Here is a 57,671-nt window from a genome sequence, read left to right on the forward strand (position 1 = left end):
GATGATCCCGCACGAGCGACTCCAACAATCCTCGATGTATCAGACCCTGTCGGATAAGCTGTCGGGCACCGTTTCCGCCTGGTTTGTGACCCCACCCGGTCCGGTGCGCACGCACCTGCGCAATCAGGAACCCGCCGCACTGGTAGACCTGTTCTTTGCGGAAGCCGAGATCGCAGCCAACGCGCGCCGGATGAGCGATAAGAACCAGTGGATGGCCCCAGACGAACTGGAAACCTTCGAAAAGGCCGCGGCAAAAGCTACCTCGGCACGGGAGGGCGCATGAAAGCCTTCCCAACAGCTGTTCAATTTCGCCCGGTCAGCCCCCACCTGACCACCTACCGGCAGCTTGTGAACGTCATCAGTCTGGTCTGTTTCGTTGCACTATTTACGGTTGCCGCACTGATCTTTAATGCCCAGGTAGATCCGAATTTCTGGCACGGATTGTCCTTTATCCCCGCCGTCTGGACCCTGCTGTGGGACCTGGGGCTGATGATCGTCACCCCCTACCAGGTACGTATTCACGGCTGGGCCGAACAACCCGATGACTTGTTGATCCGCGCCGGCGCCGTCTTCCGTAAATACGAGGCCGTCCCGTACGGGCGGTTACAATTCGTGGAAGTCAGCCAGGGCCCCCTGCAGCGCAGATTCGATCTGGCCAATGTCACCATCACCACCGCCGGTTCCAACACCACCATCTACGGGGTGCCCACCCAACAGGCCACAAGGCTGCGCGATGATCTCACCCAACGCGGCTACGCCCGCCTGGCCGGACTCTAAGACCCGTTTTGGAAAGGACCGCACATGAGCGTTGACGAACCCCTGACCACCGGTGCCATCGGCCGACCCAACCGCTTAGGCATCGGCATTATCGGGGCCGGCCGCGTCGGCGCCGTCCTGGGGCTGGCCCTGCAACAAGCAGGCCACACGATTACCGCCGTTCACGCGGTGTCCGATGCCTCAGTTGCCCGCGCCGAAGCGCTGCTGCCCAATGCTCCCATCCTGGATATCCCCGATATTTTGCGCCGCTCCGAAGCCGTTATTTTTGCGGTGCCCGACGACGTCCTGGAAGAACTCGTCTCGGGGCTTGCTGCCGCCGGGCATATTCAAACCGGTCACCTGCTGGTGCACACCTCGGGGCGTTACGGCACCCAGGTGATGCACTCGGTGCGCGAACACGGGGCCATCCCGGTGGCCATCCACCCGGCCATGACATTTACCGGCATGTCCCTGGACGTCGACCGGCTACACAACACCGCATTTGGTATTACCGCCGATGCGGTGGTCGCGCCCATCGCCGAAGCCCTCGTGGTTGAAATGGGTGGCATCCCCGTAGCCATCCCGGAGACCGCCCGACCCGTATACCACGCCGCAATGGCACACGCCTCGAACCACCTGGTCACGCTGACCGCCCAGGCACAAGCCATGTTGACCGCAGCCGGTATTGACCAAGCCTCCAAATTGCTGGGCAACCTGATGTCGGCCAGCTTAGAAAATGCGTTGACCAACGGCGACCAAGCACTCACCGGGCCGGTTTCGCGCGGCGATAGTGGCACGGTGGCCAAACATCTCGAGTCGCTGAAGACCCTGGAAGATCCCGACCTTTATGAGACCTATCGAGCCATGGCACAAGCCACCGCCCGTCGGGCCCATAGCGCTGGATTTATCACTGCGGCGAAGCTCGAAGAACTGCTAGAACTTTTAGACGCCTAAGGCAGGTTCGCATGCCCCGAATCGCGATACTGCTGATCGGTTTCGGCATGCTTGCACTCACCGCCTGCGGCACCGCCCATGACAAGCCCATCCCCGGTTTCCAAGGCATCATTCCCAATGCGACCTGGTCCGATGATCGCTCCTGGGCGGCACGGATCGACGGGGATTACCAAATGCTGTTTATTACCACCACGGGCAGTTCCACCTGTCCCCACGTCATTGATTCGGTTCAGCACGACGTCGAACAGAGCCTCCTGACCGTTGCCGCTCATCAACACAAACCCGCCGGTGGTCAATGCACCATGGACCTGCAGCCGCACACCTCGTTCGTCAAAATCACCGAACCCGTGGCACCCGAAGCGCAAGTCACCATTGAATTGGAAGAATTCTACGGCACCATCACGCTGACGCCGGACACCTCCTCCCAAGAAGATGTCGGTGGCATCCATCAGCCGTAATGTCGGGTGTCGACCTGTGGGCAGTCAGGCTGCCGCTTCGGGCTAGACTATGTGACGTGACCGACCAACAAGCCCTCTTGGCAACCACAACCACTGATGTCAAAACCCTGATTGCTGACAAAGTCGCCGAACTGGTCGCTGCCGGTAATCCGAGCCCGAGGGTCGGTTTAGTCCCGACCATGGGCGCATTACATGATGGACACGGTGCGCTCTTTGAGCAGGCGCGAGCCGAAAACGACTTAGTCGTCGCCTCCATCTTTGTGAATCCACTGCAATTTGATCAGCCCGAAGATTTCGAGCACTATCCGCGCACCCTTGAGGCCGATCTGGAACTGGTGACTCGTTATGGCGGCGATATCGTGTTTGCACCGGCCACCGAGCACATGTATCCCGGCTTTCCTAACGCCCCACAAATTCGCGTCTCCGCGGGGGAGATGGGCCGAGTCTTTGAAGGTGCCTCCCGACCCGGACACTTCGACGGAGTCTGTACGGTGGTCGCAAAGCTCTGGAATATCCTGATGCCACCGGCCCCGGCTGCGTTCCGGAGCTATTTTGGTCAAAAAGATGCCCAACAGTTGGCCATCGTGACTCGTATGGCTCAAGATTTGAATATTGAAGTCGAAATCCGCCCGGTGTCACTGGTCCGGGCCCCAACCGGTCTGGCGCTGTCATCGCGCAATGTCCGGTTGGACGATCACGGCATGGAAAAAGCCCTCGGGTTATCACAGGCCCTCCATTATCTTGCCGATCTGGCAACACGAGGTGAACGTTTAGATATTTCGGCTGCCAGAGACATCATTCGAGCCCAAGAAAACGTAGAATTAGACTATTTAGAAATCGTCGATCCGACCACCCTCCAGCCCCTTACTGCACAGCAATTAGCAATGCCTTTAGAGCGAGAAGCACTTGCCTTGGTAGCGGCATGGGTTCCCCCGGTTCGACTCATCGACAATATGTTGTTAGCGCCATAGGCTACCAATTGGATACCGGCACGATCTTTGAAGGAGACGCGTGACAACCACAGCCCCAAAACCGACGCAGGATCTATATCGGCACGTGAACGGTGATTGGATGGAAAACAACACCATTCCAGCTGATCGTGGCACCTACGGCGCCTTTATGGAGTTGCACGACCAGTCTGAAATCGCTGTTCATGACATTTTAGAATCAGCTGCCAAAGAGCTGTCCAAGAAGCAGCGCAAGCATTCATTTCAGGCTGCGCACTCAGATGAGGGCGCCAAGCTTCGCATCGGTGCGCTCTTTACCGCGATGATGGATGAAAAGACCATTGAGGCACTGGGTGTCACCCCGCTGTGGGAGACGCTGGATAAAATCTCTGAAGTTGAAACCCCCCAAGAGTTCTTGAAACTCACCGGCAAGCTGCAACGCAAAGGCATTGTGGGCGGTCCGGTCGGAGTCGGCGCGATGCCAGACGCAGGAAATCCGGATCGAGTGCTGTTACATCTGATCCAAAGCGGACTAGGTTTGCCTGACGAGTCGTACTACCGCGAGGAAAAACACGCCCACGTCGTGGATGCCTACCGCACCTATGTTGAAAAGCTCTTTTTGCTCTCGGGAATTGCCCCAACCGAAAAGCGTGCACGTAAGATGGCAAAACGTGTGCTCGACTTGGAAACCAAGATCGCCGAGCAGCACTGGGACATCGTCAAAGTCCGGGATGCGGTCAAACGTTACAACCTGTTCACCCGTAAAAAGTTGCTCAAGAAATTCCCATCGGCCATTCACTGGCTCAAGGGCATGAAAATGGCACCGGGACAGAAACACGATAACCGTTCGGAAGAAATTGTCGTATGGCAGCCAGACTTCTTCACAGGATTCGAAGAACTCCTGCAATCGGAACCGACAAAATCCTGGCGCACCTGGTTGAAGCTGCATTTGCTGTCTTCACACGCCCCTTATATGTCGAAAGACTTTGTCGAAGCTGATTTCGAATTCAATAAGGTCCTTACCGGAACCGAAGAATTACGCCCTCGCTGGAAGCGCGCGGTGGCTTTGGTGAACTCCACCCTGGGTGAAGACGTCGGTCGTCTCTATGTTGCCCAGCACTACACCGAATCTCACCGGGAACACATGGACGAACTGGTTGATGCTTTGCAGCAGGCCTACCATCAGTCCATTACTGAACTGCCTTGGATGAGCAAGAAGACCCGGAAGAAAGCACTCGAGAAACTTTCGAAGTTCAACCCGATGGTTGGTTATCCGGTCAAATGGCATGACTATTCAGATATCAAGATGAATGCCACTGACTTGATTAGCACTTTGGACCGTATCTCCGAACATGAGTTTGAAGAAAACCTCTCCAAGATCGAGGATGGCCCAGATCCAGAAGAGTGGCACATGAGCCCTCAGACGGTTAATGCCTACTACTCACCATTGGAAAACGCGATTGTCTTCCCGGCGGCCATTCTGCAGCCACCGTTTTTCTCGCCTGAGGCTACTCCGGCGCAGAATTTTGGTGGCATTGGTGCTGTCATCGGTCACGAAATTGGCCACGGTTTTGACGACCAAGGATCACAATACGACGGCGATGGTGCCTTGAATAACTGGTGGAGTGATGAAGACCGCGAAGCGTTTACGCAACGCACCCAGTCACTGATTGACCAGTACAAAGTCTTGGCACCCTCGGAAGCACCAGAGCACAGCGTCAATGGAGAACTCACCCTTGGTGAGAACATTGGAGACCTTGGTGGCCTGGGCATCAGCCATAAAGCCCTGTATCTCTATCTGGAACAGAACCCAGAGGCCATCAAGGCTCAAGGGCTGGACCCCAAAGATCCCGAAGATCGCAAGACCATTGATCGACAGTTCTTTGAATCATGGGCATCCGTATGGCGTCAACTGATCCGTCCAGAAGCTGCTGTCACCCGAGTCTCGACCGACCCACACTCGCCCAATGAATTCCGGGCCAACCAGGTCGTCAAGAACCTCGATGCCTTCCACGAAGCCTACGCAACCGAACCCGGTGATTCGATGTGGCTTGATCCAAAGGAACGCGTCACCATTTGGTAATGCGCGTTGAGCATGATTGATCTTGGGTCCGGTTCACCACGAACCGGCCCCAAGGCTTTCATACGACAGCTTCGGTATCGGCCTGCTGGGTTACCACATAGCTGTTGTGCACCAGTGCACCAACGGTGATGCCGACCACTAGGCTGATAGCCGCCAGGCCCATGACGCCATCCCATCCCAATCGACGCGTGGCACAATAATTCCGACCGGCACGATCAACAGCATCATCGTCGTCACAGCCCGGTGATTGACACTTGAGCCCCGTTGGTTGCGATGTAAAAGTATCCCAAACCCGACCATCGGCATGAGAAATATTGCCGCCCAGCCGATCTCTGCTGGTAATTCCAATAAACCCATGGTCATCAGGGCGATCGCAAAAGTCACGCTGAGGCCCACCACTGGAAATATGGTCGAATTCCACACGGTCTGAACTGTCATCGACCTCCTATATCAATCCTAAAGTTCTGCCATTGCCTTATCCCGACGTTTCCACCGTAGGCCAGGTGCAAGCATTGCGACATCACCGATTATGCGATTGTGGATAACTGAAGTGGCAGCATCTCAGAGTGTCTCATGGGCGGCAAGACTAAATTCTTCACGCCACAGAGCAGAAGCTCCATGGGTAGCCATTTCAGCGAGCATCTTGCCGTAGGAAGGCGCAAATTTGAAAGCATTGCCGTGCATGCCTGTGGCATAGAGTATTCGCGGATCGTCATTGGACCGGTCGAAGATTGGAAGCTGGTTGGAGGCAAAGCTGTCGTGGTGCGCTGAATGTCGCACGACAGCGCCAATGAGACCAGGAGCGCACTGGGTCACCATCTCTGCGACATATGCTAATTGTTCGGCAGTGTATTCCGCCGGTCGTTCATCGGGGGAGATGGTGGTGTTCCAGGGTTCTGGATAGATACCGATCTTCATGCTGTAGCCATCCAGGCTTGGTGCACCAAACCAGTGGGTGACCGACCCGTCCGGTTCGACACGGTCGCGCATAAATACCGGGAACACTTCGGGCCGGAATTGATCAATGTGCTGGGGCATGGACCAGGTCAGTCCAATGCGGCGAGCTTCCACATACGACGCCAACTGCGGCAGTAGCTGGGTGGTCCACGACCCGGCAGCGACGATCACTTGTCCGGCAGTCAACGTGCCAGCGCTGGTTTCTACTGCTACGCCGTCGGCATGCGAGTTCAAACCGGTCACTTGGGTATTGAAATATAACTGGGCACCGTTGGCTTCGGCCGCCATCTGGGCTGCGCTAACGGCGACTTCTGGACGCAGCACCCCACCTCGAGTGTCGAGGATCCCGACGTCGTTGGGGTCGGGGGCCAACTGTGGGAAACCCGCATGCAATTCATCAGCGGTGAGCATTTTATGCGGCAGGTCGTAGCGCTCGACGACGTCGCGGGTGACGCGCATGGCTTCGAAACCGGCCGGGCCGATGCTCAGCGCACCGCACTGATGCAGGATGGACCTGCCCGAGGTGTCTTCCAGCGCTCGCCATAAGCCAAGTGAGGCGTAGGCGTGGTCATTGAATACCGGGCCTTCTTTGACCGCGGTCCGGAACAGTCGCGACTCACCGGCGTAGGAGGCTCGCAGATTCACCCGGGGGTGGGCATCAAGTCCAATGACCTTCAGGCCAGACTGTTGGCTGAGTTGCCACAGCGTCATTGATCCAACCGAGCCCGCTCCGACAACGAGCACATCGGCATGTTCCACAGCGATACCTCTTTGCTTTTGAAAATCCTTTGGACCAGCAACCATAGGGCGGGGCCTGAGTTCAGGTTATCCAGGAGATCGCCAGCATCGGGACAGGCGAACCGTGTTTTCCCCAAGAGCTATCTCGAGGCGGAATTGTGACTGAACTGTAGACGTCGTGGATGCTGCGTGCAATGATGCAACCATGAGCTTTGATCCATATCAACGGTTACCAAAACTGCACGACATGACCCTGACGAGTGAGGACTTCACCGACGGCGGCCGGTTGCCGCCCCGGTCGGTCATGGAAGAACTCGGCGGCAAAGATGAGCTGCCCCAGCTGAGCTGGTCCAATGTTCCCGAGGGGACCAAGACCTTTGCCCTGACCTGCCTGGATCCAGATGCTCCCACAGGTTCGGGGTTCTGGCATATGTCCGCGTTCAACATCCCCGCCTCGGTGACCTCGATTCCCGGTGGAGCGGTCCGCTGGGACACCATTGACTGGGAGGCCTTTGGGGTTACTGGTGAGGGGCAGGGCCCGATTTTTGTGGGCAACTCGCGCAACGTGGCAGGTTTTACCGGTTCCCGTCCGCCGGTTGGACACGGTGATCACCGGTACATGTTCGTCGTCCACGCTCTGGACACTGAGTTAGCGCTGGGACCCGATGCCACACCAGAACAGGTGGGCATGAACCTGTTTAATCATGCGATCGGACGGGGCCGTATCACCGGCATCTTTGGACGCTAGCCGGCCTAAAGGACGGCGCCTAATGACCGGGGGAGGAGCGGATGGCCATGAGAACAGTGCACAACGCAGCTTCCACGCGGGCGAGCATCCTGGTGATTCAACCGGATGAGCAGGTGCCTCTGGGTCGGTTTGCTGACTGGTTGACCCAGTACGGTGCCGAAGTCACCGTGATCCAACCCTTCGCCGGTGACGACGTCCCCTCCGAGCTGCACACGGATGGTCTGATCGTATTGGGCGGCGCAATGTCTGCCCATTGCCTTGAGCAGTTCCCGTGGCTTGCCGACATCAAAGCCCTCTACCAGCGCGCGGCTGAAGCACACGCCCCGGCCTTAGGCATTTGCCTGGGTGCGCAGTTGCTGACCCTGGCCTTCGATGGGGAAGTCACGTCCAATGCACCCGTTGGTCCAGAAATCGGTGTGGTCGATATTGCATGGACGCCAGATAGTGCCGACGACGCCATAACGAAAGGCCTCCCGGAGTCTTTCCGTGCGACGTCGTTTCACTATGATGGCATTTCAGCACTGCCCAAAGGTGCTGTGCTGTTGGGTCGAGGAGACCGCTACGAACATCAGGTGTTCCGCATAGGTCATGCGGTGGGTGTGCAATTCCATCCCGAGGCGACCCCGGAGCTGTTCCGTAGTTGGTGTGCGGCAGATGTCATCCAGAAGCCAGAACTAGCGGAATTTTTTGAACAGAGCATGCAACTGGTCGAACGCAATGACGATGAGATTGCGATGCATGCCGCCACGTTAGCCCGAAACTTCGTGGCGGCACTGCAGGCGGCACCCCGGATGCAGCGCCATGAAGCGCTGCCATAGACACCAAGAACACAACAACCCGCAAGCTCAGCACAATGCCAGCTTGCGGGTTGTCGGAGTTAGACCGGGGTTCGAGGGCTTAGGCGTCGATGGTCTGGCGGTTCTGGGTGCGCGTTTCGGCCAGAATATCGGTGATGACGCTCAGGCCTTCTTTGAGGAGGTCTTCACCGATGACAACCGGTGGCAGGAAGCGCAGTACGTTGCCGTAGGTTCCGGCGGTCAGGGTGATGACACCTTGTTTGCGTGCGGCCACGGCAACCTCGTTGACCAGATCGGCCAGTGGGGCCTTGGTTTCTGGGTCGACGAATTCAACGGCCATCATGGCACCGCGGCCACGGATCTCACCGACGCGGGCGTCGTCCTGCTGGACCGCAGCGAAGTGCTCGGTGATGATTTCTTCGATACGTAGAGCCTTTGCGGCGAGGTTTTCTTCTTCCATCACGGCAATCGATGCCAGACCGGCAGCCACCGCAACGGGGTTACCGCCGTAGGTGCCACCCAAACCACCGGCGTGCACGGAATCCATGAGTTCGGCGCGACCGGTGACAGCCGACAGTGGCATACCACCGGCAATACCTTTTGCCATGGTGATCAGATCGGGCTCGATACCTTGGGCTTCGGAGGCGAACCAGGTGCCGGTGCGCACGAAACCGGTCTGGACTTCATCGGCAATGAACAGCACACCGTTGGCGTTACACCAGTCAACGACTTTAGCCAGGAAGCCTACGGCAGGCTCGATGAAGCCACCTTCACCCTGGATGGGTTCCATGATCACGGCGGCCAGGTTGTTCGCGCCGATCTGGATTTCCAGTGCTTCGATGGTGCGGGCTGCGGCTTCTTCGCCGGGCAGGCCGTCACGGAACGGGTAGGAACCTGGCACGCGGTACAGTTCGGAGGCAAATGGTCCGAAGGAATCTTTATACGGCATGTTCTTGGCGGTCAGACCCATGGTCAGGGTCGTACGGCCGTGGTAAGCGTTATCGAATGCGGCAATGGCCTGTTTGCCAGTGTAGGCGCGGGCCACTTTGACGGCGTTCTCAACGGCTTCGGCGCCCGAGTTCAGTAATACGGTGCGGGTCTGACCGGAGATTGGGACGATTTCGTCGAGCTTCTGGGCCAGCTGGGCGTAGGACTCGTAGGGGGTGACCATAAAGCAGGTGTGGGTGAAGTCCTCAACCTGTGCTTTGACGGCTTCGACAACTTTTGGATGCGAAGCGCCCACGGTGGTCACAGCAATTCCGGCACCCAGATCAATCAGGCGGTTGCCGTCGACGTCTTCAACAATGCCGCCTTCGGCGCGGGCTACGAATGCCGGGGTCGAGGGGCTCACGGCCTTGGGAACGTAGGTTTCAAGTTGTTCACGCAGCTGGCGGGCTTTGGGTCCGGGCAGTTCGGTGACGAGCTTGCGGGACTGTTCCAGTGGTTCACGCGTCATAACGGAGTCCTTTGGGTGTTCAAATACGAATAGGGATCAGTACTATTATCGACCATCCAGGTTATGTTCGGCCAATAGATTCTCGTCATTGTGGGTATGCTTAACCGTTATGGACGAACGGTTGCTCACGGCGTTTCTGACCGTGGCGGAAACACGCAATGTGTCGGTGGCTGCCCGGCAATTGAATATCACCCAGCCAGCCCTGTCTCGGCAGCTGCAAAAACTGCAGCGCCACCTGAAAGTTGATCTGCTGCAATCCCACCATTCGGGTGTCGCATTGACTGCCGCCGGCGAGGAATTCCTGCCGGTGGCTCAAAAAGTTGTCGACGAAATCCGCAAGGCCGAAGCGTTTGCCCGCATGCTGGCCACCGGGCGCTTCTCCGAAATCACCTTCGCGGCACCCGGTACCACGTTGATCGACATTGTGATCCCGTTTGTGGCCACCCTGGATTCCTCCGAGTTGCATTCGCACGTGATTGAAACACCACTGGGGACGTCGTTGGAACAGGCCGTCAACACCGCGGACCTGGTGATCATGCCCTCGGCGCCGCCCAAGGAATTCGCCTCCATCGCACTGGTTGAATTACCGGTGTGGGCCTATGTTGCCCCGGGCCATCCGTGGGCCAGTAGAGATGAGATTGCGTTAGAAGAGCTCGTGGAAGACCGGGTGGTTGTGACGACCACAGACTTCATGTCCCGTCGCGTGCTGGATGGTGCCGTCGACGTCGCCGGGCTGACGGTACCACAGATTATCGAAACGAAATCGGGCCGGGTTGCCCAGGCACTGGTAGCGGCCGGCAATGGGGTGGCGGTTGTTACCGAGGACGCCTATTTTGGGCTCAAACCTGCCAAGATCGTATCGAATGGCAAGATCTTATCGGTGTGGTTACACGCCGGATGGCGGGCTGACCACTACGCCTACGACGACGTCCAAGCACTCGCCGCGCGCCTGGCCAGATTCGCCCAGGCCCGGTATCCGGGACTCACCCCTGGACCGATCGATCCCAGCGCAGGAATATGAGGGTGAGCCAGGGGCGATTAAAGCGCCAAAACCAGACATAACGACGTCGTCGTCCGCCACTGGGGGCTAGACTGTAGGGCGTGAATACGACCAACACATCTGAAACTAAGACCACCGTTGACGCCGTTGAGAACACGCGAGATCAACGAAAGGTCCGCCACGCCAAGCGCCAAGAGCTGCTTGACGCGGGCCAACAGGCCTACCCGGTTGCCGTAGAACGCACCCATACGCTGGCTCAGATCCGTGATAAGTACCCGGATTTAGCACCCGGTGTTGAAACCGGTGAGATTGTCTCGGTGGCTGGACGCGTCGTATTCCAACGCAACACCGGAAAACTGTGCTTTGCCACGCTGCAAGAAGGCGGTGAGACCGGTGAACACCCGCGCCTGCAGGTCATGTTGTCGCAGGGCAAGGTCGGCAAGGAATCCCTGGATGCCTATAAGCACCTGGTGGATCTGGGCGACCACATTGCGATCACCGGTGAGGTCATTACCTCCAAGCGCGGCGAATTGTCGATCATGGCCGATACCTGGGCCATGGCCTCCAAGGCGCTGCGCCCACTGCCGGTGCTGCACGCCGATCTGGCCGATGAGACCCGGGTGCGTCAGCGCTATGCGGATCTGATCGTGCGCCAAGAGGCTGCCGAAATGGTGCACAAGCGTGCCGGAGTCGTCCGTGCGATCCGTCGCACCCTGGAAGATCAGGGCTACATTGAGGTGGAGACCCCGATCCTGCAGTTGATTCACGGTGGTGCTCAGGCTCGCCCCTTTGAAACGCACCTGAATGCGTTTGATCAGAAGATGACCCTGCGCATTGCGACTGAGCTGTTCTTGAAGCGCGCCGTCGTGGGAGGCATTGACAAAGTTTTTGAAGTCGGTCGTGTTTTCCGTAATGAGGGCGTCGATTCAACGCACTCGCCAGAATTTACGATGCTGGAAGCCTACGAGGCGTATTCGGATATGTATGGCATGGCCGAGCGCATCCGCGAAATTATCCTGGCCGCTGCCAAAGCCGCCGGCGTCGAAAGTGAACTGACCACCCCCGAGGGCAAGACCATTGTGCTGGATGGCGAGTGGGCGTGGAAAGAGTTCTACCCGGCCGTTTCGGAAGCTGTCGGCCAAGAGGTTACCCCGGATACCAGTGCACAGGATCTGCTGGCACTAGCTAAGGCCAATAACCTTGACATCGATCCTGTCAAGCATAACGACGCTGGGGAACTGGCGCTGGAACTGTTTGATGAACTGGTTGAGCCAAATCTGGTGCAGCCAACCTTTATTTACCATTACCCGCAGGCCGCCCAGCCGCTGGCTCGCCCACACCGCGAAGACTCACGCATGGTCGAGGCCTGGGATTTGATCATTGATGGCTTCGAAGTTGGCACCGCGTTCTCCGAACTGGTGGACCCGGTCATTCAGCGCGAACGTCTGACTTCCCAGTCCGAGGCTGCAGCTGCTGGCGATGAAGAAGCCATGCAGCTAGACCACGACTTCCTGCGCGCACTAGAATATGGTGCCCCACCAACCGGTGGCTTAGGTATGGGTGTGGACCGGTTGGTCATGCTGTTGACGGGGACTGGAATTCGTGAAACTATTCTGTTCCCGCTACTCAAGCCAGAAGGCGACGACTAAGGAGACGCCGTGGACGTATTCATGGACTACTTCGAAGTCCTGGCACCATCAATTGGGCTGTTCTTCATCTTCTGGTTGGTCATGCGCTCGCTGTTCCGAGGTGACTCGGGCGAGCGCGATGCACGCCGCGACGCCGAAGAACGTGAAGCCCAAGCCTGGGCCGAAGCTCAGAGCGCTCAGCAGCGTGGCGACGACGCCGGCGAGGCCGTGGAAAAGCTTTAACTGTTGGAATAACGCAGCGCCAAACCTGGTTATCCTAGACCCCACCAATTACGTTTGTCTGAAAGGATACGGTTTGTGCAAATTTACCCCTGAGCCGACTAGACTCAGCTTTGGGGAAAGATGGCACATTTCCTTCGCCCAGCAGTGAACAGCAGTCTCAATACAATTTATAACTCAGTACGATCAGACCTATAGCCAGCAAGGAGCGTGCCTATGTTTGAAAGATTTACCGATCGGGCCCGACGAGTCGTAGTGCTTGCGCAGGAAGAAGCGCGCATGCTCAACCACTCGTACATCGGTACCGAGCACATCCTGCTCGGGTTGATCCACGAAGGTGATGGCGTGGCAGCCAAAGCCCTACAGTCCCTCGATGTCTCCCTGGGCGCAGTGCGCGAACAGGTTCGAGAAATCATCGGCCAGGGTCAACAAGCCCCATCCGGCCACATACCATTTACCCCACGTGCCAAAAAAGTCCTAGAACTATCGCTGCGTGAAGCACTGCAGCTGGGCCACAACTACATTGGCACCGAGCACATCCTGCTGGGTCTGATTCGTGAAGGCGAAGGCGTTGCCGCCCAGGTTCTGGTCCAGCTTGGTGCTGACCTGAACCGTGTTCGCCAGACTGTTATCCAACTGCTGTCCGGTTACCAGGGCTCCGGCGAGTCCGAAGGCAAAGAAACCGCCGGTGTCTCACCGTCCGGACAAAGCCAGGGCCAGCCAGCCGGTTCGGTAGTGCTAGACCAGTTTGGGCGCAACCTGACTGCTGCTGCACGTGAATCCAAACTTGATCCTGTTATTGGCCGTTCCGATGAAATGGAACGCGTCATGCAGATTCTGTCCCGGCGCACCAAGAACAACCCGGTGCTGATCGGTGAACCAGGTGTTGGTAAAACCGCCGTCGTCGAAGGTCTGGCACAAGCCATTGTGCGCAACGACGTCCCAGAGACGCTGAAAGACAAACAGCTATACACCCTGGATCTGGGTTCGCTGGTTGCAGGTTCCCGTTACCGTGGTGACTTCGAAGAACGCCTGAAAAAGGTGCTCAAAGAAATCCGTACCCGTGGTGACATCATCCTGTTTATCGACGAGATCCACACCCTGGTCGGTGCCGGTGCCGCAGAAGGCGCCATTGACGCCGCATCGATTCTCAAACCGATGCTGGCCCGTGGTGAACTGCAAACCATTGGTGCAACCACTCTGGACGAGTACCGTAAGCACATTGAAAAAGATGCGGCCCTGGAACGTCGTTTCCAGCCAATTCAGGTGGATGAGCCATCGGTTGAAGACACCGTAGAAATTCTGCGCGGTCTGCGTGACCGTTATGAAGCGCACCACCGGGTGTCGATCACCGACGAAGCGCTGCAGGCAGCAGCCACCATGGCTGACCGCTACATCTCGGATCGCTTCCTGCCGGATAAGGCCGTTGACCTCATTGATGAGGCCGGTGCTCGGCTGCGCATCCAGCGCATGTCGACCCCGCCAGAAATCAAAGAATACGATGCCCGCATCGAACAGGTTCGCCAGGAGAAGGAAGCCGCCATTGACGGCCAAGACTTCGAAGGTGCCGCCTCACTGCGTGATAAAGAGCAACAGCTCCAAGACGAGCGCAATACCAAGGAACGCGAATGGCGCGAAGAAGCAGCCACCGGCATTGCCGAGGTTGACGAAGATCTGATCGCCGAAGTGCTGTCCAAGTCGACCGGTATTCCAGTCTTCCGCCTGTCGGAGACCGAAGCCGAGCGTCTGCGCAACATGGAAGACGAACTGCACCGTCGCGTTATTGGCCAGGACGAAGCCGTCAAATCCCTGTCACGTGCGATCCGTCGTACTCGTGCAGGTCTGAAGGATCCAAACCGTCCAACCGGTTCGTTCATCTTCGCCGGCCCGACCGGTGTTGGTAAGACCGAACTGGCCAAGACCCTGGCTGAATTCCTCTTCGGTGACGAAGACGCCCTGATCACCCTGGACATGTCAGAATTCCAGGAAAAGCACACCGTCTCGCGGCTCTTCGGTGCCCCTCCGGGCTACGTCGGCTACGAAGAAGGTGGCCAGCTGACCGAACGGGTTCGTCGTCGTCCATTCTCCGTTGTGCTGTTTGACGAAGTTGAAAAAGCCCACCAGGACCTCTTCAACTCGTTGCTACAGATTCTGGAAGAAGGTCGTCTGACCGACTCGCAGGGTCGCGTCGTGGACTTCAAGAACACCGTGATCATTATGACCACCAACCTGGGTACCCGCGATATCTCGCGTGGCGTCCAGACCGGTTTCCAATCGATCTCGGACACCCAGACCGGCTATGAGCGCATGAAGGCTACCGTTCAGGAAGAACTGCGTCAGCACTTCCGTCCAGAGTTCCTCAACCGTGTGGACGACGTCATCGTCTTCCCACAGCTCACCAAGGACGAGATCGTCGAGATTGTCGACCTGTTTGTGGCCTCCCTCCAGGATCGTCTGACCGAACAGAACCTGAGCATCGAACTCAACGATGCCGCCAAGGAACTGTTGGCCACTCGCGGTTACGACCCATCCATGGGTGCCCGTCCGCTGCGCCGTACCGTTCAGGACATGCTCGAAGACAAACTGTCTGAGAAACTGCTCTACGGTGAAATCCCAGCGCAATCGCACATTGCGGTTACCACCTCGGGCGAGGGCAAGGACGCCATCCTGGAATTCGAGATCATCAAGAAAACCGAATCCATCGAAGCCCCACCAGAACGTGAGGCCATCGAAGCAGGTAGTGACAGCTAACCGCATACGATAACTGACAACGCCGGCATCCTCCTTGTGAGGGTGCCGGCGTTGTCGTCTGTGCCAAAGTCCAAGGACGCCGCAATACATGTCAGAAGGACAACCGGGTGGCGTACAGTAGATACACCACATTCCCCGGGGAGCCGTCACGGCTGAGAGTGCGCACCGCGCAGACCCGAATACCTGATCCGGATCATGCCGGCGGAGGAAGGGCTTCATGACTTCACCTACCCACACCACTGACTCGATCGCGCAACCATTTGCGTCAACTATTCCCTGTGCGGCAATGATCTTTCCGCCGCTGTTTCAATTTGCGGGCGCCTGGCGGCACCCTGGCAATAGAACCGACTGGTTACGCACCAGCTTCTGGACAGACCTCGGGCGTCAATTAGAAGCCGACGGCTACGACATGCTGTTCGTGCCGGATGCAATGGCAATGGCACGTGGCCACGATGGCACCACGGACGCGGTCATCTCGGTGGGTGCCAAGGGCGGCATTTACTTGGACCCGATCACGGTCATGTCCACAGTCGCCGCGGTGACCACGCAACTGCGTTTAGGGTGCACACTGTCGACATCGTTCGTGCCGGCCTACGACATTGCCCGAAGAATCGCGACCCTGCACCAGCTGTCGGGTGGCCGTGCGGCATGGAATATCGTGACCTCGGTTTATGATTATGAGGCGCAAAACATGGGCTTACCGCGCCTGGAACCCAAAGCTGACCGCTACCGCAAGGCGGATCGGGTGACACAGGAAGTACTGGAGCTGTGGCAATCCTTCCCCGACGAAGCCCTGTGGATGGATACCGAAACCGGCAGGTTCGCCGATCCAACACGCATTCAACCAACTGGTGACGGCGTTGGTCCGCTGACCTTACCCGGTGACGTTGAGGGGTACCGGCCGATGCTATTACAAGCAGGGGCTTCACCCACTGGCTTGGATTTCGCTGCCCGGTGGGCCGATGCCACGTTCATGGTGGCCGCAAATGGCGCCCAGGCCCAACAGGTCCGTGCAGATTTGCGTGCCCGGGCCGCTCAAGCGGGCCGCGACCCCAACACCATCACCACGCTGATGGGCGTGCAACCAATCGTTGCAGAAACTCAAACCGCAGCCGAGAATAAACTCCAGGAACTCCAAGACCTGATTGAACCGGCAGAGTCGTGGCAGGATCTTGCCACGTTGTTTCGAGCTGATCCGAACGATTGGGCGCTGGATGACTCGGCGGCAGACTTCCTGGCGGCCCAGCGTGGGGCAACCGGAGCAGAAGGCTTTGAAAATATTGTTGCCGAAATCGTCCAGGACGGTGCCTCAACGGTCGGAGAACTCGCCGTTTTAGGCGCCATTGCACAGTTTAAGCCGCTGTTGGTAGGTACCGCCGAGTCCGTTGCCCAGCAGATGCTAGATCTCGTTGATCACGGGGCAACCGATGGGTTCATGATTATGGGCACCGTCGTCCCGGACTCGTTTAGCGATTTCGCACCGGTCATTCGCCTGCTCAACGAAGCCACGAAGTCACCCGGTGCACCAAGTGTCGAGCCGCAAAACTCCCTGGCCCGATAACTGACTACAACGCGTCGGCCACCACTGTCAGGATGTGGTCGGCGAGTTCGGCCGGACGTTCAAATACGACGGCGTGCCCTGCGTCGATGGAGACAAACTCAGCATCGGCGATCGCTTCGGCAAGCTGCAGCTGATGGCGGATCGGCACCATGATGTCCTGTTCGCAACCAACGACCAGGGTATGAGCCGAGATACGACCCAGCACCCCGGCGATGCTAATGCTCCGGTTCAGCTCCATCTGCTTGGCCCCAAAGACGGTTGTGGACTGCATATTGGACACGATGCGACCCACCTGCTCATCCGACATGGAGGCAAGGTAGGTGCCGCTGAACGCTGCCAGTACATCAAATTGTGCCAGTGCTTCAGGATCTGTCGCAGCAAGATGTGCCGACAGGTGGTTTCGCAGCAGCTGCTGGTTATCGGTTTTCACCCACCCGGCAATAAGTACCAGGTTGCTGATCAGTTGCGGCTGTTGTGCGGCAACCAGAGATGCAACGACAGCCCCGAGCGAATAGCCGACCAGAGTGATTCGATGCTCGTGCAATTGTAATTGCTCGATGACTCCGAGAACCTGATCCACCAGCTGCTGGGTCTCCAACGTTTCTGTGTCTGGGTCAGTCCAGTCCACCCCGACGACGCGATGGTGCTGAGCCAGCATCGGATACAGATGGGTGTAGTGCGTGTCGGTGGTTCCACCAGTGCCGTGGACCAAGACGATCACCTCATTGCTACCGTGGTCATCTTGGGAATCAACAAAACTGACTTCTAGGTATTCTGCGGCGTCGGGGGTCATGGTGCTCCTAGGAACGATCAGAAACGGTGGCGTGGAGTGCTTGCATTGTCGATGCAGCGTATCCCGAGCCGAATAACAACACGTGAACTAACAGTGGCACCAGTTGGAAAACCGGGATACGTTGTTGCCAGCCGGCTGCTAATGGGAAAATCTGTTCGTAATTTCTCATCACGGCAGGACCGAAACCACCAAATAGGTGCATCATGGCGATGTCTTGTTCGCGATGGCCCCAATGACACGAGGGATCGACGAGCCAATTAACGCCCGCGGCATCAATCATGCGATTTCCGGCCCAGAGATCTCCGTGCACCACGGTCGGGGGCTCTTCAGGGCCAAGATGGTGCGGTCGAATGGCACTTGCGAGTTGCGCAGCCTCAGCTGCCAGGAGTCCGGTGCTTATCGCCTGCTGTGTTAGCGGCAGGATCCGGTTGAGGACCAACTACTCATATAATGTGGACGCCGGTTGCAGATCGATCGGTGCGGCACCTAAAAACCAGTGGGCAACACCATCGAGCGTGCCGAATTGCTGCCCCGGTGCAGCCGAGCGCTGACCGGCCAAATGAAGCTGTGCCAGTTCCTGACCGAACTCGGCCTCTGCATCGGTGGTTGTTCGTCCAGGCCCTTAGGTGTCAATGAGTTCAAGAACCAGCTGGTCGTCGGTCACCTCAAAGACCCTGGGCACTCTGGCACCCAGTGCGCCCAGGGCTTGTAGCCCGGCGGCCTCAAAGGCAAAGAATCCTTCGGGCGCGCCGGTCAGTGCCTTGCGGAAAGCAGCAGTGCCATCGTCAAGGCGAATGATCGAGGTGCTACCGGTTCGGCTCATTTGCCGCCGTAGCGCTGCAGGACGGTTTCGAGACTGTTCTCTTGAACCGCTTGGACTAGCCCACGCGCGGCGTCTTCAATTTGGTCATACATGGCGATGAAAGCGTCCTCTGGATAGCCATACGGATCGGGCACGTTGGCAATGCCATCAGCCTCGACGGTGGACCCGAAGGCACCAAAACGTACGATCTTGGCGCGCTGGTCACCGTTGTGGGTCAGAGCGAGGATGTTTTCCAGGTTGGAGTCATCCATGGCAAGCACCAGGTCGACTTCGTCAATATGTTGCGCGGTGATTTGGTCCGCCACCGAGACGAACTCATACCCACGTTCGGTGCCGACTTTCCGAGTCAAATGGTGGGCGTCTTTTCCAATGTGATAGTCGGCTGTACCTGCAGACCGTACTTCGGCGTCGATGCCAGCTTTGGATAACTCGTGGATCAGCACAGATTCAGCGGCAGGGGAGCGGCAGATATTTCCAAGACAAACAGTCAGAATCTTCATACCCACCATTGTGCGGACAAATTGCTGCGTTGTGCCATCTATGTGGACAGATGTCGGCAACCAGCGTAGTTGTTGAGTCGAATTGAGCTATCAACGGAGTGTTTTTGGGCTGATTCGCTGTCAAATATGCCCAGACAGTACAGTTGGTTAAATGGACATTCGCATCCGCCCGGCCCGGACACCAGACGTACCGATCATTCGCTCAATGGTCCAACCACTTGCAACTGAGCGCGTGCTGTTGGATAAAGACAAGGTCGCCTACTATGAGGCAGTCCAAGAGTTCCTCGTTGCGGAAAATGACGACGACGAGATCCTGGGGTTTGGTGCGCTACACGTGATGTGGGAGCATTTGGCCGAGGTTCGCACTCTAGCTACTGCTGATGAACATCAGGGCCGTGGTGTCGGTGGTGTTGTCCTCAACGCGCTGCTTGAAAAGGCAGCAGCTCTAGGTGTCCAACATGTTTTTTGTTTGACGTTTGAGACATCATTTTTCCAACGCCACGGTTTTGAAATCATGGAAGATCAAACCGTGCTGGATCCCGACGTATTCAACCAGTTACTGCGCTCAACCGATGAGGGTGTGGCCGAATTTTTGGATCTGGCACGAGTCAAACCCAACACCCTGGGGAATACTCGGATGATTATTGATCTGGACAACCGCCGCTGAGGCGCATTGAAGCAATAGGCGCCACTTCTGCAACACCATCAGGTGTAGACCGGCACTGATCCACCGGTCTACACCTGCTGGCGTGCATTATTCTTCGATGACGTAGCCTGACTCCAAGGCCTCGCCGTAGCGTGGTTTGCCCTTGGCTACTCGTCGTTTTTCTTGCCCTTTTTCAAACAGCAAGTACAGTGCTGGAATCAACACCAGGGTCAGGGCAGTAGAAGAAACCAGCCCACCGATCACGACTATGGCTAAGTCCTGACTGATGAAACCGCTAGATCCGGTGAAACCAAAGGCCATCGGGATCAACGCGAAGATCGTAGCGAGCGCGGTCATCAGAATGGGGCGAAGTCGCTGTCTGGCCCCATTGAAGATGGCTTCATTGAGACTCTGCCCCTGTACCCGGTACTGATTGATCAGGTCGATCAGCACAATCGCGTTGGTCACCACAATACCGATGAGCATCAGCATACCGATCAGTGCTGAAATGCCCATTGGACGGCCCGTGACCAGCAGCAGCGCCAGTGCACCGGTTGCTGCAAATGGGATGGAAACCAGCAAGATCAGCGGCTGCATCAGTGACCGGAAGGTCATGACTAATAGCAGGAAGACAATCGCAATTGCCACCAGCATGGCAATGCCCAACTGTTCGAAGGACTCCTGTTGCATTTCGGCGACCCCGCCTACCGAAGCTTCCGTGCCTGCCGGGAGCTCAAGGGCATCCAAACGTTCTTGGACTGCTTCGGTTACCGGGCCAAGCTGGCCTTCGGCCGGGGTCAAGGAGACCGTCGCTACCAGATCACCATCCTGGCGTGACACTGAGGTAGCAACCTTGACTTCGTCAATCTCGGCTAATTCATCTAGGCGCACCATACCTGTTTGGGTGGGCAGCTCAAGCGCACGTAGGTCGCTTACAGTCTCGGGGGCGGGGCCGGATTCCACATAAATGTTGAACTCTTCGCCATCCATGGTGACAGATCCAACGCTTTGCGGGGACAGGATGCCAGCTACCATTCCCAAAACTTGCATCTCGGAGAAACCGTGCTCCATGGCTTCGGTCCGGTTGACTGCAATGTGAACAGTGGGTTGTTCCGGAGCCAAATCACTGGACAACTCCGAAGCATCTGGGATGCCTTCTAGTGCATCGTAAACAAGCTGGGTGGCTTCGGCGAGATCTGCCTCGTCATTACTGTGTACTTGGACATCCAAGGAGCCACCGAATCCGCCCATTGCTGCAGCGTCCATCAATGAAATCTCCCCGGGAGCTTCCAGGTCTTCTAATTGGGTGCGGATGGTGTTTTGCAGTGCCGTCTGGTCAGCTGAAACATCTGTGTTGACGATGTACGTCGCCGTACCACCAGAGCCGCCCATCATCGCCGCCATATCGGCGTCACCACCGCCCCCGGTTCCGGCCATGAGCATGACGTCTTCGACACCATCGATACCCACCAGCGCGTCTTCGACAGTTTGTGCACCTTCGGATATGGTTTCCAGATCGGAACCGGGCTCAAACTCTTGGTTCACCATGACCATGTTCTGGCCGGGATCACCCAAAAAGTCGACTTTCATAAACGGCACCATGGCCACGGTAATGCCCAACAGCACAATGGAAGCCACCACGGTAAGAACCGGGCGTTTCTGGGTACCGCGCAGAATTGGCACATACGAACGCTGCAGACGGCTGCGGCGTTCCTTTTCTTCTGCTTCGAAGCGCACTGCTTCACGATCAGCGACGCCCTGGGGTGATTTGATAAACCAATAGGACAGTACCGGCACAATGGTCAGCGCTACGAGCAGCGACGACAGCATCGCGATGGTCACGGTCAGCGCAAAGGGCGAGAAGAGCTCGCCGACCATGCCACCAACCAGCGCGATCGGAAGGAAAACGGCCACGGTAGTCAATGTGGACGCTGTGATGGCACCGGCGACTTCACGTACCGCGGTCAAAATGGCGCGGATCTTTTCTTCACCGTAGGCAAGGTGTCGCTTAATGTTTTCGATTACCACGATGGAGTCGTCAACCACCCGCCCGATGGCGATGGTTAAGGCACCTAGGGTGAGCATATTGAGCGAGTACCCGCCCAAGTTCAGCCCCAGGAAAGTTACCAGTACAGATAATGGAATCGATATCGCGGTGACCAGCGTGGAACGCACAGACAGCAGGAAAATCAGAATCACTGCGACGGCGAAGAGTAGCCCCAGGGCGCCTTCGATCGCTAGGTTCTGAATGGACTCTTCAATGAAGGGCGCCTGGTCAAAGACCACCGTCAAATCCAGTCCGGAGATTTCTTGAGTCAGTTCTTGCATCGCATCATTGAGCGCATGGGACACTGCCACAACGTCAGCATCTTGCGTCGCAGTGATGGAGATCGACAGGGCTTGTGCACCATTCATGCGGGTGATGGAGGTCTGTTCTTCGGTTACCCGTTCTACCGCTGCCACATCAGCAATCGTGACCACTACGTTCTGCTGGGCTGATTCATCGGGTGCAGCCAACTGGTCAAGGGGAGTAGCGGGATCCATGCCCGGGCCAGCTTGCGGTGGGGTTTGGCCGGCCAGCGGGAGCGTTTCGATGTCTTCTAGTGAGGCAATCGGTGTGCCGCCGTCCACGGTGAGGGTTGCGTCGTCGCTGTTGACACTGCCCAATGGCATGGTGATGCCATTTTGTTCAAGTGCATCACTCAGCGACTGCGAGGTCAGACCATGCTGGGCCAGTGCTTGTTGATCCGGGGTGATTTCGATCCGCTGGGTTGCGGCACCACTCGTCTGGGCTGCACGCACGCCTTCGATGCTTTCAAAACGGGGCACCACCGTATCGGTCAGTGTTGCTGAAAGTTCAGTCGTATCTTGTTCGGCAGATGACGCCGTGAGGTAGATGACTGGAATATCCGAGGTGCTTCCGGCCATTACGGTTGGTTCGGCGTCATCTGGCAGGCTCAACGCTTCCAGTGCGCTGTCCACCGATGAACTGAATTCATCGGCGTCAATACCGTATTCATAAGCGATGGTGATCATCGACATATTCGGTGAGGAATCCGCGATCACCTGCTCAACGTCGGCCAGTTCGCCCACGGCCTGTGAAATAGGTTCACTGACCTGCTCGTCCACGACCTCAGGGCTGGCACCGGGAACAACCGTGATGACGCTGATCTGGGGTAATTCAATGGAGGGGATCAGCTCTTGTTTTAGCTGGGTCATCGAGAACAAACCAGCGACGGCGATAAATAAAGTCAGCAGCGCAACCAGTGCGCGGTTCGCCAGACTAAAGCGTGCAAAACGAGTCAAAACAACACCACCGAGATTGGGGGAAACAATACACAGGTAGCAGAAGCGACCCGAGCCAAGGTAAAGCTTAGCTTGAGGCTATGTAAATTGCGAACTGACAGTTTTCATCCAACATTGGGTAGTCTCAAGGTGTGGAAACTACCCAGGATATGCACCGCAACAGACTCATGGCGGAACTCACCCAACTGCGCCATGAGCTAGAAGCTTCCGTGATCCCACAGGTTATTGAATCAATGTTGTCGCTGCGCTTGACTATGCAACAGGTCAAAGTCTTGAGTATTTTAGTGGTCGAACCGGATGGTAGCTCGATCCGTCAGTTGGCAAAGATTTTGGATGTTTCCTTGGCTACCATGTCGGGGATTGTGGAGCGGTTGGAAACCCAACACATGGTCGAGCGCGTTCCTGACCCACATGATCAACGAGTCCGCCGGGTACTGGCCACGTCATTAGGTCGTGAAACGATTCGCAAGCTGATCAGTTCTAATCAGGAGCTTGAATATGCTCAGCTTGAGAAGTTGGCTGTAGAAGATTTGGCTGCTCTGGTGCAGGGTGTCCGTGCGGTAGCCAAAGTTATGCAGCGTAGCGAATAATCTCAATTTTCGGTGCCAGGCAACGCCAGAACCTCATGCTTCAGTGTTGCTAGCCCATCAGCAACTAATCCGTTGAGTGCACGATTCCACTGCGTATCTTCGGGAACATGTCGGCCCAGTCGGCCTGTTGCCTCCACGGTGGCCTGTAAATGTACGACGTCGATGGCCCCTTGAGCGCGCAGCACACCCATAATCGCCCCGCGCACCTGCCGGTCTGACCCATTCCACGACTGGGTCTTGGCAACGGTCGTAGGCTCTGGCTTGCCGGCCGCAACCCAGGCGCACTGATCCAATACCGGACATTCTTGGCACTTGGGTGCCCGTGCAGTACAAATCAGCGCGCCTAGCTCCATGGTGGCCACATTCCAGGTATTGGCTTGGGCAACACCGTGTTCCGTTGTTGTCTCGGGCATCAGCGTGGCGGCCAGTCGGCGTTCAGCCGCGGTTAGGCTCGGGGCGGCGGCGCCGTCGCCGGTAAAAATTCGGGCGTGCACCCGGCGCACGTTGGTATCAATCACCACTTCGGGAATCCCAAACGCAAATGAGGAGACAGCGGCCGCCGTGTATTCCCCAATGCCCGGCAGTGCTAAGAGTTTTTCGGGATCGGCGGGCAGCACGCCGTCATGATGTTCGACCACCGCTTTGGCCGTTTCGTGCAGCCGCAGTGCCCGGCGCGGGTAGCCCAGCCGCCCCCACATGATCAACACATCGGCCGGTTCAGCCGCGGCCAGTTCGGCCGGACCTGGCCAGCGCTGCATCCAGGCCAGCCAGGGCTCCCACACTCGCGCAACTTGGGTTTGTTGCAGCATCACCTCGGAGACCAGCACGCCCCAGGCGGTGGTGTCTGGTTGTCTCCAGGGCAGTTTTCGGGCGTTTTGCGCGTACCAGTCGAGAATGCGGGTACGCACCTGGTGTAAGTGGGTGTCGTTGAGTTGGTCGGTGGCAGATGACATAGACACCATGGTAGTGCCAGGCGATATTTGCCAGTGTCCATGGCTAAACTTGGGATTATGTCTGATCAGCAACTTCCCCCGCAGCAGCCACGTCCCCGCAAGATTCCACCGCATATTTTGCGCCGTCGGCGCATCGTGGCGGTCATTATTTTGTTAATTCTTCTTGCCCTGATCGGTTGGGGCATCTGGGCTTTGATCGGTTTGTTCTTGCCCGATGACGATGATCAGGCCACTCCGCAGCCCACGGTCACTGAAACCGCCTCGCCGTCGCCGGAAGAATCCGAGGAGCATGACGACGAGCAGAGTGCTGATGCGTGTGATCCACAGATGCTCACGGTTACCGGTGGCACCGATCAGGATTCATATGGTCCCGATGAGATCCCGGAGTTTACGCTGACGGTTACTCATGATGGCGATGTGCTGTGTGATGCCTCCCTGGGCTCAGATCAGCAGAGTTTTGTGGTCGAGGATGCTGATGGTGAATTCGTGTTCTCCACGCGCGCCTGCCAGGTTGATCCGCAGGAGCAGATCGTGGAGATGGAACCGGGCCAGTCCGAAGAGGTCACTTTCGAGTGGGAACGCGTTGGCACCGATGAGGACTGCGAGACGATCATCGACGAGGTTGAACCCGGTGAATATCAGTTGGTTGTCGCGATGGGGGAGCGCGAGGCCGAACCGGTCACGTTCGAACTCGAAGAAGACTAATTATCCCATACGTCGTCGGGACTGAGCTTGATGACGTCGGCGAGTTTCTGACCGGCTGACGGCCGCGGTGGTGGCCGAAAAGCTGGGTCGAAGATTGCGGTCATCGCATCACCCAGCGAATCGGTTTGGACCACACGCATGCCTTGCGGAGTGGTCAGCTCGTCTTCTTTTGGCACGATGGCGTGTTTGAATCCCAGCCGGAAGGCCTCTTTGAGACGACGTTCCATACCGGTTACCGGGCGCAGCTCGCCGGCCAGTGAAATCTCGCCGATTACCACCGTGCTGCGCGGTAGTGGGGTGTCACTGCGCGACGACAAGATGGCAGCAGCCAGGGATAAGTCGGCGGCCGGTTCGTGAACGGTAATACCTCCGACCGTGGAAGCATACACGTCCTGATTGGTCATATCGATTTTGAAATGCCGCGACAAGATGGCCACGACCGTATTGAGCCGGGATTGGACCAGCCCCGTCACCACGCGTCGCGGTGAACCGCCGCCGCTGGTGGAGACCAGCGCCTGGACTTCGGTCATCAGTGGTCGATGCCCATCCATTGCCACGGTGATCGCCGTACCGGGTGCCGGCGTGGCAAACGTGTTGATAAACAGCCCGGAGGGGTCATCGATTGATTCAATGCCGGAGTCGCGCATTGAAAAACAGCCGACCTCGTCGGTGGAGCCGTAACGGTTTTTGACCGAGCGAATAAAGCGCAGCTGCGAGTGGCGGTCACCGTGGAATTGGCAGACGACGTCGACGAGGTGTTCCATGGTGCGCGGTCCGGCAATGCTGCCCTCTTTGGTCACGTGCCCAACCAGAATGGTGGCGATATTGTGGCGTTTGGCCAACCGGATGATGCTGGCGGTAACCTCTTGGATCTGCATTCGACCGCCTGGCGTGCCGTCAATGGCCGATGATTGGATGGTCTGTACCGAGTCGATGACCATAAAGTCTGGCAGAATCTGTTCGATCTGCCCTAACACCTGACCAAGATCCGTTTCTGCACCCAGCATCAGGTTTTTGTTCAGCGTACCGATGCGTTCGGCCCGCACCCGAACTTGGGCGGCAGATTCTTCACCGGTCAGATACAACGTTTTGCGCTGTTTGCCATCGGTGGTTCGGGTTGCGGCAACATGCCCGGCGATATCCAGGGCCATTGTGGATTTGCCGATACCTGGCTCGCCGGCCAGCAGAATGACAGCACCCGGGACCAGGCCCGAGCCGAGCACACGGTCGAATTCTGAGACCCCGGTGGGAAAACTCTCGGCGTGAGAGGCATCAACTTCGGTGATGGGCTGGGCCAACTCATCCACGGTCACTTGAGCTGCCGGGGTGCGTGTGGTGGCCGGGGTGACTCCGGCTTCTTCAATGGTGCCCCAGGCTTGGCATTCGCCACAGCGTCCCGTCCATTTTGCGGTCATCCAACCGCATTCGGAACACTTATAGGCCAGTTTGGTCTTTGATTTCGCCATGCCGCTAGCCTACTCGCCGGCACGGACACGATAAAGAAACTATACGTTGGGCAGATAGCTGGACGCTTCGTGATGATCCGAGCCGGTGGCCTCAATGAAATCGACCATCATCGGTCGGCACATCATCACTAACGCCTCACCGTGCAGGGTGTGGGCTCCCAAATTGCGCGGGGTAAGTTTTGTGGTTGCCGCCCCCAACGCATTTCGCGCCACCGATAACGACCGGTGTCGTCCCGGCGCCACTGGTTCAGCAACAGAACGTCCCAGAATACCTACCGCATCAGCGGCGTCAGAAAACCATACGGACATACGTTCCAGATCGTCGCCTTTCGGGCTCCTGGTATCAAATTCATCGATCACAGTAATCACTCGCCGAGCAATGATGCGTAGCGAACGGACTGCAAGGTCCGTCTTTTCCAAGGTGCGCGACATTTCTTGAAGATCTTGACGGGTTGAACGTTGCGTAGGGGAGTAGGTGGCAGTCTGATCGGCCTGCGAGATCTCTGCACGAACCGAATCAATCTTAGACTGCAGACCGCGCGCCTCAATGAGCGCTACCCAACCGCTGCGGGAGTCCTGTTCTTCCAAAGCACTGGATAATTCTCGCAGCGTTCCGGTGATGGAAGTGAACAATTCGCGCATACCCGCGACAGCTTCTTTTCGAAATGACACCGGCGTCAGCATGGTGATCGCAATAGCGATGACCCCGCCGATAACGGCATCCACGGAACGGCTCAGTGGCCCCTCTACGGGGATGGGCAACAGCACCACCAACACCGCTTGGATGGACATCTGGGTGGTGAAGATGACTCCGGAATCAATGAAACGAGCGAGGAGAATCGTGACAAAAACCACGATGACGCCTTGCCAGTAGCCCTGTCCGAGCAGGGCTTGTAAAGCATCACCCACCAGTATGCCTAATGTCACACCGATTGCTACCTCTAGGGCCTTGCGAATGTGGGGATCGCGCCCAAAACCTAGGGAAATTAATGCTGACGTCGCCGCGAAGTACGGCTCGCTATGACCGAAAACTATGGCTGCGAAAGCATATGCTGCTACCGCAGCAATGGCCGATGTTGCCGCAGGAATAAGTGCTTTTCGAGCGCGCCAAGCACCCGACCGGAATCTGGAGGAGAGGAATTTTTTGACCTTCTGCCAACCCTTAGGTTCCGGGGTTACCGGTAACGGGGTTGTATGCATGCGTTCAGCCATGCTCTTATCCTACGAGGTGGATTAAAAATGTCGAAAAAACGCGGTGCTAATAAACGTTAACCCTCCGTTAATCTTTCGACAGCCAGCAGGTTACCTAGCCTGCGTAGCTTCTGTGATTAGTCGGGCCACCAAGCCAAAAATTCATCTGGCCCAACGTACTGACTCACAACAATCTCGAAAGAGGAAAACACCAGTGAAGTTTTCTCGTTTTTACCGCTCAGCTGCTATCGCATCCGTAGCCGCTCTGGCTCTGGCAGCTTGCTCGTCTGACGACTCTGCTGATGAAAACGCCGGTGGCGATTCCGGTGAACAGGCGTCGGCTGAAGTATCGGGCACTCTGATCGGTGGTGGCGCTTCATCCCAGGAAGCCGCCATGACTGCTTGGACCGCCGGTGTCACCGAAGTTCACCCAGATCTGACCGTTCAATACGACCCAGTTGGCTCCGGCTCCGGTCGTGAAGGCTTCATCGCAGGCCAGTACACTTTCGCAGGCTCTGACTCCGCAATGGATGCCGAAGAACAAGAGCAGGCATGCGGTTCCGGTAACGCATTCCACGTACCGTCCTACATCTCACCAGTTGCTGTGGCCTTCAACCTGGAAGGTGTCGACACCCTAAACATGAACCCAGACACCATCGCCAAGGTATTCGCTGGCGAAATCACCTCCTGGGATGATGCAGAAATCGCTGAGCAGAACGAAGGCGTAGAACTGCCAGCAACCGATATCACCGTTGTTCACCGCTCCGATGACTCCGGTACCACCGAAAACTTCACCGACTACCTCAACGGTGCAGCCAGCGATGTCTGGACCTGGGAAGCCGCCGACGCATGGCCAGAAGAACTCACCGGTGAATCCGCACAGCAGACTTCCGGTGTAGTTTCTTTGACCACCGACACCGATGGTGCCATCACCTACGCTGACGCCTCCCAGATCGGTGGCCTGTCCACCGTTGCAGTTGGTGTTGGTGAAGACTACGTCGAATACTCAGCTGAAGCTGCAGCTTCAGCCGTTGAAACCGCCGAAGAAGACCCAGAATCTGAAGGTGCTCGCATCCTAGATCGCAGCACCGAAGAAGAAGGCGTCTACCCAATCGTCATGATCTCGTACCACATCTTCTGTGACACCTACGACAACGAAGAAATGGTAAACCAGGTCAAGGCCTTCGGTAACTACGTCATCTCCGAAGACGGTCAGACCGCTGCTGAAGAATCAGCCGGTAACGCCCCAATCTCGGAGACCATTCGCAGCGAAGCCACCGAGCGCATCGATGCGATTACTGTTGCTGGCTAAGCCAGGAAATTAGCTTTCAGTAGCTGATACCACCGCTTGGCACCACAAGCGGTGGTATTGGCATGAAAGACACTTTTAATCATAAAACGTTACAGGAGTACAACGTGACAACCACATCCCCGCGCACCAAGTCACCAGCGCGTAATACCACTTCCGCGGTGGGGGATAAAGTCTTCAAAGGCATGTCGTGGACCGGCGGTGTGATCATACTGGTCGTGCTTGCTTTCGTGGCCCTCTTCCTGCTGATGCGATCCCTGCCGGCCATTGCTCCCGATACTTTCGGTCCGGGTGCTGACGAGGCTATCGATTTCTGGTCTTATGTTTGGCCACTCATGGCGGGAACGGTCATCGTCTCCGCCATCGCACTCTTACTGGCTACCCCAATCGCCATGGGCGTTTCACTGTTCATTAGCCACTACGCGCCACGTCGCTTCGCCAACACCATCGGGTACATCATCGACCTGCTGGCCGCTATCCCATCCGTTGTCTACGGTGCCTGGGGCATGCTCGTACTTGCACCGCTCATGGTGCCCCTGTATCAGTGGTTGCACGATAACTTAGGATTCATTCCACTGTTCGCCGGTGACCCATCGACCACCGGTCGAACCATCATGACCTCCGGCGTCGTTCTTGCCGTCATGGTCTTGCCGATCATGACGGCTCTCTGTCGCGAAATCTTCCTCCAGGTGCCACACCTGCAAGAAGAAGCAGCACTTGGCCTTGGCGCGACTCGATGGGAAATGATCAAAATGACCGTTTTCCCATTCGCTCGCGCCGGCATCATCTCCTCCATCATGCTCGCCCTTGGACGCGCACTGGGTGAAACCATGGCCGTGACCATGGTGCTGTCCCCAGGTGGTTTCTCCTGGTCGCTGCTCACCTCGGGCGCCAACGCAACGATTCCGTCAGAAATTGCACTGAACTTCCCAGAAGCCTTCGGTCAACGACAGTCCGAACTGATTGCAGCGGGACTGATGCTGTTTGTGATCACCCTGATCGTCAACGTCATCGCCAGGGCGATCGTCAACAGTCACGCGAAGAAAGCTGAGGGTTTGTCATGAGCTCCCAAATCCATTCGCGTACCGAAGTTGAGACCCCGGTCCCGCCATCACAGGACCCGAACGGCGAGAAGAAACCAAAAGAGATGACGCCAAAAACTAACAAATCCCGGTTGGATTCCCTGACCGCCAACCGGAAACCTTCCTGGACCTGGATGGTTGCAGCTGCTGGCTCGGTGGTGGTTTCGGCCATCGTGACCATGCTGCTGTTTGAATCCTTCAGCATCATTGGCTTCGTCCTCATCGCGGGCTTGCTATACATCGCATCGATGTATGTTGCCAGTCGGATCATGGAAGATCGACTCAAAGCCATGGACGAATTCTGGCGTCACCTGATCTGGTCGGCATTCCTCATTGCGCTAGTCCCACTGATCTCCGTCATCTGGTCTGTGGTGTCCGAAGGTCTACCCACACTGATAGCCCACCCAGGGCTATTGACCACAGACATGCAGGGCGTGGTGGGTGCAGACGACATCGCCACCCAGACCGAAAGCGCGCCACTGCAGGGTGGTATTCTGCACGGCCTGGTCGGTACCGTGATGATCACGATTCTTGCCAGTGTCATTTCGATTCCGGTCGGCCTGTTCGCCTCGATCTACCTGGTCGAATACGCAAACCGCAACGCCTTCTCCCGCGCAATCCGCTTCTTCGTCGACGTCATGACCGGCATCCCATCAATCGTTGCCGGTCTATTCGCATTTGCTGGTCTGAGCTTGCTCATCGAACTGATCGTCGGTGATTCACCACAGGCGCTGCAATCGGTCAAAACCGGCTTTGCGGCAGCACTAGCACTGAGCGTGTTGATGATCCCGGTTGTCGTCCGCTCGACTGAAGAAATGCTCTCCGTCGTCGCCGACGAACTGCGCGAAGCATCCTACGCCCTGGGTGTGCGCAAATGGCGCACCATTATGAAGGTCGTACTGCCAACCGCAATGTCGGGTATCGCCTCCGGTGTGACCCTGGCTATTGCCCGTGTAACCGGTGAAACCGCACCGATCCTGGTAACCGCAGGCTATGCAGCCACGACCAACTGGAACCCATTCTCCGAGTGGATGACCGCACTGCCGGTGTACATCTACCGCCAGTTGGTCAACCCAACCGCACCGGCTGCGGGCGACCCATCAATGGCACGTGCCTGGGCAGGTGCCCTGGTGCTGATCGTCATCGTGATGGGCTTGAACCTCGCCGCCCGTGCAATCGCTAAATACTTCGCACCCAAGACCGGCAAATAAGCTCGGATCTCGGACTCAAACTCAAAGGAAAAATTCTCATGGCAAAAAGTATCGAAGCTATCGATCTCAATTGCTACTACGGCGATTTCTTGGCCGTCAAAGACGTCAATATCAAAATTGCGCCACGTTCCGTAACCGCCTTCATCGGCCCATCCGGCTGTGGCAAAACCACTTTCCTGCGCACACTGAACCGCATGCACGAAGTCACCCCGGGTGCTCGCGCCGAAGGTCAGATCCTGTTGGACGACGAAAACATCAACTCCTCCGACGTCGATCCGGTTCGTGTCCGCTCAACCGTGGGTATGGTTTTCCAGCGACCTAACCCTTTTCCCACCATGTCGATCCGTGAAAACGTGTTGGCCGGTTACCAGCTCAACGGCATCCGCCTGTCGAAATCAGAGTCTGAAGCGATCCTAGAACGCTCCCTGACCGGTGCCAACCTGTGGAACGAAGTCAAAGACCGCCTGGATCGTCCAGGCGGTGGCCTGTCGGGTGGTCAGCAGCAGCGCCTGTGCATCGCCCGCACGATTGCCATCGAGCCAGAAGTGATCCTCATGGACGAGCCAGCATCGGCGCTTGACCCAATCTCAACCCTGGCGATTGAAGACCTCATTCACGAATTGAAAGAGGACTACACCGTGGTCATCGTCACCCACAACATGCAGCAGGCTGCACGTGTGGCTGATAAGACCGCATTCTTCAACCTGCAGGCCATCGGCGAACCAGGCATGCTCATCGAATACGACGACACCACCACCATCTTCAACAACCCATCCAACGAGCAGACCGAAGCCTACATTTCTGGGCGCTTCGGCTAAATCACACCAGCAGTTCACGGTGCGGCGAGATTCTTTGATCGAGAACCTCGCCGCACCGGTGGTTTAAGACAGTGGCGTCACACGGCATATTCCAGACCCGCTGGCGTAGTGGAATTCATCGACTGAATTGCCGCGGAATGCGAAATCCCGGCCTGCGAAACAGGCCGGGATGCTCAAACTTACGATGTCGGGCCGGGCACGCCTCACGGCGTGTGGCCGCTCGAAGCGGCTAATGATTTGGAGCCCGGGGGTACCGCAACCCGACATCTGTAAGTCACTCTATCTGGCTATCGGCGGGATAAGCAAGAGACGTTCACGTGGCGGTCAATTCCGCGTCATTTCGCCGTTTTCATTGACCTTTTGGGTAACTCGCGGTATAAGACAGCTGGCTTGCAATGGGACCTCGACCAGCAGCACGAAGTCGAAGATACGCCGCCACTGGAGGCCAAGAAGTCACGGGTATAAATCCCCGCCGTCAGCTGTAGTGAGTGGTTCATTGCAGATTTTATGTGCACCGTAGGGTGTATCTTGTGTTGACATACATTCGTGATCGATCCGCCTCTCAGGGGAGGTTTGAACGCTCCGCGACCTGCGTTACCCCTTTATCAAGTTGAATCCTCACTCGATAAATTTGGGTCTTCACTCTATAAACTGAGCGCCTCACTGAATAAAGTGATGACCTCACTGTATAAACTGACGTCTTCACTGTGTAAAGTGACGAGGTCAGTGTATGAACTGATAACCTCACTGCCTAAATTGAGAGCGTCATTGTGTAGAGATACCCCAGCCTTGTAACAGTGAGCGTACCCCTGCATAAGAATCACTGCGTTGGGAGTCCGCAAGACTGAACAGAAAACAATCCGCGAGATAGCAGAAGAACTAGAAGGGCAGTAAGCTCACTGCGCCCAGTGATGAGGCGCTTAGTCGAGATGGACCTAGTTATCCCTACAGCACCACCGCAATCACGACGACGTGCTTATTTGAAGCGTGCTGAATTCTAGCTGAATTCAAATAAACAGCAGCACTAAACTCAACGTAGCAAAGCTTGCGACGGCGCAAATTATCACAGTCGTGACGAAATACATCATCAATCGCACCACCTGTGCCCAGCGCACAGAGCCGCTGTTTTGGGCTGTGCCAGCGCCGGTAATCGATGCGACCGTGGTCAATGAAGACGATAGCGGGACATGCAACATGAATGATCCCACAAGTAGCAGAATCGCTGAGGTACTTGATGCGATAGCCGAATGCAGAGGGTCAAGCACACTGATCCGGCGGGTGAGCGTGTAGTTGACCCGCCAAGCGTTGATAAACGTTCCTAATCCCAGTAGCACCACAACGCCTGAGGACACCATCCACAAAGGGATGGTGTCCGCTCCCGCGGCGGCTATTGCCATCAATAACACGATGTAAATGCGCTGACCGTATTGCACGCCGTGCCCTAGAGCGTTGGCGGCGGCAGTGATTGCCAGGGTGCCACGGGAACTGTATCCGACCCGGTGGGGCGCGGTGTCTTTACAGAACCAGGTGACCGGAATTGCCAAGACCCAGGCCACAAGAACTGCCAAAATGGGTGAGGCTACCAACGAAATCCCGATACCTATGGCAACGGGGGAGAGGTCTGTCAGGACCAGGTGGTTAGTATCGATCAGCGATACGGCCAGGGCGCCCCCGGTAATGGAAGCTGTCAATGCATGGGATGAGGATACGGCAACGCCTTTCCACCAGGTATAGATGGCCCACGCCAGTGCGATCGCAACACCCACCGCAGCAATCGTCAGGCCGCTGTCATCCAACGGAACGAGTTCGACAAATTCTGCGGCAAAAAACTGGATGGTACTAACACCCATGATGGCTCCGACCATACGCATGACCGCTGTCATCCACAGCGCGGTCATCGGGGTGAGTGCTCCAGAGGCAATGGGTAATGCCACGGCGTTAGGGGTGTCGCGTCCGGCCACCACGAAGCTAAATGCTGCGGTCAACACAAAGACTGCCGCAAGCAGGATGAGGGTTCCCACTTAGGAATCACGCACCAGGATTCGTCCTAACTGGGTCGAGAATTCCCGCAGGGTCAAAAAGGTGGCTTCCAGGGATCGGGCAACTTCTTGTTGTCGGTAATAATGTCGTGCCAACAGTTCATCGGCGTCGGTCAGCCGCCAGGTCACTAGAGCCCGTTGTGCTTGATGGGTGAGGCGCTCCAGGTGCATCCAGGTACTTTCCAACTCGTCAGGGGAGTTAAGCTGGCTGGTCGTGTCCAACACCAGATCTGTTTGACGTGTCAGAATTTCGAGAACATCACCGGCACGAGCCGGTAGACGGTACTGGCGGGTTGCGTGGATAATGGTCCCGGTAATAGCTACTGCTTCGACGGCGCGATTAATCCAAGTGCCGAGCAGGTAGAGGTCTTCGCGAGGCAGCGGGGTCAAATATGTGCTGCGCAGCGCGGTGAGCATAGTGGTCTGGGTTTTTGAGGCCTGCGCGTTGAGATTATCAAGCTGCGCGTCGAGCGCGGTACCCGTTTCTGGAGATGCTCCGAACATTTGCGTCACGAGATCTACGGATTCCACTAAGAGTTTGGCAAGCGTTCGAACGTGGGTCGCGCCTGATTCATCAGCAGAAAATAGGCGCGTTACAGACAGCTTCATGATTGGTTACTTTACACACCGAAAGTTAACACGAGGTCGGGTTAATTTGTAGGACGTCGCTCGGCGGATTCCGTCTCCAAGCGTCCTTGACGCCAGGCCGCCGCGCAGAGCTCCAGTTCAGTTGCCGTGCGCTGTAATTTCGTCGACCGCTGTTCAAGAGCGGCAGCTGCTGCAGGATGGTGATCTTCGATCTGTTCAGCATGTTGATGCTGGCCTGCAGCAATCACTCGGGCATAGGCGCCACCGCGTTCTAACGCGATCGCGAAGTCGCCAGCATATACCCCGGTAAGAATCTTGGTGATCAAAGTTTGCAAATCTTTAGCCTGCGGAGGTTCGGCGGCGCCGGCGATCACTCGGGAAACATATGCCTCGTATCCGGCGCGGTACCAGGCGGCCCACCGGTCACCATCGCGCTGGGTGGCTTGCTGGAGGGCGTACAGACGCCACAGGGCGCCACCGTAGGTTACGGCGGGCGCATTGGCCCACATGCGGGCCATCGTGTCGAGGCCGACGTCGTCGACCAGATCCACGAGCCAGTCGACGGTCGCGTCATCGGCATCGGGATCTTGCCCGGTTGCGACAAGCTTGGCAGCGATGATCTGGGCAGCTGAAAATACTTCGGCAGGATCGATACCGCCCGAATGATGCTCAAAATCTTCGAGCGGCATTAACTTCGGACGATGATACTGAATACCGGCGGAACTGCCCCGCTGAAAGCTCAAACGTACTCCTTGGGTCATCTTGGGTGATCGACACGTACCCTCGACAGCCTAAGGCAGTTGTACCCCTAAATAACAGTCTCTCGACCGATTTTTGTTCCGTAGCAAAATAGGCTACAATCATTTATCGGTCCTAAACGGACCGTGGGCCTTTAGCTCAGTTGGTAGAGCATCGGACTTTTAATCCGCAGGTCGCGGGTTCGATCCCCGCAGGGCCCACAACCGCTAGTTGGTTGCTAGCATGCAAAACCCGCCAGATAAATATCCTGGCGGGTTTTGTGTTTTCCCGGTGACTCCCGGATGGGGGTCTGCCCGCTAGCTATAACGGCGCCGCGCACTTGCCACACCTGGACGACCCAATATTGGTGGCAGATCTTATCGATGCGGCAGCCTCTAAACGCAGGCCACCGGCTACACTGCAAAGAATGACGCACTCTCACGCTGCCTCAAACGGCGGCGGATCAAAAACTTCTCCACTGGATCCGGAACTGTTCGCATCACATACTGCATTCATTGCTGAGCGTCCCCTTGGTGCTGATGAAGACGTGCATATGCTTCCAGCCATTGTGGATCACATTATTGAACGGTGCACCACACCGGGCGACGTCGTCCTAGACCCATTTGCAGGGTTTGGCACCACACTGGATCGTGCTGTGGCACTGGGCCGCCAAGCGGTTGGCATGGAGCTGTTGCCGGATCGGGTGGCCTATCTGACTGGCCGCGTGCCGAGTGCTCGAATTCTTCAGGGTGATGCACGCCAGCTGCTGAAAACCCTTGGCGATGCGGCACCGGAATGGTCCGGTTCGAACATCGATCTGATCTTGACTTCACCGCCCTATATGACAGCCGAACATCACCCCTCCGACCCGCTGACGGGATATGAGGATAACGACGGCGACTACGCCCGGTACTTGCGAGAGCTAGGGCTTGTAGCCGCTCAGTGTGCACGGCTCATTGCTCCCGGTGGTTATGTTGTGTGGAACGTAGCCGATATTCATTACCGAGGAAAGACCACGCAATTAATCGCAGACTGTGCACGAGCGCTCGCGGAACATCTCAGCCTAGTTGGCATTACCGAGATCCGATGGGACCGCTATCCGCATGATCTAATCGCTGATGCACTGCTCGTGTTTCACCGGCCTTCATAAAACTGGCGTCTTCGGCCAGGGCAAGATCGCCGTTGTCGGCGGCTACATCGTCCATTCCCCTCAACTACATAGGTTGCGCCAGGACGGATTTCTATCGGGCTCCACTGGGTCGCAGGGGACCGGCTAGCCCATTTGATGGCGTCGTCTAAGGCACCGACCGAAACAGCTTTTATTCGGTCATAGCGATGACGAATCACCACATGCCACAAGGACATCTCACGGGTCCTGGGCGAGGAGGATACAACCCTCCTGTGACCTTAATTCTACGAAGATTGCTGCAGCCTTGTTGTGGGGGGCCTAGCTTTAGTTTGCGCCGCGGGATATGCTCCCAGAAACATCTGAGTCGGCTCAAGAGAAATGATGAGTGACGTGCGGTTTTGGTTAAGGTCTTGGACTGGTCTCGCGCTTACGGGTCTATTGCTTTCGTCCATCGTGTTGTCGGGATGTGCTGACGACACTGCAAGCGGCTTAGCTAAGGCCGATGAGACTCCGGAGTTCGAAGGTCCGTGGGCCTCAGAATTTACTGCCGAATATCGATACACTGATTCGGATTTTGTTCATTCTGTGCTCGCCGATGGAAAGATCACTGACGAAGAACTCGCGGAAACCCGTGAAAGGTTTACCCAATGTCTCACGGAGTACGGGCATACCGACATCATCTTTGAGCCTGATGGAAGTCTTCAATTCGACACATCAACAGCTCAGGATCCTGCCTCCGTGGATGAGCAGATGGATGAGTGTTCGGAGATCTCGGGCGAGGCCGCCATCGGTGCGCTGCATTCGTGGATACGTCGCAATCCACAGAACCTGGATGAGGACACCATCATGGCGGACTGCCTGGTGCGCAAGGGTGTCGTCGACGCATCATATAGCGCTAGCGACTATGCCGACGACGGTCCTGCCGCAGATTTCCCGTTTCACGACGTGATCACTGGCGAGACGGCGTTCCGGGAGTGTAATGCTGATCCGCTGGGTCTATTTGAGTAAAAGTAGTGCATCATTGATGTAAGAGGGTCGCGCTGGGTCACGTTGTTCAGCAGATTAGCCAGTGGTTAACAACAGCCAGCCACCGGCTACGAGGCACGCCGCGGTGATCAGCCAGAAGATGCCAACCCACAAGCCAGCTGGCATTCGGGTGAGTCGCGCCAGCTGATCGGCGTCGCTATCGCTGCGACCGCGCTTGCGTCGTCGGCTGCGTTGTAGATCTACGACGGCGCGCGGTGCGATGAAGAGGAGCCCCCACACCATCACGTAGGCGGCAATGGAAATCACGGTGCCCGAGGCAAGCCAGCTCAGGGCGGCGACGCCAACGCCGGTGACCAGTACGACCCACAGGCCGTAGAAGTTGCGGATAAACAGCAACATCAAGGCGCACAGTAAAACTAGTGCCCACAGGGTTCCTGCGGCAAAGCCTTGGCCAAGCAGCCATGCTCCGGCCAAGCCGACGACGGCTGGGGCAGGATACCCGGCCAGCAGGGTGGCGATCATGCCGGGGCCGGTGGGTTTGCCGCGCGAAAGCGTAAGACCTGAAGTGTCAGAGTGCAGTCGGATGCCACGCAGTTTGCGCCCGACCAGCACAGAAACGATCGCGTGGCCGGCTTCGTGGAGCAGCGTAGCTAAGTGTCGGACAAGTCGGTAGCCCAGCGGCGACCAGGTCACCACGAGCGCGATGGCGCCAATGATTAATACCCACAGTTGTGGCAGGGGCTGTTGGACGCTGGTGGCACGGTCCCATATCTCAAGTAGCACCCACCCACATATAGCAGAAGCACCTGACAATAACGCCTAGGAAGACTGTGGCAGATTGCCGTGGGCAGCCTGCTGGATTATCGTCTCCCAATCCGTGGGGTGCAGACCTAGGGCCTGGGTGGTTGCCGAGGAATCGATGACCCAGGGGTTGGCGAACTGATAGGAAATTGAGTGTAGTTCGCGCAGCATTGGACTGACTTTGGCTAACAGTCTCAACAGCGGCTGTGGCATTGCGGTAACTTTTGGCACCGGCCGGTTCAGTGCTCGGGCAAGGTCGCCGGTGAGTTCTCGCTGGGTCACCGGCGGATTGGTGGGTGCGAACCAGATACGGCCATGGGCGTCGTCGCGCGCAGCCACGGTGGCCAAGATTGCTGCGACGTCGTCGATATTGGTCCAAGAGTGTGGTTGGTCTGCGCTGCCGATGACGCGAACGGTGCGACCAGCAGCAATGGTCGGGATGTTTCGTGTTGCGTGGCCATTGTCGCCAAGTTCGGGGCCGATGAAGTCTGACGCGCGCACGACCACCGCCCGCAGTGCGCCGGATTGATGGGCTTGGAGGGTCTCACGATCCATTCGGCCACGGATGTCGCCTTTGGTGTCCTGTGGCTCCTCTGCGGTGTCAGGAGTAATGGGCGCGTGATGGCGCATTGGCCCGTACATATAGAGATTCGAAAGGGTGACCAGTACTGTGCCGGTGGCTCGGGCAGTGTGCATAAGCGCTCGGTGCAGGGGTGGCCATTCTTGTGCCCATCGGGTGTACGCGGTGGGATTCATGCAGTTATACATGGCTGCGGCACCGTCAACGAGAGCGGTCAGGGCGTTACTGTCGGTGGCATCGAGTGGTACGCGATGAACTCCGGCGACCTCGTGCCCGGTCCCTGTACGGCTTGCCAGGATGACGTGGTGGCCTTGAGCTTGCAGGTATTTGGCGGTTGCCCGCCCTGCGGGACCTGCGCCAATGACGACGTGTTTGGTAGCAGCTGATGGGGGTGGAATCGTCATGGGAACTCCTTGAAAACGAATGGAGAGCGCTGCTCTCGAAGTACAGTATGGCACCTCAAAGCATGAGATTCAAGAGCGGTGCTCACAATTGTGACCGGCGATCTTTTTGTTCATAATGGAACCATGGCTGACTCAGAATCTAAACCCGGTCGCACGGCACGAGCGATTGCCCACGATGAGATGCAGCGACGCATTTTAGATGCCGCCCGAAAACAACTCACCACGGTTGGCCCAGCACAATTGTCCTTGCGAGCGATTGCACGTGAACTGGGTGTCGTCTCATCGGCGATCTACCGGTACGTTGCCAGTCGCGATGAGCTCATCACACGACTCATCTTGGACAGTTTCACGACCCTTGCCGATACGGTTGCCACGGCGTGCTCGCAGGCTAAGGCTGACCCGACGGTGCAGTTCAGTACGTGGGCCTCCACGTTGCGAGCGTGGGCGCTGGAGCATCCTTACGATTGGGCGTTGATCTACGGGGTGCCCATTGCCGGTTATGCCGCGCCAAGTGACACCCTTGATCCTGCGCGGCGAGTCAATGATCCGGTGCTCGCGCTCTACGGGCAGCTTGAACCAAATCTGCAAGTCGGGCAGACAGTGGATGCCTCTGAGGCAGCGCTGCGGCCGCTGCGGGCCATGCTCGAGGAGCACTATGCCTCAGGTCCCGGGACCGCGGGCGTGGCCACGGCAATGATGTGGGCCTGGTCGAGCGTGCACGGGTTTATCAATTTGGAACTCGGCGGCCATTTTCAAGGCTCGGCCTCCGAAACTACACCAGTCTTTGCGGCGATCGTGGACCAATTGGCCCACCAACTGGTGGGGTCCGCCGAATAGCTTGTAGCCTCAGGCTGCTTCCTGGTGCTCGGTTCTCTGGTGCAACCATGTCACCGCAAGGTTCGCCACGGCCTGCGGAGCGTCGTCGGTAATGAAATGCGCGGCGTCGTCGAGGTAGGCGAATTCAACGTGATCAGCGTAGCGGTCTGGGTTTGGGCAAATGGTTTTCATGAGTTCTTCGGTGGTGGGGTGATCCTGCCTGCCGTAGACAACCAGTGTTGGCACGGTGAGCCGACGACGACGGTAAGTGCCGCGGAGGATGCGCAACGCTTCGGGGAAGATCATTTTGCGAGTCAGTGGTCTCACTGCGGCATCGATTTGCGGGCGCTGCAGTGGCGCCAGGTAAGCTGCTGCGATGTCATCTGAGACGGGGTGGGCCATGTATCGGGCCGAGAACGTATCCCTAAGGGAAGCGCCTGGGCGGTGCCAGATCAGGCCGGGTAAGTGTTGGAATGCCGGGGCGAGCTTGGGATGGAATTTCGCAAACGCCGGGAACACTGCCAATTGGATTGCTGAACGTACACGGGCGGGATATTCATAACTGAGCTGTATTGCACTAATGACGCCCATGTCATGTGAAATCAGATGCGCGGAGCCAATGCCCAGTGCGTTGAACAAGCCTAAGAGATCGCGCATGCGGGTCTGATGTTCAATATAGGGGTCATCAGCAACCGTCCATCCCGCGCCCCGCAGGTCAGGGCAGAAGACTTGAAATCCCTGGGCTGCGATGACCGGTGCAATGTTGCGCCACTGCCACCAGTGCTGCGGGAATCCGTGCAACATGATGACCGGTTCGCCTTCTCCGATGACTGCCACATGCGTATGTAATCCGGGGGTGTCAACGAGGAAATGTTCGAATCCGGCAGCCTCGGGCAGTGGGGGCGACCAGGCGTTCGTGTCAGCCGGATGGATAGATTTACCCTGTGGAATGGCCATGACGAGCCTCTTAAATCTCAAATACTACTTTTATAGTATTCCCGTGTCGACGGCGTCGTCAACGACTTTAAATAGCGCTACCACCGGAAGCCGTGATGCCCGAATGACAGGTCAAAATGGCCAGGCACTGAGGATGGTTTCACGGCTTCGGTGAACAAAGTATTCGAGGTAAATGCTCGGCTGTTGGCCTGAGCATGCCATACTCCAGCCACGGTGACCTTGAGCCGCCGTCTGACTCCTACTGTCAAGGGCACCTTGTGCTGCGGGACCACCGTCTGAGCCTTGAGACCACGGTGTGCACGCGAGTAAAATGAGGAGACCGTGACAAGGGGGTCTAGGTTATGAGGGTCTTATTAGCAGGTGCTACCGGAGCGATTGGCCGTCAGTTGGTGCCGCAGTTACAAGCGGCCGGACACATCGTCATCGGACTGGCGCGAACGGTTCGTGGAACAATGGGCTCGACTGCGCTCGCCGTGGATGCGCTGGATCGCGACGCGGTCATGCGAGCGGTGGACGAAACCGAGCCGGACGCGATTATCAATATGCTCACGGCCATTCCCGAGCGGATTAATCCCAAGCGCATGGATGCGGACTTTGTCCAGACCAACCGGTTGCGCATCGCCGGCACCGAGAATCTCCGGTATGCGGCGCAACGTGCTGGCGTCTCGCATTTTATTTCACAAAGTATTGCCTTTGGATATGAACCTCGCAGCACAGTCTTGGCCGATGAAAAAGCAGCACTGTGGAGAGATCCACCGAAACCTTTCGCCACCGTTTTAGAGGGCATCAAGCGCCTGGAAGCAACCACTCGAGCGGCTCACGGAACGGTATTGCGATTCGGCCACCTCTACGGTCCGGGCACAAGCTATTCTCCGCAGGGTTGGTTCTTCCGAGAGGTTCAACAAGGCGAAATGCCGATGATCGGCGACGGGCGAGCCACTTTTTCGTTCATTCATGCCCAAGACGCTGCCTCAGCAGTCGTTGCAGCTTTGGCGGCCAAAGAGTCCGGGATTTATAACATTGTCGACGACGATCCGGCCGAAGTGCGTGAATGGTTGCCACTGCTGGCCGAAATGATGGGTGCGCCATCACCCAAACATGTTTCCCCACTGCTGGCGGGTTTTGCCGTGGGAACCTGGGGGATCGCCTTTATGACCAGGTTGCGTGGAGCGGCCAACACCAAAGCCAAAGTCGAGCTACAGTGGCAGCCCAAATACCCATCGTGGCGCGACGGATTTGCCGATGAACTCGCCCATGCCGGAATCGCGCACTGACGCTTCCAGTAGCAAGGGGGTAGATGCCTGAGCCGATGCGCTGGGCGGGGTAGATTATTCTCATGATCACCAGCTCCCGCCCAGCTCAGCAGCGGAAACCTGGCACCTTTCAACTGCGCATCTGGCGGCAGCGGATCGCCAACCTGGCGCCAAAGACTCTGGCCCTGCTGCTGCAGGGTATTTTTTGCGCCGTCGTCCTAGTGCCCGTCGTACTGTTGTGGTTTTCACACCGCGAGGGTATCCGAATCCCCGAACTGACGGCCGGTATCGCGCTGCTGTTGGTACCCACCGTGCTTGTGGCCCTGACCCCAGTTGCTATGGTGCACCAACTGCGCTGGCCCAGCCTGCTGCTGCCGCTAACAGATTTAGCAGGCCTGGGTGTGATTCGCTGGGCAACCCTGCCCGACGGCGCCCAACTGTCCAGCTTGGCGCTTGCCCCAGCGCTCTGGTTGGTTGCGCAATACCGCATGCGTGGCGTCCTGCTGGGAACGATTGCCATTCTGCTCACCATCTCGCTGCCATCACTGGCGGCCGACACAGTACTGAGCGTGGCAGATTTTGCCCGCTTCGCCGTCCTACCCATCACCTTTTTGATCGTTGCAGCCCTTGTGTTGATCCTCTTTGCCCGGCTGTCACATCAGCATAAGGAACTCAAACGCCAAGACCGCCTGCTCAAAGGCGTCATCAACCACCTCAATGTCGGAGTATTGGTTATGGACGCCCAAGGCAATGACGTCATGGCCAATCCAGCCCAGCGCTACATTCACGGTCTCGTGTCGCCAGAGGGAAACCCGGATCCCACCGAAGCCGGCCACCTGATCTATGACATCGACGGAGCATCCATCCCACTGCAGCACCGCCCGGCCAGGCGGGTTATCCGGGGTGAGAGTTTCGATGACGTCCTGATCGTGGCCGGTTCGCCAACCGATGAGCAACGCGTCTTGGAAGTGACCTCGCGCATCATCGCCAGCCCCGACGACGGCGTAGAATCCCGCATTCTAATCTTTGACGACATCAGCGACGCCTACCACGAACAACGAGCACAACAAGACATCATCGCCACGGTCTCACATGAACTGCGCACCCCGCTGACATCAATTCTTGGCTATACCGACTTTGCCATCGAGACCCTCCACAACGTGGCCGAAGACGACCGACGAGAGCTGGAAGTATTCTTGACCGTCATCGAACGCAACGCCGAAAAACTCCTCGCCAGAGTTGAAGACCTCCTGCTGCAGCAACAGTCACGCTACGGAAACCTCAAACTCAATAAACAACTCCTCTGCCTGTCGGCGCTGGCCCGAGAGGCTGTGCAAGCGCAACAGGCGCTCGCCGTGGAACGTAACATCAGTCTGGAACTAGATACGGTTCACGAGCCCATCATCCGAGCAGACGCGCAACGAATCAACCAGGTCATGGATAACCTACTGTCGAATGCCCTGAAATTTACGCCACCCGGGGGCCGTGTTCAGGTGCGCGTTGATCGTGATGAAGGCGATGGCGTATCCGTTCCGGAAGCGATCTTTGCTGTCACCGACTCCGGGCCGGGCATGAGTCCCAAAGAACTCGAAAGCCTCTTCACCCCGTTTTATCGAACCCAATCCGCTGCAACCTCCACCCAAGGAACCGGGCTGGGCCTGTCCGTTTCCAAAGGCATTGTCGAAACCCACCACGGCAGCATTCAGGTGGACAGCACCGTCGGTGAAGGCTCCACATTTGTCGTACGTCTACCACTGCATGAGGAATACACATCGTGACCCCAGCACATCGTGAAAGCCCCGCCTGGCTCTGGGCCGTGGCCGTTGTACTCTGTCCGGTCTATGGCACAGCCGCCTCCATCGTGTTCGTGTTTTCCGGCACATTCGGCACCTTTGGAGATCACCTGGTGCGCGACATCATGCTGATCATCGTCTCGGTGATCTCAGCGCTCGCCCTAACCTATATCAGCTTGTTGCTGTTTACCTTCCTGCGCCGAGAAGCACATACCACGAGGCAAGCTGCAGATTTTGAATGGCACCTGCTGGTGCCCTGTCTGAACGAAGAATCGGTTGTGGCAGAAACGGTATCTGCCGCACGAACCAGCTTCCCAACGGCTCATGTGTGGGTGATCGATGACGCCTCGGACGATCGTACTGGCACCATTGTGCGTGGCCTACAAGACTTCGATAACCACGTTCATCTGATCACTCGCGTGTCGCCAAACGCGAGAACAGGTAAAGGCGATGCGCTGAATGCCGCCTACCGTCAGGTCGGCCAATTTGTGGGGGACAACCCTCATCGACGACAGCACACTATTATCGGTGTGTTGGATGCGGATGGTTATCTATCCGATAACACCCTGGATCTATTAGCCGGTCCACAAGCCTTCGGTGACGAACAGACCGGTGGCGTCCAGATCGAAGTCTGGATGAAAAACCGCAACGATAAACGACCCCGACCACTCAATGGCCGGTGGAAAAACCTAGTCGGCAAAGTACTCATTCGTCTGCAAGATATCGAGTTTCGTACCGCCAACTCAGCCATGCAGCTGTTGCGCGTCAAAACCGGCACCGTGGGTATGGGTGGCAACGGGCAATTCAATCGACTCAGTGTGCTGGATCATCTGGCCGAGGTCGATGGGGAGCCATGGGGGAAGAAGCTGAGCGAAGACTTCGAACTAGGGCTCAAAATTCTGTCCTTGGGGTACCGCACGCATTACACGCGAGATGCCCACGTGTCTCAAGAAGCACTGCCGTATTTTCGACGGCTCCTTACCCAGCGCACCCGCTGGGCGCAGGGCTTGCTGGAATGCGCCTCATTGTTGCCACGCTTGCGCCGTGCCAAGGTCCTGAATGTTGCTGGGTTGCTCGAATTGCACTTCTTGATGACTCAAGCCTGGCTGTCGATGATTAATCTGTTGGTCATTCCTATCTTGACCATCTTGGCGATTGTCGACGGCGGAACCTGGCTTTGGCAATCCACATCGCAACTGCTGACCCTGTTCGCCGCGATCATTTTCCTAGTATTGCCTTATGCGATGTGGGGACCGCTTTACAGGATCCGAGCGGGCGCCAAAGTCGGGTGGCTGAACTCTGTTGGTTTGGGATTATTATTCTTAGGCTACGTGTATCTCACGTATGTGTTCTATGCGCGAGCCATTGGCAGGATGCTCACCGGCCGTAACGCCTGGGCGAAAACCAAACGCAACGCCGACGACCTGCGTCAGCTCGACACCACACCACTGCGCATTATTCCAACAGCCGCCCCGCTACTGGATCGTGCTGTGGTTCAAGAATTGGCCATCGAACTGGAAGGTCGCGAGGAATATGCCCACGAACTCATTTCAACCTTTGCGGTGATCTGGCCCAAGCGCCTGGCCAACGTCCAGTTGGCAACAGCCGCCGAGGACCGGGACGCCACCTGGGATGCAATTGCCAGTATTCGTGTGGCCGCCGATATGCTCGGTGCCACCCGCTTGGCCGGAACCGCAGCGCACCTGGCCAAATTTGTTGAAGCCGGCGATTTCGAGAAGCTGCGTGAGGCACTACCAACCTTGGAACAGCTGGGTGCAGACACGGTCGAAGAAATCCGTCGGGATGTGGTGGCCGCTTCGTAGTTTCGAAAACTATCGGACGTCTTGCAGCAGGCTGGCAAACTGTTGACGCAGCTCGCGAGGCCGAAATGGTTTGGTCAAAAACAGGTCAGCTCCTGCAGCCAGACCGGCATCCCGGTCGGTATCCGAAGAGCGTGCAGAAATAATAACTACGGGACCGGTGTAGTGCTCTCGCAGGCTGCGCACTACGTCGAGCCCGTTGAGATCTGGCAGGCCAATATCCACGGTGATCATCGAATACGTTTGTTGTTGAGCCTGGGTGAGGCCTTCTTGGCCGGTACTGGCAGATTCGACCGCTAAGCCTGCTTGGGCAATGGTCATCTCCAGCAGACGTCGAATATCATCATCGTCTTCGATGACCAGAGCGGTTTCGGGTTGAGCTGATGGATCTGCAGTCATGGCACCCTTTCAACACAGTACTGACACGGGCAGACAAGCGAAACGTTACCACGAGGACGACCGCCCAAACGTTCTCCGAACGAAGGGTAGAACTTTGCGCTGGGTTAGGCCGTTTCGGTGCGGTGTTCCAGGTCTTGTTGTGGATCACGGTTGGCTTCAACATCAATGCCGCGCATAAACAACAGAGCCACGGTGGCCAACAGAATCAGCACGCCGACTGAAACATAGATTGCTTCTGGTGACCAGCCGGCGTCCATCAGTGCACCGGTGGCGGTCGGAGCGATGATGGCACCGAAACGCCCAATACCAATGCCCCAACCGGCACCGGTGGATCGCAAACCGGAAGAATACGACTGTGGTGTCAACACATACAGTCCGGCGATACACCCGTTAATAAATAGCCCGACGAATACGCCCAAAATCAGCACGACGACGGTCCACTGTGCAGAGAATACGAAGATTGCCATCAAGATGGCGGCCAATACCGTAAAGCGGCTGAGCACCACACGAGTAGACCACCGAGAAGTGAACAGACCAAAGACGACCGAACCAATCGCACCGCCAAGGGTTAGCCCCACGGTGACGAACATCGACAGGTTTTCGCTTAAACCGGTGGCATGCATCAGGCGCGGGGTCCACGAGTTCACGAAGTAGAACGCGAACATGATGACAAAGAAGGTGGTCCAGATAACCAGCGTCACCCGGCGGTTCTGCTTGGTGAACAGCTTGCTGATCCCGGTTTCTTGTTCGCTGCGCTGGGCAGCTGTGTCGGCAACGGTGAGATCGACTGGTTCACGATAGCCCAGTCGGTGGGCGATGCGCTCGACTTTGGCCTGGGCGTTCTTAGGCTGTCGGTTATACAGATACGAAGCGGACTCGGGTAACAGGGGCAGCACTAGGATCAGCGAAATGACGGTCATGATGCCGCCCACCACAAACACTGAGCGCCAGCCAAAGCTGTTAATCAGCCCCACCATGGCGGTGCCACCCAGGGCTGCACCGATGCCATAGCCGGCAGCATAGATACTAATGGCCAGGCCACGATGCTTTCGGGAAGCGTATTCGGCGCTCAGCACGTTGGTGCCCACCAAGATGCCACCAATACCCAAGCCGGTTACGATTCGCCAGATACCCAGTTCGATTGCCGAATCGGCTGTGGAAGATAAAAACAGCCCAATGGCGTTGACGATGATGGCCAGGATCGTCATGTTGCGGCGACCGATCCGGTCTGCCACCGGTCCCAGGGTTAACGCTCCCACAGCCATGCCGACGAGGGCGGCACTCATGACGATACCCAGTTCAGTGCCGCTGAGTCCGAACTCCTCGGTTACCGCATTGGAGGTAAAGGAAATGGCCAACACATCGTAACCATCGAGCGCATTGAGGAAGGTACACAGGGCGATGATGAGCCATTGGTACCCGGACATTGGCCGAATGTCGATCTGATGACGCAGATCCATTGGTGCCTCCCGCATGCTGCACGCAAATATCTATGTTGATAGTGAGTTGTTGCACAAGCTACGCTAATGGTGCTGTGGGCCACACGCAAGATTGTGACGATCATAATAAGCCGTTGAGAGAAGCTTGCTGTAGACCGCAGCAGAGCCATGCTCGTCAATGGTCACCTCATGCGGCGCGGAGCGTGCCGGAATGGGAGAAACGGCTCGCATATAAGACACTGGATTGTTCAATGAAGCGAATTTTAAAAGTACACGAGCTTGGCACCTGAACAATCAGGTGCCAAGCTCGTGGTGTCCTTCGGAGTGGTCTTAGGTATTCCGGGTGGCTGTGGTGCCGCCTTCTTCTTCCAATGACTCAGATGGATCGCTGACCACATCGCGACCGGCGTCTACGGTTTCATGACCGGCCTTGTCGTTGGCTGGGTCAGCCTTTGGGCTATTGGAATCTCCCTGGGCTTCGTCCTGGTATCCGGTGGATTTATCAATCAGACCGGCTGCCTTCTCCGAAACCTTGCCCAAGGTGGGGTTCTTTTCTTTCAGGGTTTCGGTCACGGTGTCGGCGACATCGTGTACCTGCTCCTGGGTCTTCGGATCGGTCCAGAATTGCTGAACAGACTTCTTAGCCTGCTGGGCTGCCTGCATGGCTTGTTCTCTACCCTGGCGATTACCAAGGTAATAGCCAACAGCGACACCGAGTCCGAAGGTTATTATTCGACTGAAACTCAGAATTTTCATTGTGCCGAAACTCCTTATAGATAGGTCATACATATATGAGTCTTCTTGGTCCAGCCGTCAATGGTCAATGCCGTATCAACGATTTCTCCCTGGGAAACTACTAAGAATAGCTGCAAAACTTGATCAAACATTGAAGCTGTTCCGACTCATGAGGCTTTGCTGTACCGTGGAAATCAAGCTCACCTGACCTTCAGAACCTCAACGCATCACGAAGCGATTCAAGCGCAGGAGGAACACATGGCAAACGTTGCAGAACACTTTATTTCGACGTTGGAAGCAAATGGGATCGACCGCATCTGGGGGATTGCCGGAGACTCACTGAACGGTTTCACGGATGCTCTGATCGGCTCCACGATTGACTGGATGACGGTTCGACATGAGGAAGCCGGGGCGTTTGCGGCAGCTGCCGAAGCCGAAGTGACCGGTCAGCTCGCCGTCGTCGCCGGCACCGCAGGGCCCGGAAACTTACACCTGATCAATGGACTCTTCGATGCGCAGCGCTCACGGGTTCCCGTACTGGCTATTGCCGCGCACATTCCATCGGAAGAAATCGGAACCGGCTACTTCCAGGAAACGCATCCGCAAGAACTGTTTCGTGAATGCAGTGTGTACGTTGAACACGTCAGCGATGTTGGACAATTGCCACGGGTGCTCACGATCGCGATGCGCAATGCGATCGAACAGCGTGGTGTGGCCGTATTGGTCGTCAGTGGCTCGATGTTCCTAACCGAGATGCCGGATGCGAAACTGGAAATCATTGGCCCCACCCAGTCCCGCATGCTGCCCAGCGTTGGGGAGTTGGAACGCGCCGCGGATGCACTCAATGAGGCCAAAAAGGTCACGATCCTTGCCGGAGCGGGCGTGGCAGGAGCCCACACTGAATTACTCGAGGTGGCCGAGCTGCTTCAGGCCCCGATCGTGCACGCGATGCGCGGCAAAGAACACGTTGAATACGATAACCCCTACGACGTGGGGATGACCGGTCTGCTGGGCTTTGCTTCCGGGTATCAAGCCATGTTCGAGGCGGATGTGCTGCTGATGATCGGCACCGATCTGCCGTATCAACAGTTCTATCCCCAAGACATCCCGGTGATCCAGATTGATCGCCGTGGCGAGCAGATCGGCAAACGGGTGGCCGTTGAGTTCCCACTGGTGGGCACCGCACAGGACACGCTGCGTGAGCTCGTGCCGCTGCTGGAGCCAACCAAATCTTCCAAGCACCTCAAGACGATGCGGGAGCATTACGAAAAGACGCGCAAGAAACTCGATAACCTCGCCCAGCCATCACGCGGATCCCGACCCATCCACCCACAACATCTGACCCGACTGCTCGACGAACGCGCCGGACAAGATGCAGTGTTCATTCCCGACGTCGGCTCGCCGGTGGTCTATGCGGCCAGATATCTGACGCCCACCAAGAACCGTCGCATCATTGGGTCGTTTAGTCACGGATCAATGGCCAATGCGATGACCATGGGGATGGGTGCTCAAGCCGCATTTCCCGAACGACAGGTCATCTCACTTTCCGGTGACGGCGGACTGGGCATGCTCATGGGCGAACTGCTCACACTGCGCCAACATGATCTACCGGTCAAAGTCGTGGTCTATAACAACTCGTCGCTGAACTTCATCGAACTGGAAATGAAAGCCGACGGTTTCGTCCCATTCGCCACCGAACTTGAAAACCCCGACTATGCCAAGGTCGCCGAAGCCATGGGCATCTGGGGCCAACGCGTAGAGCGCAGTTCCAAACTGCCCAAGGCCATCGATGAGTTCCTGGCCCACGACGGCCCTGCACTGTTGGATGTGGTGACCGAACGCCAAGAGCTCACCATCCCACCGACCATTACCGCCCAGCAAGTCAAAGGCTTCTCCCTCTACGCACTGCGTGCCGTGTTGAGCGGCCAAGGATCCGAACTGGTGGACCTGGCGCGCGCTAATCTGCGACGTATCCTGTAGCACACGGGGTTTAGGCACCCGACATGTGCAAGGCCCCGGTGGTCCACTCTCCGGCCACCGGCACGAGACGTGCATCGGTCATACTGCCCAGGAGTTGGACAGCCTGCCGACGATGTTCCACGAAGCATCGCCGGCAGGAACATACAAGAGGAGTCGGTTGGTGATGACGCAGCTACGCGGTGTGCTGTGGGATATGGATGGCACCCTGGTGGATACCGAACCGTATTGGTTTCGGGCCGAGGCCGAATTGATGACGGGATGGGGTGTGCCCTGGAGCGAGGAGGATTCTCTGCGATTAGTCGGCAGCGCACTGCCGGTCTATGCAAAAATCGCTCAGGAGGCCGGCGTCATGCTGACCTCGCGCGAAATTATCGACCAGCTGATTGCTGCGGTTATCCGCCAGACCCGCCAGGCCATCCCGTGGCGGCCCGGCGCTCGCGAGCTCTTAGATCAGTTGTGCCAGGCCGGGATCCCAATGGGACTGGTGACGATGAGCGAAGCGGCCCTGGCCAATGAAATTGTGGCCAACCTTGACGACAGCACGTTCAGCGTGCAAGTCACCGGGGAGATGGTTGAACACGGCAAACCGGCACCCGATCCGTATCTGCTGGGCGCTCGTCTGCTCATGGAGCACCACTACGACGACGAGTTCAGCTTGGATCGACTGGTCGCTATCGAAGATTCCGAGCCCGGTCTTACCTCGGCGATGGCCGCGGGCATCACCACGATCGCAGTGCCAAATATTATCGCCCTGCCACCGCGGCCTGGGCTGACCCTGTGGAATACCCTGGCCGATAAGACGATTGCCGATCTGGCTGCACTACTGTCGGTGGAACCGGTTGGTTCCTAAGAAGCATCGATACCCGTAATGCCGTAAAAACGAGCCTGCAGGGTACGGATTCTCTCGCTGAATTCAGGAAATGGTCCGCGCACGGCAACATTTGGTGCCACGGTGGTGATCGGTAGGGGCGCCACCGGGCCGGGCGGGATATCCCATTCCTGCAACCAACGCGTCAGATCTGCGCCACTGCTGGCATACACAATGGACCCTAGACCAACCCACGCATGGGCTGCAGCGCACATCGGGCAGTGTTCACCCGAGGTATAGACGGTTGCCGTCATGCGTTGTTCGACGGTGAGATGATTGGCCGCCCACCGAGCGATCTCAAACTCCGGGTGGCGGGTATGGTCCCCTCCAGAAACCCGGTTGCGATCCGCAAACTGTTCCACCCCGTCGGCGTCCACGAGCACCGAACCGAAGGGCTCATCGCCGTTATCGAGGGCTTCTTCGGCGAGATCCACGCACTGTTGTAAAAATTGTTGGTCCTGGGCGCTGAATTCGAAATCAGTCATAGCTCCACTCAATCACGAATCATCGTGCCAGCACAGGCATGACCGGGTGTTGACACGTTCGCGCCCGGCCACAACGTTGTGCGGCCGGGCGCGAAAAACTTTCCTGTAAAAATTTAGTAGTTGGCTGGTGGGTCGGAGGCAGGGAAGGATTCTTCTCCTTGTTCATCAACGACGGCGTCCTCACGGTCCTCACCCGGGTGGGCATCGTTGATGTAGTCCTCTTTTCGGGGCTCTTCCTCAGGATCTTGCTCGTCGTCGCGAGGGCGCTTTGGATTGTCGGTCACGGCGATCAACTCCTCTCTGTGCCTATTCTGCACCTCGCAACGGCCGGTGGCTAGGGCCTGGACGAAAGCCAGCAGATATGCGCACCATGGGGGCAGAGCTTCATGGCTTGTGGACCCAATTCGATATCGACAAGGAGTGTCACATGTCAACGACTTCGCCAACCAACACTGAAAACCGCTACGACGTCATTGTGATCGGGGCCGGTCCCGTGGGAGAGACCCTGGCTGAGAAGGTGGTGGCGAATGGGCTTAGTGCAGCCCTTGTTGAACATGATCTGGTGGGTGGCGATTGCGCCTATTATGCCTGTAAGCCCTCGAAAGCTTTGCTGCGGCCCATCCAGATAGCCAAGGCCAGCCAGTACCTGACCGGGGTGCGCCCGACGACGATCGTTGCCGATGACCTCTTGGCACGGCGAAATGAAAAGGTCTCGCACTATCACGACGCCGCACAGAAATGGACGATGGAAGACCTCGGCATTACCGTGGTGCGCGGTCACGGGCGGCTCAATGGCGAACGTAGCGTGGAAGTACATGGTTCGGATGGTGCCACCCACACGTTGCACGCCAACCGGGTGGTGGCCTTGACGACCGGCACGGTGGCCAATATTCCGCCGGTGTTTGAGGGCATTCCCGTGTGGGATTCCAAGGATGCCACAGCGGTGCGAGACGTGCCGGCCCGACTGGTCATTGTGGGTGGGGGACCGGTGGCGTGTGAGGCAGCCAGCTGGATGAGTGCACTGGGTTCGAAAGTGACCATGCTGGTGCGTGAGGGCCTGCTATTGGGAAAATTCGAGCCATTTGTCTCAGATATGATCGCCGATCAACTGACCGAAGCCGGCATTGACATTCAATTTTTCACCGAGGCCGCCGAAGTATGCCGTCCTGATGGCATGGATCATGGCGTAGGAGAGATCAAAGGTGGACCGGTCGCGCTGCGTACCAAGGCCGGAGACACCATTGAGGCCGATGAGGTGCTGTTGGCTACCGGACGCCGTCCCGATTTAGGCGCCGTCGATCTGGAGTCCGTGGGGCTCAGCGCTGATGATGTGCTCGAGGATAATCTGCCTGAGTGGTTATACGCTATCGGCGACGCCGGTGGGAAATATCAGCTGACCCACATGGGTAAATACCAGGCTCGGACGTTGGCCAAGCAGCTGACCAGTGTGGCTGAGCACCCTGAAGACGATGTGCTGGACACTGAGCCACCGATCACACAAGTGGTGTTTACGGATCCGCAGGTTGCTTCCGTTGGGTTGACCGAGGATGCAGCGCGTGAATCGGGCTATGACATTGTCACGGCCGAAGTGGATTTTGCTGCTGTGAAAGGGGCTGCGTTACAGCGCGATAATGTGGTCGGTAGGGCGAAAATTGTGGTGGATAAGGCCACCAATAGTCTGATCGGTGCCACACTGGTGGGGCCGGAGGCCGGGGAGATGCTGCATGCGGCGTCGATCGCGGTTGCAGCGCAAATACCGGTGCCAATGCTGCAAGAAGCGGTGCCTGTTTTCCCAACGGCCTCGGAAATCTGGGTGTCGTTACTGGAACAAGTCGGAGCTTAGTCCAGGGGCGCGTTCAGGCTCGAAGTACCAAGTGGCAGCCAGCTTTCGGGCAGGATGATGGGGCCACGAAGGGGCATATTGTCGAATATCTCACAGTGGTTCGGGCTATTTACCGCAAATTTGCCTGTAATTTTTGGTAGCGTCACTTTGTGACGAATACCGTTTTGCGGTTGAAAGACCCTACTTGGAGATGATACCCCCGTGAGTGAAGAACGTGCGCGCGCGATTAATACATTGCGCGAGATTGCCCAGGCGCTAGAAAGCGATCAATCGGCCCAGGCCGTAGAAATCTTAGGTGCCGTTGGCCCGGAGGCCGAAAACGGTCGCCCAAGCGTGTCCCAGTTGAGCTATGTGGCACTGCAGTCGCTGGATGACTGGTACGCCAAACATGGTCTGAATGGTCGCGTGCGCGTCGCGCAACGTGATGTGCCTCGGACGATTCGGAATATCACTCCGGCCATCGAAGCACTCGCGGCCAAAGGTCGCGCACTGCGTTCGACCCCGAGTCTGCTGCAGCGCAACCCAGGACAGGCCGTTGCCGGTGCCAGTGCATTTGTGGTGACCGCCGCTCTCCGCGCGCTATCCGAACAACAGGACACCGACTTCGAAGCACAACTGAACCAACTGCTACCCGAACAAGAAGTCAGTGAACCACCGGCACCTATTGCGCCTGCGGCACCGGAGACCGAAGAAGCTGTACCTGCAGCAGAAATCGTAGAAGAAGTACCAGCGGCGGTTGTCGACGACGTCGTTGATGTCATTGATGAAACTGCTGAACCAGTGCAAGCCAACGCTGATGATCCCGAAGCCCGTTACACCGCGATTGTGGAAACCCGTTTCATGGCCGGCGTCAAAGAATTTGCCCAGTGGATGGGCGATGGTCACGCTGTGACCGGTACCGGTCTGCCCAAGCGCGCCGATATTAAAGACGTTGCGGCAACTATTGGCATCGACGCCGAAGGTGTTGCCAAGAAACCTGAAGAAGCACAACCGGTTGCATCTGACCTAGACCTGACCATTGCTGCTGAAGTGCAGCCAACCCGTTATGCAACCTCAGCCCAGGCGATCCCAGAACTCATGGCTTTCTGGACGACCCTGCAAGAAACCGGTCAGGCACAGGTGAACTCGACCAAAATCCAGCCGGGTGACAAAGCTGCCGCGTTTGCATTCGAAGACGCCGAACAGCTGGACGCCGCGGAAGAACTGATCGCGACCTATGTCGCCCAGACGCTCACCTATGATACCGATGAGGCCGCAGCCAAGCAGACCGCCCAGTTCATCCTGGACGCCGAGGCTGCCGATACCGAGGGCGTCCTTATTCCACGGTTGCGCCAGCTTGAAGCCATGGATTTGTTGGAAATTACCGACGGTCAGCCCGTGATTCCAGCTGCTCTGCAACCGGCAGTGACCAAGGGTGCAACACAAATTCTCAACTAACTTTTCCAGTCCTGACGCCGCGGCGTCACAGAACTTACGTGCTGCCCGCTGTTTCCGAACAGCGGGCAGCAGCATTTTCAGTCCTGGACCACCAAGCACAACGGGCACAACACGTGGCTACCCCAGGCCAGGTGGGTGGACACCACCTCGTGGGAGAGGTCAGGATAGGAACATGCAATATATTGCGCTGTTGCGAGCAGTGAACGTAGGCGGGAAAAATACGATCAAAATGGCTGAACTGCGCGATGCGTTGACAGCTAACGGTCTCGCCCGGGTGCAAACATATATCCAGAGCGGCAATATTGTGTTCGACTCAGATGAGCATCCAGAGGTGGTAGGAAGCCAGATTGAGAACGTCATTGAAACCAGATTTGGTTTTCCGGTCGACGTCATCGTCAGAACGCTAGCCGAATTCGACGACATTGTCCTCAATCAGCCGTATCCGAAGCCTGAAACCACTGACCCGGCAGACTCGAGGCCGGCAAAACTGTATGTTGCACTGCTCAGGGAGCCTGCTGGAGAAGATGCCCTCAGCAGCCTTGACCGATATACGAGCGACCAGGAACACTATCGGGTGATCGGCCGAGAAATATACTTGTGTTTGCAACACGGGGCAGGGCAGTCCAAATTGGCCCCTCGAATCCAGACTTTGGGAATTCCTGCAACGGCACGCAATTGGACGACGATAGAAAAACTTCGGGCCATAGGCCATCAGGCAGCACAGAAGAACGACTGAGACCAACCGTGACCTAACGGTAATGTGTATCGTAAGAGCTCATCCGAGCTCGTGTCGACAACGCTTCTCTTGATGTGCCCATGACGGCATGGCCCCGGGACGGGTGTAGCCGGGTGAGGAAACAACACAGCATGAGCGTTGCCAGTCCGGCAATACAGGCCAAGCTAATGAGATTGGCACTCAAATTCGTGACATTGTCTGCAGGTAAGGTCGTGGGAACAGAAGTAAGCACGACTGCGGCGATAATCGCGCTGGCAAGGATAAATCCGCCTACTGCCGGTGCAATGAGCAGCAGTCCTGCGGTGGTTACATAGATGATGTTAGACACGAATCCTCGCCAGGCACCTTTACTCAGCGGCTAGAACCGGTGCTACCTATGGAATGGTGACATTTCTTCGGCGAATTCTTCGAACAAGCAGAGGCAATGATATTGCAACTGGGAGTTTCCCCGTGGTTGCTGTTGATCGTATTGTGCATGAGCTGTCTTGATGGGTTCTTTCCACCGGTGCCCAGTGAATCTATTGTGACTGCGGCCGTGGTGGTTGGTATGACCAGTGGTGGATCGATGGGGTCCTTAGCTTTGCTGGTGGTCGCAGCACGGTCAACGTCACCGCTGGATCTACGGCATATCCGCTTGCCCGATTCATCCCGTTGGTGGCGCTGGCCCGTGTGCTGTGGTCCTGCGTTGCGGTGGCCACCGGAACTCTGGCGGGACATCTGCTCAAGGATCATCTGCTGCTTGCCGTGATGGTGGGCATCGGTACTGGAATCCTGGCGGGTATGGCCATCGATTGGTTGGCACAGTCCTCCCGCCGCAAGGCCTCATAAGCGGTACAAAGCAGTGAAAGGCCTGTTGTCTTGGGAACACGGGCGGCCATGTGGTGACCGCGTATCCGGTTGGATCACGGTCATCACATGGCTCCACGGTGTTGATCCTGAAGTTATCTCGACAGTTCCGAAGCTTGTTGATCACGAGATAGGGCCCTGTCGCGATCCGGGTCCACGGCGTCCTCACGAGCGGAATCTCCGGTCATACTGGCGGCCCGGTTTGACGGGGTGGCTCCGTCACGCCAGCGCAGCAATGCACCAATGCCTTCTGGAATGGCGCCATAGCTATCCTGCAGTGCACTGACGCCAGCGTCAGTCAGGATCGCCTTCCGCAGCAGGTGCTCAATATTGTCTGGTTCACGGCCCGGTGTGAACACCAGTTCCTCAACCTGACCACGTTCTAGAGCGCGTGCGACTTCTTCGGCCCCTGCGATGGAAGCGGCATCGCGTGCCTGGTGTTCGCGAAACTGCTCGGCTAGGTTCTGTTGGTTGCGTTCGATGAATTCTTGGGTGACCCTGGCCAGTTCTTCACGGAACGAGGCCCGTTCA

At 57.1% G+C, this 57,671-nt stretch carries 56 protein-coding genes, 1 tRNA gene and 1 riboswitch (2 of these 58 running past the window's edge); of the genes, 33 read left to right on the forward strand and 24 right to left on the reverse strand.

Going from position 1 to position 57,671, the window contains the following annotated elements:
- The 6 genes in view from A6F49_RS08945 to A6F49_RS08970 are tightly spaced (at most 56 nt apart) and all read left to right on the forward strand, a layout consistent with a single transcriptional unit that may run on beyond the window.
- Positions 1 to 283: the end of a PH domain-containing protein gene (locus A6F49_RS08945; RefSeq protein WP_043058147.1), read on the forward strand. Its footprint begins 1,391 nt before the window's first position; the window shows 283 of its 1,674 coding nt (coding positions 1,392-1,674); its start codon lies beyond the left edge, outside the window; its stop codon occupies positions 281 to 283.
- Positions 280 to 777, forward strand: coding sequence for a PH domain-containing protein (locus A6F49_RS08950; protein ID WP_043058148.1), 498 nt, complete (start codon positions 280 to 282; stop codon positions 775 to 777). Before A6F49_RS08945 ends, A6F49_RS08950 begins: the two co-directional genes overlap by 4 nt.
- A 24-nt stretch (positions 778 to 801) precedes the next feature.
- Positions 802 to 1,710, forward strand: coding sequence for a Rossmann-like and DUF2520 domain-containing protein (locus A6F49_RS08955; RefSeq protein ID WP_235604933.1), 909 nt, complete (start codon positions 802 to 804; stop codon positions 1,708 to 1,710).
- Positions 1,711 to 1,721: 11 nt separating this feature from the next.
- Entirely contained in the window at positions 1,722 to 2,168 is a 447-nt protein-coding gene (locus A6F49_RS08960) for a hypothetical protein (protein WP_043058149.1), read from the forward strand.
- A 56-nt stretch (positions 2,169 to 2,224) separates the two neighbouring features.
- Positions 2,225 to 3,139, forward strand: a complete 915-nt coding sequence (gene panC, locus A6F49_RS08965) for a pantoate--beta-alanine ligase (RefSeq protein WP_235604935.1) — start codon at positions 2,225 to 2,227, stop codon at positions 3,137 to 3,139.
- 40 nt (positions 3,140 to 3,179) lie between these two features.
- Complete coding sequence (locus A6F49_RS08970; protein WP_043058150.1) at positions 3,180 to 5,198, forward strand: M13 family metallopeptidase; 2,019 nt, start codon at positions 3,180 to 3,182, stop codon at positions 5,196 to 5,198.
- A gap of 138 nt (positions 5,199 to 5,336) precedes the next feature.
- On the opposite strand, the gene A6F49_RS08975 is transcribed toward A6F49_RS08970, so the two are convergent.
- Together A6F49_RS08975 and solA are read right to left on the reverse strand one after the other, a co-directional pair.
- Positions 5,337 to 5,636 (reverse strand): hypothetical protein, encoded by a 300-nt coding sequence (locus A6F49_RS08975; protein WP_043058151.1) that lies wholly within the window; start codon positions 5,634 to 5,636, stop codon positions 5,337 to 5,339.
- A 123-nt stretch (positions 5,637 to 5,759) separates the two neighbouring features.
- Complete coding sequence (solA, locus tag A6F49_RS08980) at positions 5,760 to 6,914, reverse strand: N-methyl-L-tryptophan oxidase (protein ID WP_161485796.1); 1,155 nt, start codon at positions 6,912 to 6,914, stop codon at positions 5,760 to 5,762.
- Between the two features lie 184 nt (positions 6,915 to 7,098).
- Between solA and A6F49_RS08985 the strand changes: the two genes are divergently transcribed.
- The gene (locus A6F49_RS08985) at positions 7,099 to 7,641 is read left to right on the forward strand and encodes a YbhB/YbcL family Raf kinase inhibitor-like protein (RefSeq protein WP_043058153.1); all 543 of its coding nucleotides are present in this window, start codon (positions 7,099 to 7,101) and stop codon (positions 7,639 to 7,641) included.
- A 47-nt stretch (positions 7,642 to 7,688) separates the two neighbouring features.
- Positions 7,689 to 8,459 (forward strand): type 1 glutamine amidotransferase, encoded by a 771-nt coding sequence (locus A6F49_RS08990; RefSeq protein WP_043058238.1) that lies wholly within the window; start codon positions 7,689 to 7,691, stop codon positions 8,457 to 8,459.
- 79 nt (positions 8,460 to 8,538) lie between these two features.
- Here A6F49_RS08990 and gabT read toward each other — a convergent pair whose 3' ends face one another.
- Positions 8,539 to 9,894 carry a 4-aminobutyrate--2-oxoglutarate transaminase gene (gabT, locus tag A6F49_RS08995; protein WP_043058154.1) on the reverse strand — a complete coding sequence of 452 codons (1,356 nt, stop codon included), beginning with the start codon at positions 9,892 to 9,894 and terminating at the stop codon, positions 8,539 to 8,541.
- Positions 9,895 to 10,003: 109 nt separating this feature from the next.
- Here gabT and A6F49_RS09000 point away from each other — a divergent pair, with 109 nt between their 5' ends.
- From A6F49_RS09000 to A6F49_RS09020, 5 genes are all read left to right on the forward strand, one after another.
- Entirely contained in the window at positions 10,004 to 10,915 is a 912-nt protein-coding gene (locus A6F49_RS09000) for a LysR family transcriptional regulator (RefSeq protein ID WP_043058155.1), read from the forward strand.
- An 80-nt stretch (positions 10,916 to 10,995) separates the two neighbouring features.
- Positions 10,996 to 12,543 (forward strand): lysine--tRNA ligase, encoded by a 1,548-nt coding sequence (gene lysS, locus A6F49_RS09005; protein ID WP_043058156.1) that lies wholly within the window; start codon positions 10,996 to 10,998, stop codon positions 12,541 to 12,543.
- Between the two features lie 9 nt (positions 12,544 to 12,552).
- Positions 12,553 to 12,765: a hypothetical protein gene (locus A6F49_RS09010; RefSeq protein ID WP_150119439.1), complete on the forward strand. Its 213-nt coding sequence runs from the start codon at positions 12,553 to 12,555 to the stop codon at positions 12,763 to 12,765.
- A 213-nt stretch (positions 12,766 to 12,978) separates the two neighbouring features.
- Positions 12,979 to 15,513, forward strand: a complete 2,535-nt coding sequence (locus tag A6F49_RS09015) for an ATP-dependent Clp protease ATP-binding subunit (RefSeq protein ID WP_043058157.1) — start codon at positions 12,979 to 12,981, stop codon at positions 15,511 to 15,513.
- 126 nt (positions 15,514 to 15,639) lie between these two features.
- Positions 15,640 to 15,740: riboswitch (TPP riboswitch) on the forward strand.
- A complete protein-coding gene (locus A6F49_RS09020) occupies positions 15,731 to 17,074 on the forward strand; it encodes an NtaA/DmoA family FMN-dependent monooxygenase (RefSeq protein ID WP_052504908.1) in 1,344 nt (447 codons plus the stop codon). Its footprint overlaps the riboswitch before it by 10 nt.
- 4 nt (positions 17,075 to 17,078) lie before the next feature.
- Here the strand turns inward: A6F49_RS09020 and A6F49_RS09025 are convergent, their stop codons facing one another.
- From A6F49_RS09025 to A6F49_RS09040, 4 genes are all read right to left on the reverse strand, one after another.
- Complete coding sequence (locus A6F49_RS09025) at positions 17,079 to 17,867, reverse strand: alpha/beta fold hydrolase (RefSeq protein WP_043058158.1); 789 nt, start codon at positions 17,865 to 17,867, stop codon at positions 17,079 to 17,081.
- A 7-nt stretch (positions 17,868 to 17,874) separates the two neighbouring features.
- The gene (locus tag A6F49_RS17725; RefSeq protein WP_052504909.1) at positions 17,875 to 18,306 is read right to left on the reverse strand and encodes a fructosamine kinase family protein; all 432 of its coding nucleotides are present in this window, start codon (positions 18,304 to 18,306) and stop codon (positions 17,875 to 17,877) included.
- A gap of 183 nt (positions 18,307 to 18,489) precedes the next feature.
- Positions 18,490 to 18,690: a hypothetical protein gene (locus A6F49_RS17730; RefSeq protein WP_052504910.1), complete on the reverse strand. Its 201-nt coding sequence runs from the start codon at positions 18,688 to 18,690 to the stop codon at positions 18,490 to 18,492.
- Entirely contained in the window at positions 18,687 to 19,190 is a 504-nt protein-coding gene (locus A6F49_RS09040) for a low molecular weight protein-tyrosine-phosphatase (protein ID WP_043058159.1), read from the reverse strand. Before A6F49_RS09040 ends, A6F49_RS17730 begins: the two co-directional genes overlap by 4 nt.
- Positions 19,191 to 19,341: 151 nt before the next feature.
- Between A6F49_RS09040 and A6F49_RS09045 the strand changes: the two genes are divergently transcribed.
- On the forward strand, positions 19,342 to 19,857 hold the full coding sequence (locus tag A6F49_RS09045) for an amino-acid N-acetyltransferase (protein ID WP_043058160.1): 516 nt from the start codon (positions 19,342 to 19,344) through the stop codon (positions 19,855 to 19,857).
- An 87-nt stretch (positions 19,858 to 19,944) separates the two neighbouring features.
- Here the strand turns inward: A6F49_RS09045 and A6F49_RS09050 are convergent, their stop codons facing one another.
- Entirely contained in the window at positions 19,945 to 23,142 is a 3,198-nt protein-coding gene (locus A6F49_RS09050) for an efflux RND transporter permease subunit (protein ID WP_043058161.1), read from the reverse strand.
- Positions 23,143 to 23,273: 131 nt separating this feature from the next.
- Between A6F49_RS09050 and A6F49_RS09055 the strand changes: the two genes are divergently transcribed.
- A complete protein-coding gene (locus A6F49_RS09055) occupies positions 23,274 to 23,732 on the forward strand; it encodes a MarR family winged helix-turn-helix transcriptional regulator (RefSeq protein WP_150119440.1) in 459 nt (152 codons plus the stop codon).
- 2 nt (positions 23,733 to 23,734) lie between these two features.
- Here A6F49_RS09055 and A6F49_RS09060 read toward each other — a convergent pair whose 3' ends face one another.
- Complete coding sequence (locus A6F49_RS09060) at positions 23,735 to 24,685, reverse strand: A/G-specific adenine glycosylase (RefSeq protein WP_201120279.1); 951 nt, start codon at positions 24,683 to 24,685, stop codon at positions 23,735 to 23,737.
- Positions 24,686 to 24,742: 57 nt separating this feature from the next.
- On the opposite strand from A6F49_RS09060, the gene A6F49_RS09065 reads away from it, so the two are divergent.
- Positions 24,743 to 25,390, forward strand: a complete 648-nt coding sequence (locus A6F49_RS09065; RefSeq protein ID WP_150119441.1) for a hypothetical protein — start codon at positions 24,743 to 24,745, stop codon at positions 25,388 to 25,390.
- On the opposite strand, the gene radA is transcribed toward A6F49_RS09065, so the two are convergent.
- Entirely contained in the window at positions 25,387 to 26,856 is a 1,470-nt protein-coding gene (gene radA / locus A6F49_RS09070) for a DNA repair protein RadA (RefSeq protein ID WP_067605725.1), read from the reverse strand. The genes A6F49_RS09065 and radA overlap by 4 nt on opposite strands.
- A gap of 39 nt (positions 26,857 to 26,895) precedes the next feature.
- The gene (locus A6F49_RS09075) at positions 26,896 to 28,068 is read right to left on the reverse strand and encodes an FUSC family protein (protein WP_043058165.1); all 1,173 of its coding nucleotides are present in this window, start codon (positions 28,066 to 28,068) and stop codon (positions 26,896 to 26,898) included.
- Between the two features lie 193 nt (positions 28,069 to 28,261).
- Between A6F49_RS09075 and A6F49_RS09080 the strand changes: the two genes are divergently transcribed.
- From A6F49_RS09080 to pstB, 4 genes are all read left to right on the forward strand, one after another.
- The gene (locus A6F49_RS09080) at positions 28,262 to 29,359 is read left to right on the forward strand and encodes a phosphate ABC transporter substrate-binding protein PstS (protein ID WP_043058166.1); all 1,098 of its coding nucleotides are present in this window, start codon (positions 28,262 to 28,264) and stop codon (positions 29,357 to 29,359) included.
- Between the two features lie 62 nt (positions 29,360 to 29,421).
- The gene (gene pstC, locus A6F49_RS09085; protein ID WP_082911696.1) at positions 29,422 to 30,420 is read left to right on the forward strand and encodes a phosphate ABC transporter permease subunit PstC; all 999 of its coding nucleotides are present in this window, start codon (positions 29,422 to 29,424) and stop codon (positions 30,418 to 30,420) included.
- 83 nt (positions 30,421 to 30,503) lie between these two features.
- Positions 30,504 to 31,649: a phosphate ABC transporter permease PstA gene (gene pstA, locus A6F49_RS09090; protein ID WP_043058241.1), complete on the forward strand. Its 1,146-nt coding sequence runs from the start codon at positions 30,504 to 30,506 to the stop codon at positions 31,647 to 31,649.
- A 38-nt stretch (positions 31,650 to 31,687) separates the two neighbouring features.
- Complete coding sequence (gene pstB, locus A6F49_RS09095) at positions 31,688 to 32,467, forward strand: phosphate ABC transporter ATP-binding protein PstB (RefSeq protein WP_043058168.1); 780 nt, start codon at positions 31,688 to 31,690, stop codon at positions 32,465 to 32,467.
- Between the two features lie 1,007 nt (positions 32,468 to 33,474).
- On the opposite strand, the gene A6F49_RS09100 is transcribed toward pstB, so the two are convergent.
- Genes A6F49_RS09100 through A6F49_RS09110 form a run of 3 tightly spaced genes read right to left on the reverse strand, consistent with a single transcriptional unit; the run spans position 33,475 to position 35,837 of the window.
- Positions 33,475 to 34,488, reverse strand: a complete 1,014-nt coding sequence (locus A6F49_RS09100) for an inorganic phosphate transporter (protein ID WP_043058169.1) — start codon at positions 34,486 to 34,488, stop codon at positions 33,475 to 33,477.
- On the reverse strand, positions 34,489 to 35,115 hold the full coding sequence (locus tag A6F49_RS09105) for a hypothetical protein (RefSeq protein ID WP_043058170.1): 627 nt from the start codon (positions 35,113 to 35,115) through the stop codon (positions 34,489 to 34,491). It lies immediately after the preceding gene.
- Between the two features lie 41 nt (positions 35,116 to 35,156).
- Positions 35,157 to 35,837 carry a hypothetical protein gene (locus tag A6F49_RS09110; RefSeq protein ID WP_235604936.1) on the reverse strand — a complete coding sequence of 227 codons (681 nt, stop codon included), beginning with the start codon at positions 35,835 to 35,837 and terminating at the stop codon, positions 35,157 to 35,159.
- A gap of 143 nt (positions 35,838 to 35,980) precedes the next feature.
- Here A6F49_RS09110 and A6F49_RS09115 point away from each other — a divergent pair.
- The 3 genes from A6F49_RS09115 to A6F49_RS09125 all read left to right on the forward strand — a co-directional run bounded on the left by A6F49_RS09115 (position 35,981) and on the right by A6F49_RS09125 (position 37,969).
- Positions 35,981 to 36,053 (forward strand) — tRNA-Lys (locus A6F49_RS09115).
- A 206-nt stretch (positions 36,054 to 36,259) separates the two neighbouring features.
- Positions 36,260 to 36,982, forward strand: coding sequence for a DNA methyltransferase (locus A6F49_RS09120; protein ID WP_043058172.1), 723 nt, complete (start codon positions 36,260 to 36,262; stop codon positions 36,980 to 36,982).
- 417 nt (positions 36,983 to 37,399) lie between these two features.
- A complete protein-coding gene (locus A6F49_RS09125) occupies positions 37,400 to 37,969 on the forward strand; it encodes a hypothetical protein (protein ID WP_150119442.1) in 570 nt (189 codons plus the stop codon).
- Between the two features lie 54 nt (positions 37,970 to 38,023).
- Here A6F49_RS09125 and A6F49_RS09130 read toward each other — a convergent pair whose 3' ends face one another.
- Together A6F49_RS09130 and A6F49_RS09135 are read right to left on the reverse strand one after the other, a co-directional pair.
- The gene (locus A6F49_RS09130; RefSeq protein ID WP_043058174.1) at positions 38,024 to 38,731 is read right to left on the reverse strand and encodes a M50 family metallopeptidase; all 708 of its coding nucleotides are present in this window, start codon (positions 38,729 to 38,731) and stop codon (positions 38,024 to 38,026) included.
- A 36-nt stretch (positions 38,732 to 38,767) separates the two neighbouring features.
- Entirely contained in the window at positions 38,768 to 39,733 is a 966-nt protein-coding gene (locus tag A6F49_RS09135; RefSeq protein ID WP_043058175.1) for an NAD-dependent epimerase/dehydratase family protein, read from the reverse strand.
- 123 nt (positions 39,734 to 39,856) lie between these two features.
- On the opposite strand from A6F49_RS09135, the gene A6F49_RS09140 reads away from it, so the two are divergent.
- On the forward strand, positions 39,857 to 40,570 hold the full coding sequence (locus A6F49_RS09140; protein WP_043058176.1) for a TetR/AcrR family transcriptional regulator: 714 nt from the start codon (positions 39,857 to 39,859) through the stop codon (positions 40,568 to 40,570).
- A gap of 9 nt (positions 40,571 to 40,579) precedes the next feature.
- On the opposite strand, the gene A6F49_RS09145 is transcribed toward A6F49_RS09140, so the two are convergent.
- Positions 40,580 to 41,506 (reverse strand): alpha/beta fold hydrolase, encoded by a 927-nt coding sequence (locus A6F49_RS09145; RefSeq protein WP_043058177.1) that lies wholly within the window; start codon positions 41,504 to 41,506, stop codon positions 40,580 to 40,582.
- Between the two features lie 341 nt (positions 41,507 to 41,847).
- On the opposite strand from A6F49_RS09145, the gene A6F49_RS09150 reads away from it, so the two are divergent.
- From A6F49_RS09150 to A6F49_RS09160, 3 genes are all read left to right on the forward strand, one after another.
- Complete coding sequence (locus A6F49_RS09150) at positions 41,848 to 42,780, forward strand: NAD-dependent epimerase/dehydratase family protein (protein ID WP_043058178.1); 933 nt, start codon at positions 41,848 to 41,850, stop codon at positions 42,778 to 42,780.
- A gap of 62 nt (positions 42,781 to 42,842) precedes the next feature.
- Complete coding sequence (locus tag A6F49_RS09155) at positions 42,843 to 44,537, forward strand: sensor histidine kinase (RefSeq protein ID WP_043058179.1); 1,695 nt, start codon at positions 42,843 to 42,845, stop codon at positions 44,535 to 44,537.
- On the forward strand, positions 44,534 to 46,375 hold the full coding sequence (locus tag A6F49_RS09160) for a glycosyltransferase family 2 protein (protein ID WP_235604937.1): 1,842 nt from the start codon (positions 44,534 to 44,536) through the stop codon (positions 46,373 to 46,375). The genes A6F49_RS09155 and A6F49_RS09160 overlap by 4 nt, the downstream gene beginning before the upstream one ends.
- Before the next feature lie 9 nt (positions 46,376 to 46,384).
- On the opposite strand, the gene A6F49_RS09165 is transcribed toward A6F49_RS09160, so the two are convergent.
- The 3 genes from A6F49_RS09165 to A6F49_RS09175 form a co-directional block, all read right to left on the reverse strand.
- Complete coding sequence (locus A6F49_RS09165) at positions 46,385 to 46,771, reverse strand: response regulator transcription factor (RefSeq protein ID WP_043058180.1); 387 nt, start codon at positions 46,769 to 46,771, stop codon at positions 46,385 to 46,387.
- Between the two features lie 104 nt (positions 46,772 to 46,875).
- Positions 46,876 to 48,231 (reverse strand): MFS transporter, encoded by a 1,356-nt coding sequence (locus A6F49_RS09170; protein WP_043058181.1) that lies wholly within the window; start codon positions 48,229 to 48,231, stop codon positions 46,876 to 46,878.
- A gap of 309 nt (positions 48,232 to 48,540) precedes the next feature.
- Positions 48,541 to 48,966 (reverse strand): hypothetical protein, encoded by a 426-nt coding sequence (locus A6F49_RS09175; RefSeq protein WP_052504911.1) that lies wholly within the window; start codon positions 48,964 to 48,966, stop codon positions 48,541 to 48,543.
- 237 nt (positions 48,967 to 49,203) lie between these two features.
- Between A6F49_RS09175 and poxB the strand changes: the two genes are divergently transcribed.
- A complete protein-coding gene (poxB, locus tag A6F49_RS09180) occupies positions 49,204 to 50,925 on the forward strand; it encodes a ubiquinone-dependent pyruvate dehydrogenase (protein ID WP_043058182.1) in 1,722 nt (573 codons plus the stop codon).
- A 163-nt stretch (positions 50,926 to 51,088) separates the two neighbouring features.
- Positions 51,089 to 51,775 (forward strand): HAD family hydrolase, encoded by a 687-nt coding sequence (locus tag A6F49_RS09185; protein WP_043058183.1) that lies wholly within the window; start codon positions 51,089 to 51,091, stop codon positions 51,773 to 51,775.
- Here A6F49_RS09185 and A6F49_RS09190 read toward each other — a convergent pair.
- Together A6F49_RS09190 and A6F49_RS18060 are read right to left on the reverse strand one after the other, a co-directional pair.
- Positions 51,772 to 52,278 (reverse strand): nucleoside deaminase, encoded by a 507-nt coding sequence (locus A6F49_RS09190; RefSeq protein WP_043058184.1) that lies wholly within the window; start codon positions 52,276 to 52,278, stop codon positions 51,772 to 51,774. The genes A6F49_RS09185 and A6F49_RS09190 overlap by 4 nt on opposite strands.
- Positions 52,279 to 52,391: 113 nt before the next feature.
- On the reverse strand, positions 52,392 to 52,562 hold the full coding sequence (locus A6F49_RS18060) for a hypothetical protein (RefSeq protein WP_161485797.1): 171 nt from the start codon (positions 52,560 to 52,562) through the stop codon (positions 52,392 to 52,394).
- Positions 52,563 to 52,705: 143 nt separating this feature from the next.
- Between A6F49_RS18060 and A6F49_RS09195 the strand changes: the two genes are divergently transcribed.
- The 3 genes from A6F49_RS09195 (at position 52,706) to A6F49_RS09205 (ending at position 56,294) form a co-directional block, all read left to right on the forward strand.
- Positions 52,706 to 54,121, forward strand: a complete 1,416-nt coding sequence (locus tag A6F49_RS09195; RefSeq protein ID WP_043058185.1) for a dihydrolipoyl dehydrogenase family protein — start codon at positions 52,706 to 52,708, stop codon at positions 54,119 to 54,121.
- A gap of 201 nt (positions 54,122 to 54,322) precedes the next feature.
- Complete coding sequence (locus tag A6F49_RS09200) at positions 54,323 to 55,558, forward strand: hypothetical protein (RefSeq protein ID WP_043058186.1); 1,236 nt, start codon at positions 54,323 to 54,325, stop codon at positions 55,556 to 55,558.
- A gap of 172 nt (positions 55,559 to 55,730) precedes the next feature.
- A complete protein-coding gene (locus tag A6F49_RS09205) occupies positions 55,731 to 56,294 on the forward strand; it encodes a DUF1697 domain-containing protein (RefSeq protein WP_043058187.1) in 564 nt (187 codons plus the stop codon).
- A gap of 13 nt (positions 56,295 to 56,307) precedes the next feature.
- Here the strand turns inward: A6F49_RS09205 and A6F49_RS17735 are convergent, their stop codons facing one another.
- Positions 56,308 to 56,622 (reverse strand): hypothetical protein, encoded by a 315-nt coding sequence (locus A6F49_RS17735; RefSeq protein WP_150119443.1) that lies wholly within the window; start codon positions 56,620 to 56,622, stop codon positions 56,308 to 56,310.
- 341 nt (positions 56,623 to 56,963) lie between these two features.
- On the opposite strand from A6F49_RS17735, the gene A6F49_RS18065 reads away from it, so the two are divergent.
- Complete coding sequence (locus A6F49_RS18065; RefSeq protein ID WP_161485798.1) at positions 56,964 to 57,122, forward strand: hypothetical protein; 159 nt, start codon at positions 56,964 to 56,966, stop codon at positions 57,120 to 57,122.
- 113 nt (positions 57,123 to 57,235) lie between these two features.
- Here A6F49_RS18065 and A6F49_RS09215 read toward each other — a convergent pair whose 3' ends face one another.
- A protein-coding gene (locus tag A6F49_RS09215) for a baeRF2 domain-containing protein (protein ID WP_235604939.1) crosses the window boundary here: on the reverse strand, positions 57,236 to 57,671 show its 3' end. 845 nt of this gene lie beyond the right edge of the window; 436 of the gene's 1,281 nt are visible here — the last part of the coding sequence; the start codon falls outside the window, past its right edge; the stop codon is at positions 57,236 to 57,238.

The sequence above is a fragment of the Enteractinococcus helveticum genome (genome assembly GCF_001657475.1).
Classification (GTDB): Bacteria; Actinomycetota; Actinomycetes; order Actinomycetales; family Micrococcaceae; genus Yaniella; species Yaniella helvetica.

Bases quoted from the DNA above. Each gene is read 5' to 3' on its own strand.
- A6F49_RS08950 (WP_043058148.1), top strand. From the start codon at position 280: ATGAAAGCCTTCCCAACAGCTGTTCAATTTCGCCCGGTCAGCCCCCAC.
- A6F49_RS08955 (WP_235604933.1), top strand. From the start codon at position 802: ATGAGCGTTGACGAACCCCTGACCACCGGTGCCATCGGCCGACCCAAC.
- A6F49_RS08960 (WP_043058149.1), top strand. From the start codon at position 1,722: ATGCCCCGAATCGCGATACTGCTGATCGGTTTCGGCATGCTTGCACTC.
- A6F49_RS08975 (WP_043058151.1), bottom strand. From the start codon at position 5,636: ATGACAGTTCAGACCGTGTGGAATTCGACCATATTTCCAGTGGTGGGC.
- A6F49_RS08985 (WP_043058153.1), top strand. From the start codon at position 7,099: ATGAGCTTTGATCCATATCAACGGTTACCAAAACTGCACGACATGACC.
- A6F49_RS08990 (WP_043058238.1), top strand. From the start codon at position 7,689: ATGAGAACAGTGCACAACGCAGCTTCCACGCGGGCGAGCATCCTGGTG.
- gabT (WP_043058154.1), bottom strand. From the start codon at position 9,894: ATGACGCGTGAACCACTGGAACAGTCCCGCAAGCTCGTCACCGAACTG.
- A6F49_RS09000 (WP_043058155.1), top strand. From the start codon at position 10,004: ATGGACGAACGGTTGCTCACGGCGTTTCTGACCGTGGCGGAAACACGC.
- A6F49_RS09015 (WP_043058157.1), top strand. From the start codon at position 12,979: ATGTTTGAAAGATTTACCGATCGGGCCCGACGAGTCGTAGTGCTTGCG.
- A6F49_RS09020 (WP_052504908.1), top strand. From the start codon at position 15,731: ATGACTTCACCTACCCACACCACTGACTCGATCGCGCAACCATTTGCG.
- A6F49_RS09025 (WP_043058158.1), bottom strand. From the start codon at position 17,867: ATGACCCCCGACGCCGCAGAATACCTAGAAGTCAGTTTTGTTGATTCC.
- A6F49_RS17730 (WP_052504910.1), bottom strand. From the start codon at position 18,690: ATGAGCCGAACCGGTAGCACCTCGATCATTCGCCTTGACGATGGCACT.
- A6F49_RS09040 (WP_043058159.1), bottom strand. From the start codon at position 19,190: ATGAAGATTCTGACTGTTTGTCTTGGAAATATCTGCCGCTCCCCTGCC.
- A6F49_RS09045 (WP_043058160.1), top strand. From the start codon at position 19,342: ATGGACATTCGCATCCGCCCGGCCCGGACACCAGACGTACCGATCATT.
- A6F49_RS09060 (WP_201120279.1), bottom strand. From the start codon at position 24,685: ATGTCATCTGCCACCGACCAACTCAACGACACCCACTTACACCAGGTG.
- A6F49_RS09065 (WP_150119441.1), top strand. From the start codon at position 24,743: ATGTCTGATCAGCAACTTCCCCCGCAGCAGCCACGTCCCCGCAAGATT.
- radA (WP_067605725.1), bottom strand. From the start codon at position 26,856: ATGGCGAAATCAAAGACCAAACTGGCCTATAAGTGTTCCGAATGCGGT.
- A6F49_RS09075 (WP_043058165.1), bottom strand. From the start codon at position 28,068: ATGGCTGAACGCATGCATACAACCCCGTTACCGGTAACCCCGGAACCT.
- pstC (WP_082911696.1), top strand. From the start codon at position 29,422: ATGAAAGACACTTTTAATCATAAAACGTTACAGGAGTACAACGTGACA.
- pstA (WP_043058241.1), top strand. From the start codon at position 30,504: ATGACGCCAAAAACTAACAAATCCCGGTTGGATTCCCTGACCGCCAAC.
- pstB (WP_043058168.1), top strand. From the start codon at position 31,688: ATGGCAAAAAGTATCGAAGCTATCGATCTCAATTGCTACTACGGCGAT.
- A6F49_RS09105 (WP_043058170.1), bottom strand. From the start codon at position 35,115: ATGAAGCTGTCTGTAACGCGCCTATTTTCTGCTGATGAATCAGGCGCG.
- A6F49_RS09120 (WP_043058172.1), top strand. From the start codon at position 36,260: ATGACGCACTCTCACGCTGCCTCAAACGGCGGCGGATCAAAAACTTCT.
- A6F49_RS09135 (WP_043058175.1), bottom strand. From the start codon at position 39,733: ATGACGATTCCACCCCCATCAGCTGCTACCAAACACGTCGTCATTGGC.
- A6F49_RS09140 (WP_043058176.1), top strand. From the start codon at position 39,857: ATGGCTGACTCAGAATCTAAACCCGGTCGCACGGCACGAGCGATTGCC.
- A6F49_RS09145 (WP_043058177.1), bottom strand. From the start codon at position 41,506: ATGGCCATTCCACAGGGTAAATCTATCCATCCGGCTGACACGAACGCC.
- A6F49_RS09150 (WP_043058178.1), top strand. From the start codon at position 41,848: ATGAGGGTCTTATTAGCAGGTGCTACCGGAGCGATTGGCCGTCAGTTG.
- A6F49_RS09155 (WP_043058179.1), top strand. From the start codon at position 42,843: ATGATCACCAGCTCCCGCCCAGCTCAGCAGCGGAAACCTGGCACCTTT.
- A6F49_RS09165 (WP_043058180.1), bottom strand. From the start codon at position 46,771: ATGACTGCAGATCCATCAGCTCAACCCGAAACCGCTCTGGTCATCGAA.
- A6F49_RS09170 (WP_043058181.1), bottom strand. From the start codon at position 48,231: ATGGATCTGCGTCATCAGATCGACATTCGGCCAATGTCCGGGTACCAA.
- A6F49_RS09175 (WP_052504911.1), bottom strand. From the start codon at position 48,966: ATGAAAATTCTGAGTTTCAGTCGAATAATAACCTTCGGACTCGGTGTC.
- poxB (WP_043058182.1), top strand. From the start codon at position 49,204: ATGGCAAACGTTGCAGAACACTTTATTTCGACGTTGGAAGCAAATGGG.
- A6F49_RS09185 (WP_043058183.1), top strand. From the start codon at position 51,089: ATGACGCAGCTACGCGGTGTGCTGTGGGATATGGATGGCACCCTGGTG.
- A6F49_RS09190 (WP_043058184.1), bottom strand. From the start codon at position 52,278: ATGACTGATTTCGAATTCAGCGCCCAGGACCAACAATTTTTACAACAG.
- A6F49_RS09195 (WP_043058185.1), top strand. From the start codon at position 52,706: ATGTCAACGACTTCGCCAACCAACACTGAAAACCGCTACGACGTCATT.
- A6F49_RS09205 (WP_043058187.1), top strand. From the start codon at position 55,731: ATGCAATATATTGCGCTGTTGCGAGCAGTGAACGTAGGCGGGAAAAAT.